Below are 57671 nucleotides of genomic sequence, written 5' to 3'. Positions count from 1 at the left end.
CGGCATCCTGCGCGCCAATCGCGGCATCGCTTTGCAGCGCAGTGCGCGCGCTCCAGGCCGGGTCGAGCAGCCAGCCCCAGCTTTCATTGCCGTGGCTGAAACCTTCGGGCAAACGCTCCGGGCGGTAGGCAAAACTGTCGGCGTTATGGGTCAATGGCAGCATGCTGATGCGCTCGGTGACGCTGCTGCCGAGGCTGCCGTCGTGCTGCACGAACAGGCGCTCGCTGGGTACGCTGCCGCTGCCCAACCGGTCATTGGCCGACAAGCGACCCCGTTTGGGCAAGTCATTGATCTCGTGCCACAAGGCGATGCGCCGCGTGTCGATAGGCTGGATCGCCCGCGCCGGCCAGACGAAATCAACGTTGTGAAACCATTGGTCGTAGAGGTCGTAGCTGTCGGGCTGCATCACGGCGATGCGCTGGGCCTGCGCCACGTCGTGCACCTGATAGACCAGGCGAATACCCAGCTCTTTTTCGGCGCGAACGCGCAAGCATTCCAGCAGGGTCACGGACGTACCGAGCACACGTAATGTGATCATGCTGCCAAGCGCCGTGAGAACACCTCGAACGAGCGCCGCAACAGCGCCGGGTCGAGGCCGCGCAGGATAAACACCAGCCGCGACTGGCGGTCGGTGCCGGGCCACGCGGGCAAGTGCACCGGGGCGTGCAGGCAATGCTGCACGCCATGAATGACGATGGGAGCCGAGCTTGCGTTCACGTTGAGCAGTCCTTTGACGCGAAGGATTCGTTCGCCGTGGCATCTTAACAGCATCGACAACCAGACCCCGAAACCGACCCAGTCCAGCGGTTGGTCAAAGGTCAGGCAGCATACTTGCGCCGCGCCGTGGCGGGCCGTGGTGGTTTGATGCAGCTGCCAGCGGCTGACTTCAACGGCCGGTTCGGCGCTGCGCAAGCCTTCGCCAAGCAGCAACTGATCGCCGCTGTGAACCTCATGGATGTCAAGAATCGGCGTCCCCGCATTGAGTGCCCGCAAGTGCGCGCGCAGTGCTTCACAATCGCCGGCCAAGTCGGTCTTGCTCAGCAGCAGACGGTCGGCTGCCGCAACCTGGGCCAGCCATTCCGGGTGCAGGCGCTCTTGCAACGTGGCGTGACTGGCATCGACCAGCGTGATCACCAAGCCGATGTGAAAACGCCCGCGCAGTTGCACATCGTTGTTCAGCGTGGCCAGGATCGGCGCCGGATCGGCCAGGCCGGTGGTCTCCAGGATCACCCGCTTGAACGCCGGAATTTCACCGCGCTCGCGCCGTTGCAACAGGCCGAGCAATGCATCTTTGAGCTCGCCGCGAATCGAACAGCACACGCAGCCGCTGGGCAGCAGCACCGTGTCGGGCGCAACTTCTTCCACCAGCAGATGATCAATGCCGACATCGCCAAATTCGTTGATCAGCAACGCGGTGTCACCCAGGCTTTCGCCCTGCAACAGGCGCTGGAGCAAGGTGGTCTTGCCGCTGCCGAGGAAACCGGTGATGACGTTGAGGGCAATGCTCATGATGACTCCAGGTGATCAAGCAAGCGGGGATCCAGCGGATCCAGCGGACGGCCGAGCATGCCTTCAGCCGCTTGCCAGAGTTGATCCAGGCCACTGGCCAATGCCTGCTTGCCGGTGGCGCCCAACAACAGGTAAGACGCGCCCTGGAAGTCTTCGACCTTGAGCCGGAACACCGCCAGTACCTGGTTGATCGCCGCAATCCGGCGCAGGCGTTCACGGCGTCTTGGCAGTTCATCGCCCAAAGGATCGCTCCAGTGCAGGTCTTCGCCGAGTAATCCGCAGAGTCCGCACATGGTTACACCTCGCTCATGGCATGACATCGCCGGAGTTCGGGCCCAGCGTCTGGCCCACGAACAGGTTGCCGCCCGGCTCACTGGCCAGCAGCACGGCGGTGGGCGCCACCTCATCGGCCAGGCCGAAACGGCCCAGGGGCAACTCGGCCGCCTTGGCCTGCTTCCAGGTGTCGCTGATCCCGCCCACCAATGGCGTTTCAATTGGGCCGGGCGCAATGGCGTTGACCAGCACATTGTCCTTGGCCACTTCCAGCGCCAGCGATTTGGTGAACCCGATCACGCCAGCCTTGGCCGCAGCGTAATGGGTCAGTTCAGCGCCACCCTTGATGCCCAACTGCGAGGCGACATTGATGATCCGCCCCCAGCGTTGCGCCAGCATGTGCGGCAAGGCGCGCTGGCTGGCGATGAACACGCTGGTGAGGTCAATGCGCAGCATGTCGTTCCACATCTCGATGGAGAGATCGACGCAACGCGCCTGGGTGAGCATGCCGGCATTGTTGACCAAAATATCGATACCGCCGAAGTGCTCGACACAGCAGTCGACACTGGCTTGGGCGCCTTCGACAGTGCCGACGTCGGCCAGGCACTCGAACACCTCGGCGCCGAGATTGCGGCAAGTGATAGCGGTTTCCGCAAGGCCGGCGGCGTTGCGGTCGGCCAGCAACAGCCGCGCGCCTTCGGCGGCGTAGGCGCGGGCGATGGCAGCACCGATGCCGCTGCCGGCGCCGGTGATGACGGCGCGTCGATTATTCAGTTGAGGCATACAAAATCTCCTAAAACAAACACGGTCCCTGTGGGAGCTGGCTTGCCTGCGAAAGCGGTGGATCAGTCAGTACATGTGGGGCTGAAACTCCGCTATCGCAGGCAAGCCCGCTCCCACATTTTTTTGCACCGCGTGCGGTCAGTCAGGCCAGCGCACGGTCAAGCCACCGTCGATGACGATGCTCTGTCCGGTCAGATAACTCGATGCCTCACTGGTCAAAAACTGCACCAGCGAGGCCACCTCATCCGCCCGCCCTACGCGGCCCAATGGAATCGCGCGCGCCGCCTTCGCCAACCCTTCAGGCCCCAGCGAGTTCTTCGCATCCAACGACTGCGGCGTCTCGATCAACCCCGGAATCACCGCATTGCAACGGATACCCAATGGCGCCAACTCCACCGCCAGCGACCGGCACAACCCCGGCACGCCGGCCTTGGCCGCCGCGTAATGGCTGTGCTCCTGCCAGCCATACACGCCGCCGGCAATCGACGAAATCGCTACCAGCGCGCCGCCCTCGCCCATATGCCGGGTGGCCGCACGAAAGGTGCGCATCACCCCCGTCAGGTCGACGTTGAGCATCTCGTTCCACAACGCATCGGTCATCTCCAACAACGGTGCGCGACGCAGCAAACCGGCATTGGCCACCGCGTAATCCAGGCGGCCGAAATGCTGCACGGCTTGCGCGGCCAGTGCGTCTACCGAAGCGGTGTCGCCCACGTCCAGCGGTAGCATCAGGCACTCACCACCGGCTTCTTCCACCCGCGCTACGGTGGAGTGCGGGTCGTGCGGATCGGCCGGGTAATACCCGCCCACCACCGCCACGCCATTGCGCGCATAGGCCACGGCCAGGGCTTGGCCGATGCCGCTGGCGGCACCGGTAATCAGGGCAACTTTACGGCTCATCTCACACTCCTCACTGAACGGTTTCCGGGCGCACATGGCGCGCGGCAAACATCAGCGCACCGGACAAAAAGCACGGCAGCGCGCCGAACCACAGCGCGGCGGTCTGCCAGTCGCTGCCGGCGGACAACACCTGCGTGGCGCCGAAACCGGCCACCACCGCCCCAATCGGGCCCATGGCATGAATGATCGCGCCACCGGTGGCGCGGATGCTGGTGGGGAAACTCTCGCTGATAAAAAACAGCGCCGCCGAGTACGGCCCGATCAGGAAGAACAGGCCCAGGCTGTAGAGCCCCACCACCATTGCCATATTGCTTGGTCCAAACAGCATCCCGGCGAACGCCAGGCCGCCGAGCATCCAGCCCAGACCGATGACATTGCGACGGCCGATTTTGTCGCCCATCCAGCCATGGCTCAGGTAACCGCAGTACCCCACCAGGTTCGACAGCACGAGGATGATCAGCGAGTTCTCGAACGAGATATGGTGCACGCTGACGATCACCGAAGTCCCCAGCACGCTGAACACCTGGATGGCCGCCCAGTTGAGCAACAGCGCAGCGCCGATCACCAGCGTGGCACGGCGGGCCGGGCCACGGAAGGCGGCTTTGAGGCCGGCCTTGCTGTGTTCGTCATAGTCCACGCCGTAGGTCACGGCGACGTTCTGCGCCTCTTTCACCGCGCCACTTTTACGCAGTTCGCTGATGCGCTGGTGAACCTGGAACTGCGGGCTCTCCTTGAGCTTGCGCGCCATGATCGCAATCACGATGGCCGGGATGGCGGCAAAGATGAAGCAACCCTGCCAGCCGATGATCGGCAACAGCAGCGCGGTCAACCCGGCGGCGATCAACGCACCGACCGGCCAGCCGCCCTGCACCAGGCTGTAGATAAACCCGCGCCGTTTGGTCAGGCGCGGGTCTTCAGAGGCGCCATACAGCTCGCTCAAATACGTGGCGTTGACGGTTTCCTCGGCATAGCCCAGGCCGCCCAACGAGCGGATCAGAATCAGCGGCGACTTGCCCCACGCCCCGCCGATCGCGGTGAGTGCCGAGCACAGTGCGGAACCGGCCACAGTGAAAATAATGCCTTTGCGTCGCCCCAACTTATCGACGACGGGGCCAATGGCAAAGGCAACCACCGCTGTGCCCACCGCCACCCAGGTCGCGATTTCAGCTTGCTCCACCTCACCCCAGCCGAAATGCCGGCCGATCTCCGGCAACAAGGTGCCGAAGAGGATGAAGTCATACACCGCAAACACCCAGGCGAAAAACGCGATCCAGGTGGCGAAGCGCACTTCCTGGGACGTCAGTTGCCGGGGTTTCCAGCCAGTCAGGTCAAGCTTGTTGTAGATGGACATAAATCGCGCCTCGGGGGTGTGGGCTAAGGGTCAGGAACGCGGTTGGCGGCGGATAAAGTCGTCGGCGATTTCGTCGAAGGTGACGAAGCGCACGCCGGCATGGCTCTGGATGTGTTCGATCAAGCGCTCGAGCATCAGCAGCACCTGCGGGCGACCGGACACGTCGGGGTGAATGGTCATGGTGAACACGGCGTGTTCGTGCTCGCGGTAGACCCAGTCGAACTGGTCGCGCCACATTTCTTCCAGGTGGCGCGGGTTGACGAAGCCGTGGCTGTTGGGGGCTTTCTTGATGAACATCATTGGCGGCAGGTCGTCGAGGTACCAGTTGGCCGGGATCTCCACCAGGTCGGTCTCTTCGCCGCGCACCAGCGGTTTCATCCAGGTGTCGGGGTGCTGGCTGTAGTCGATCTTGGTCCAGGTGTCGCCCTTGCGCACGTAGTAGGGGTGGAAGTCGTTGTGCATCAGGCTGTGGTCATACTTGATGCCTTTTTTCAGCAGCAGCTCGTTGGTGACCTTGCTGAATTCCCACCACGGCGCCACGTAGCCGGTCGGGCGTTTGCCGGTGACCTGAGTGATCAGCTCGATGGATTTATCCAGGACGATTTCTTCCTGCTCGGCCGTCATCGCAATCGGGTTTTCATGGCTGTAGCCATGCACGCCGATTTCGTGACCGGCGTCGGCCACCGCCTTCATCTGCTCGGGGAAGGTTTCCATCGAGTGGCCGGGAATAAACCAGGTGGTGCGCAGGCCATAGCGTTCGAACAATTTGAGCAAGCGCGGCGCGCCGACTTCACCGGCGAACAGGCCGCGCGAGATGTCGTCCGGCGAGTCTTCACCGCCGTAGGAACCGAGCCAGCCGGCGACGGCGTCAACGTCGACGCCAAATGCACAGAGAATGTCTTTAGCCATGATGTGTCTCCTTAAATAGTCATTACGGATTCGACGGACAACGCCACGCGCAACAGGCGTGCGTCTTCTCCCGACGGGGCACTGAGCAGCAGCCCGGTGGGCAGGCCCAGGGCATCGCGGCCGCTGGGCAGGCTCACGCCAGGCATGTCAAGCAGACTGCCGGGCATGGTCAGGCGCAGGGTGGCGAGGTTGGTTTTCACGAACAGCTCGTCGTCGGCTTCCAGCGGGGCCAACGGGGGGGCGACATGGGCAACAGTCGGGGTAATCAGCACGGCGCCGTCGAGCTCGTCGACCAGTTGGTACTGCAGGCGACGGCGTGCGTCGATCAGGTGCAGCAACTGACTGGCGGGCAGTGAACGCGCGGCTTCGAGGCGGCGGCGTACGCGCGGGTCGAGCAGGTCGGCGTCGCGGCTGTCGAGCAAGGCCTCGTGCAGCGCGAAGGCTTCGAATGAGCCGAGCCAGCCGTCCTGCTTGATCAGGTTGAGCGTGGCCTGGAAGGTGGCAGACGGGCGCACCTCGATCAGCGCACCTGCGGCCTTGATGAGGTCCACCGCGCGCAGCAGGTTATTGCGTACGGCCGGTTCGATGTCTTCCAGTGCGCCTTGCTCCAGCACAAAGCGTTGCCCCTTGAGGCTGCGGGCAACATGGGTTTGCGCGCGGCCATTGAGCAGGTCGTCGATCACTAGTGCATCGCGCACGCTGCGGGTCAGCGGGCCGAGGCTGTCGAGGGTGTGCGCCAGCGGGAATACCCCGTCGCGGCTGTAGCGTCGGCTGCTGCTGCGGTAGCCCACCACGCCGTTGAGCGCGGCCGGAATGCGGATCGAGCCGGCGGTGTCGGTGCCCATGGCGATCGGCACAATGCCGCCGGCCACGGCGACGGCCGAGCCGGATGACGAGCCACCGGGAATACGCGGTTGATCGCTGCCGTTCGGGTTATACGGCGTGCCGAAATGCGGGTTCAGGCCCAAGCCGGAATAAGCCAGTTCGCTGAGGTTGGTCTTGCCGAGACTGACCATCCCGGCGCGGCACAACAGGCCCACACTCGGCGCATCGAGCAACGCCGCTGGCGCCTCGCGACGGTAAGCGGCGCCGGCGGTCGTGATGCTGCCGGCGACATCAAACAGGTCCTTCCAGGCCAGCGGCACACCGTCGAACACGCTCAACGGTTGCCCGGCACGCCAACGGGCGGCGGCGGCTTCAGCTTCGCGACGGGCGCGCTCGGCCGTCAGGGAAATAAACACTGTGGGCGCCATGCTCGCGTGCAGCAGCGCCTGTTCGAGGACTTGCACCGGGTCGCTGCGACCGCTGGCGAACGCTTCGGCCATTGATGTGGCGTCTGACATCAAGCTGCACCTCACAAAACGTACATATTAATAAAATGTACGTTTTACAAAGGCAGCTTTCGTGCCAGTCTTTGCTGCCGGCATTTGTGCACAAGCGAGTTTCTGGCCTTTAGCTACGGGCTAGATGGTTTTGTAGGAAACAAAAAGGGTGGCAAAGTCGTGGGCACAGGCCTTGAATGGAATAATGTATCTTTTATTAATAAGTACATTTTGGTGCAGAAAAGTAACAGGGTTACGGCCAGGGCCCCAAAAAAGTGCCAGCACCGTGGCGCAGAGTGACAGGGGTAACTATGAGAGAATCCCCGGCCACTTTCCTACAAGCCCTTCAACTCTTTACCTAGAGAAGCAGATGAAAGCAGTGTCCGCCTCGGCCTCCCGTTACGCGATGATTCACACGCTGTTGCGGGATGCGATCGTCAACGGCACCGCCCGCCACGGGCTGGTCTTGCTGGAAGCGCCGCTGGCCGAATTGTTCGGCACCAGCCGCGTGCCGGTGCGCAAGGCGCTGGACCTGCTGCACGACGAAGGCCTGATCTGCCGCTTCAATGGCCGCGGCTACCTGATCAACCCCGAAGGCCTGGCCATGGAGCCGCTGCGCCTGCCCTTGAGCCATGCGCACCTGGGCCTCAACGGCGATGACGAGTTGGTAGACACCCGGCCGCTCGGCGAACGGATCGTCGAGGAAATCGGCGCGGCGTTGTCCACCTGCATTGCCTTCGGTCATTACCGCCTGGATGAGCAAGCCGCCGCCGACCATTACGGCGTCAGCCGCGCCGTGGTGCGTGAAGCACTGATGCGCTTGCGCGACCGTGGCCTGGTTGAAAAAGAACCCTACTCCCAATGGCTGGCGGGGCCGCTGACCGCGCGCGAGGTCACCGAGGACTACGAACTGCGGGCCTGCCTGGAACCCGAAGCCCTGCGCCAGAGCGCGCCGAACCTCGACCGAGACATGCTCGAAGCCATGTTGCAGCGCGTGCTGGATGCTCAGCAAAGCCCGCAGTGCAGCCTGCAAGCCATCGAGCAGATCGAAGAGGACTTGCACCAGCGCTGCCTCGCCGGCCTGCAAAACCGAAAGATCGCCGCGCTGATTCGCCAGGGCCAGAGCCCGATGATCATCAGCCGGATTTTCTACCGGTTACTGGGGATCGGCGCCGATCCCGCCATGCTCGCCGAGCACCGCTTGATTCTGGAGCTGCTGCTGCACGGCGCATATGACGCGGCGGCGCTGAATCTGCGTGAGCATTTGCAGCGGGCACGCCAGCGCATGCTGCAACGCTTGAAGGTGTTGTCGGTGCTGCCGGAACAGCCATTGCCGGCTTATCTGCACAAAATCAGCTGACGGCGCTCGGTACACAAGGTGGGAGCTGGCTTGCCTGCGCCCACAGGGAAGGCGGTGTTTCGTAAATATCATGCAATTTGTTGCTAACTGCGCCCCGCCATTGAAACCACCGCTGCCCCGCCCCATCTAACCTGCATACTTCCTTATGCAGGTGCCCCATGAGCGACCAGCAAGAATTCCCGGACATCGACCTGAACGATTACGCCGACCCCGAAAACGCTGAACACCAAGCTTCGTCCAACACCGGCCTGGCCCTGCCTGGGCAAAACCTGCCGGACAAGGTCTACATCATCCCGATCCACAATCGGCCGTTCTTCCCGGCGCAAGTGCTGCCGGTCATCGTCAATGAAGAACCGTGGGCCGAGACCCTGGAGCTGGTGAGCAAATCCGACCACCACTCCCTTGCGCTGTTTTTCATGGACACCCCGCCAGAAGATCCGCGCCATTTCGATACCTCCAGCCTGCCGCTGTACGGCACGCTGGTGAAGGTGCACCACGCCAGCCGCGAGAACGGCAAATTGCAATTCGTCGCCCAGGGCCTGACCCGCGTGCGCATCAAAACCTGGCTCAAGCACCACCGCCCACCGTATCTGGTGGAAGTCGAATACCCGCACCAGCCGACCGAGCCGACCGACGAGGTCAAGGCCTACGGCATGGCGCTGATCAATGCGATCAAGGAACTGCTGCCGCTCAACCCGCTGTACAGCGAAGAGTTGAAGAACTACCTCAACCGCTTCAGCCCCAACGACCCGTCGCCACTCACCGACTTCGCCGCCGCATTGACCTCGGCCACCGGCAACGAGCTGCAGGAAGTGCTGGACTGTGTGCCCATGCTCAAGCGCATGGAAAAAGTCCTGCCGATGCTGCGCAAGGAAGTCGAAGTCGCGCGCCTGCAAAAAGAAATCTCTGCCGAGGTGAACCGCAAGATCGGTGAGCACCAGCGCGAGTTCTTCCTCAAGGAACAGCTCAAGGTCATCCAGCAGGAGCTGGGCCTGACCAAGGACGACCGCAGCGCGGACGTCGAGCAGTTCGAACAACGCCTGGTGGGCAAAGTACTGCCGACCCAGGCGCAAAAACGCATCAGCGAAGAAATGAACAAACTGTCGATCCTGGAAACGGGTTCGCCGGAATACGCCGTCACGCGTAACTACCTGGACTGGGCCACCTCAGTGCCGTGGGGCGTGTACGGCGAAGACAAGCTCGACCTGAAACACGCACGCAAGGTGCTGGACAAGCACCATGCGGGCCTGGATGACATCAAGAGCCGCATCCTCGAGTTTCTCGCGGTGGGCGCCTATAAAGGCGAAGTCGCCGGTTCCATTGTGCTGCTGGTCGGCCCGCCGGGCGTGGGCAAGACCAGCGTGGGTAAATCCATCGCCGAGTCGCTGGGCCGGCCGTTCTATCGCTTCAGCGTCGGCGGCATGCGCGACGAGGCCGAGATCAAGGGCCATCGCCGTACCTACATCGGTGCCCTGCCGGGCAAGCTGGTGCAGGCGCTCAAAGATGTGGAGGTGATGAACCCGGTGATCATGCTCGATGAGATCGACAAGATGGGCCAGAGCTTCCAGGGCGACCCGGCGTCGGCATTGCTGGAAACCCTCGACCCGGAACAGAACGTCGAATTCCTCGATCACTACCTCGACCTGCGCCTGGACCTGTCCAAGGTGTTGTTCGTCTGCACGGCGAACACGCTTGATTCGATCCCGGGCCCACTGCTGGACCGGATGGAAGTGATTCGCCTGTCGGGCTATATCACCGAAGAAAAGGTCGCCATCGCCAAGCGCCACCTGTGGCCAAAACAGTTGGAAAAGGCCGGCGTGTCGAAAAACAGCCTGTCCATCAGCGACGGCGCCCTGCGCGCGCTGATCGACGGCTACGCACGCGAAGCCGGGGTGCGCCAGCTGGAAAAACAGCTGGGCAAACTGGTGCGCAAGGCCGTGGTCAAGCTGCTGGACGAGCCGGACTCGGTGATCAAGATCGGCAACAAGGATCTGGAAAGCTCCTTGGGCATGCCGGTGTTTCGCAATGAGCAAGTGCTGTCCGGTACCGGCGTGATCACTGGCCTGGCCTGGACCAGCATGGGCGGCGCGACCCTGCCGATCGAGGCGACGCGCATCCACACACTCAATCGTGGCTTCAAGCTCACCGGGCAACTGGGTGAGGTGATGAAAGAGTCCGCCGAGATTGCCTACAGCTACATCAGCTCCAACCTCAAGTCGTTTGGCGGCGATCCGAAGTTCTTCGACGAAGCCTTCGTGCACTTGCACGTGCCGGAAGGCGCTACGCCCAAAGATGGCCCGAGCGCGGGCGTGACCATGGCCAGTGCCTTGCTGTCGCTGGCGCGTAATCAGCCGCCGAAAAAAGGCGTGGCCATGACCGGCGAGTTGACGCTGACCGGGCATGTACTGCCGATTGGCGGTGTACGTGAGAAGGTGATTGCGGCGCGGCGCCAGAAGATCCATGAGCTGATTTTGCCGGAGCCCAACCGTGGCAGTTTTGAAGAGCTGCCGGAGTACCTGAAAGAAGGCATGACGGTGCACTTCGCCAAGCGCTTTGCGGATGTGGCGAAGGTGCTTTTCTGACAGATCTCTAGCGCCTGAGCTGGCCTAATCGGGGGCAAGCCCCCTCCCACAGTTGACCGAGTACATCCTTTGGAATGCAGTCAAATTGTGGGAGGGGGCTTGCCGCCAATCAGGCCAGACCTGCCAACACAAAAGCCCGCCTTGTCACACCTTGTCTCATCTTCGGTTATGCTCGCCCTTCGTCGCCATACAACGGAGCCCTCATGACCGCTGCCCGCCTGCTTCTCCCCTTGAGCCTTGCCCTGCTGGCCGCCTGCGCCAGTGCCCCCAAGCAAAACGTCACAGTGGAAAACCAGAGCGCCTGCCCGCTCCAGCTTAAAACCGGGCAAAACCTGATCCTCACCTTGCCGAGCAACCCCACCACCGGCTATCGCTGGGCCATCCAGGATTCCGCCGGCGGCGTGCTGCGTGCACTCAGCCCTGAGGTTTACAGCAGCACCGAGTCCGGTGTGATCGGCGGTGGCGGCCAATCCACTTGGCGTTTCCAGGCCTTCGCGGCCGGCCAGGGCCGTTTGCGCCTGACCTCCCAGCAACCTTGGGAACCGGAAGCCGAGCCTGCCGAAACCTTCGACTGCGCCATCACGGTGAACTGATATGCCTTGGCTGATTCTTGCGTTGATGGGCGCCGGCACCTTTGTCTACGGTTTGAGCACCCACGCGGCGTTATTGTGCCTGCTGGTCAAACCGTTGCCGGTGCTGGCGTTGCTGGGCTGGCTGCATGACGCGCCGCCCACCGACTATCGACGCTGGATCAGCCTGGGGCTGATTTTTTCTCTGGTGGGCGACGTGTTGCTCGCGTGGCCGGGCGACCTGTTTATCTTCGGCCTGGGCGCCTTCCTGTTTGCGCACCTGGCGTATTTAAAAGCCTATTTCAGCGATTGCCGGCGCCTGGCGTTGTTGCCGCTGGTATTGGCACTGGGCGTGGGCGCGATTCTGCTGAGCGTTCTGATTGCCCATGGCCTGGGCGAGTTGCTGATTCCGGTGGTGGTGTATGCGCTGGTGATCAGCGCCATGCTCTGGCGTGCGTTGGCGCGACTGGGCAGTGAGGTGCCCAAGCGCTCGGCCCTGCTGGCGGCGGCGGGTGCGGTGTCGTTTGTGTTTTCCGACACGCTGATTGGTATCAATCGGTTCGTGGTCGCCTTTGAGGCGGCGCCCTATTTGTTGATCAGCACGTATTGGCTGGGACAGTGGGGCATCACCGCCTCGGCTTTCCATCAGACAACCCGCGCACACGAGGGCCAATTTGGCTAAAATGCCGGCCTTTCCCCCCTCGTCGCCGGAACAACCGTGAGCAAAGAACCCGATCGCCTATTCGCCCAGCCCCTGCCCCAGGTGCCGGACTTCGCCTTTAACGAGGACGTGGTGCGGGTGTTCCCGGACATGATCAAGCGCTCGGTGCCCGGTTACCCGACCATCGTCGAGAATCTCGGCGTGCTCGCCGCGCAGTTTGCGCAACCCAACAGCGTGCTCTACGACCTGGGCTCGTCCCTCGGCGCGGTCACCCAGGCGCTGCGCCGCCATGTGCGCACCGACGGATGCCGGGTAATCGCCGTGGATAACTCGGCGGCGATGGTCGAGCGCTGCCGCGAATACCTCAATGGTCAGGACTCGATGTTCCAGGAGTTGCTGCCGGTTGAGGTGATCGAGGGCGATATCCTCGCGCTGCAGTTCCAACCGGCCTCGGTGGTAGCGCTGAATTTCACCCTGCAATTTATCGCCCCTGATGAACGCCTGGCATTGCTGGGGCGTATCCGCCAGTCGCTGCTGCCCGGCGGCGCGTTGATCCTCTCGGAAAAACTGCGGTTCAACGACCCGCAAGAGCACGCATTGCTCACCGACCTGCACATCGCGTTCAAACGCGCCAACGGCTACAGCGAACTGGAAATCGCCCAGAAGCGCAGCGCCATCGAAAACGTCATGAAGCCTGACAGCCTCGAAGAACACCGCGAACGCCTGTTGGCGGCCGGGTTCTCGAAAGTCGTGCCGTGGTTCCAGTGTCTTAACTTTGCCTCGTTGATTGCCTTGCCATGATTGATCTGTCCCCCCTCGCCCGCCACCTGGTCGGCACTCCGTTGGCCGTGTGGGCCCAAGGCCTGCAAGCGCAACTCGATAGCAAGATGGAAAAGGGTCATGGCGACCTGGAGCGTTGGCAGAGTGCGCTGGATGCGCTGCCGCAGATCCAGCCCAGCGAAGTCGATTTGCTCAATGGCCTGACCCTTGATACCGATTGCGACGACGCCACCCGCGCACAGATGCGCACTGCGCTGATGGGCCTGAGCCCGTGGCGCAAAGGCCCGTTCAACCTGTTTGGCGTGCATGTGGACACCGAATGGCGTTCGGACTGGAAGTGGACGCGGGTTGCCCCGCACCTGAATTTGAACGGCAAGCGCATCCTCGATGTGGGTTGCGGCAACGGCTACTACATGTGGCGCATGCTCGGCGCCGGCGCCGACAGCGTGATTGGCGTGGACCCGAACTGGCTGTTTTTCTGCCAGTTCCAGGCCGTTCAACGCTACCTGAACGAGCCGAAGGCCTGGCACTTGCCGTTCCCGTTTGAAGACCTGCCGCCGAACCTGGAAGGCTTCGACACGGTGTTTTCCATGGGCGTGTTCTATCACCGGCGCTCGCCGATCGAGCATTTGCTGGCGTTGAAAGATTGCCTGGTCAAAGGCGGCGAACTGGTGCTGGAAACCCTGGTGGTGGAAGGCGATCAGCAGCAAGTGCTGGTGCCGGAAGACCGCTACGCACAGATGCGTAACGTGTGGTTCCTGCCGTCGGTGCCGGCGTTGATGCTGTGGCTACGGCGTGCGGGCTTCAGTGAGGTGCGTTGTGTGGATGTGAGCGTGACCACGGTTGAAGAACAGCGCGGGACGGAGTGGATGAAGTATCAGTCGTTGAGTGATTTCCTCGATCCCGATGATCACAGCAAGACGATTGAAGGGCTGCCGGCGCCGATGCGGGCGGTGATTATCGCGAAGAAGTGAGCACTGATTTCCCTGCTTAAACAGAGATCAAAATGTGGGAGCTGGATTGCCTGCGATAGCTATCTTTCAGTCAATTGATCAGTGACTGACGCACCGCTATCGCAGGCAAGCCAGCTCCCATATTGGTTTTCAGTGTTCGTTAGAGCGTGGGCTTGGCTCTTCTGGCCTTGAAGAACTCACTCAACACCGTCCCGCATTCCTCAGCCAACACCCCGCCTTCAAACAGCACCCGATGGTTGAGAAACCCTTGGGTAAAAAACTGCCCCTGGCTTTGCACGATCCCAGCCTTGGGCTCCAGCGCGCCGTACACCACCCGCGCGATGCGCGAATGCACGATCAGGCCCGCGCACATGCTGCATGGTTCCAGCGTTACATACAGCGTGCTGCCGACCAGGCGATAGTTGCTGATCGCCTGCGCGGCGGCGCGGATGGCGACCATTTCGGCGTGGGCGCTGGGGTCATTGCCGCTGATCGGGCAATTGAAACCCCGACCGATGATTTCACCGTCCTGCACCAGCACCGCGCCCACGGGCACTTCGCCGAGGGCGGCGCCTTGAGCGGCGAGGGCTAGGGCTTCGCGCATGAAGTGCTGATCGCGGCTGCGGTCGATAATCGCCGTTGGGCGAATCTGGCGCATCACGCCACCTCGATGGCGGCCATCAGGCCGGTTTCCATGTGATCGATCACGTGGCAATGGAACATCCACACCCCCGGGTTATCCGCCACCAACGCCACGCGCGCGCGTTCGTTTTTGCCCAGCAAGTAAGTGTCGGTGAAGTACGGGATCACCTTGTGGCGGTTCGAGGCGATCACCTTGAAACTCATGCCGTGCAGGTGAATCGGGTGCTGGTACTGGGTCATGTTCTTCAATTCGAAAATGTAGCTTTTGCCCTTCTCAAGCTTGGCAATCGGGCGGTCGGCACAGGTCTTGTCGGTGATGTCCCAGGCCTTGCCGTTGATTTGCCACAAGCTCGGCGGTTTGCCGTCGTCGACCGACACCGTACCGACCCATTCGAAATTGAAGTTGAGTTTCTCGGCATTCGCCAGGTCCGGCTCGGCGATTGGGTTGGCGGGCAGCGCCGGCGGCCATTCGGTGGGCGCATCGGTATTGGCGACGGAGCGAAAAGTGCCCAGGCGCACCGGACCGTTGCGGATGGAGAGTTCTTCACCGGCAGGCGGTGCCTTGATCGCCAGACAAATACGCATGCCCGGGCCCAGCCAGTATTCCTTGCCCAATGGGCGCGGCTCGACGGGGTTGCCGTCCAGCGCGTAGATCTGCGCGTCGACGTCGGGAATGTTGATGCGATAGGTCAGCGTGTTGTCGAGATTGAGCAGGCGCACGCGGGTGATTTGCCCGGCCGGCAAATCGATCACCGCCTGGGGCACGCCGTTGATCGTCGACAGGCGCCCGGCGGTGCCGCCACGCGCGGCTTCACGGGGAACGCTGAACGCCACGAAGGCGCCCTCTTCGTCCACGTGCCAGCTTTTCAGGCTCAAGGTGCGTTCGTGTTTGAAACCGGTGGGCTCGCGCTCTTCGATGATCAGCGGGCCCACCAGGCCACGGCCGAGTTCTTCGCTGCTGTTCACGTGTGGGTGATACCAGTAGCTGCCGGCGTCCGGCACGCGGAATTTGTAATCGAAGTATTCGCCGGGCAACACCGGCAACTGCGAGACGTAAGGCACGCCGTCCATTTCCAGCGGCAGGCGGATGCCGTGCCAGTGAATGGTGGTGGCGACCGGCAAGTGGTTGATAAAGCGCACCCGCAGCCACTCACCCTGGCGCACACGCAACTCGGTGCCCGGCGCCGAGGGGCCAAATGCCCAGGCTTCGGTTTTGTGGCCTGGCACCAGTTCCACGTCCAGCGGCGCGGCGATCAGTTCGTAATCGTGCCCGGCTTCAGCTTCGGCAACTTTCCCCAGCCAGTAGCGATAGCCGCCACCGGCACCGACGCCCACTACGGCCAGGCCCGCGAGACCACCCAGGATTTGTCGACGGGAAAAGGATCGGGACACAACAACCTCACGTATCTGCCGCAGGCCAGAGGCCCGCAAAGGGCAGATACGATACACCTGACCCGGCTAAACAGTAAGGCTTCGCATTGCCGCATGGCTGAATTCAAAGGGTTTGGCTGGGTAACCACAACTCTGGACACACCGAAAATCACTGTGGGAGGGGGCTTGCCCCCGATTGCAGTGGGTCAGCTACAGAGAGGCTGACTGACACACCGCTATCGGGGGCAAGCCCCCTCCCACATGTTGATCTTCAGTGATTTTTAGACTGTGCTCACTTGGAGCTGGCAGCAGCCAGAATCAGCGCTTTCATCTCGGCCACTGCGCCTTTGAAACCGACGAACAGCGCGTGCGCCACCAGCGCGTGGCCGATGTTGAGTTCGTTGATGCCCTTGATCGCAGCCACGGCTTCGACGTTGTGGTAGTGCAAACCATGGCCGGCGTTGACGATCAGGCCTTCATTGAGGCCGCACGTTACGCCGTCGATAATGCGCTGCAGTTCGTCAGCGACTTCGGTGGGTGTGGTGGCATCGGCATAGCGGCCTGTGTGCAGTTCGATGGCCGGCGCGCCAACACGGCGCGAGGCTTCGATCTGACGCTCGTCGGCGTCGATGAACAGCGAGACTTCGCTGCCGATCTTCGACAGGCGCTCCACCGCAGCCTTGATCCGCGCTTCCTGGCCGGCGACATCGAGGCCGCCTTCGGTGGTGAGCTCCTGGCGCGTTTCGGGCACCAGGCAGATATGCGCCGGGCGGATGCGTTCAGCGAACGCCATCATTTCTTCGGTGACGCCCATTTCGAAGTTCATGCGGGTTTGCAGCACGTCCTTGAGCAGCAACACATCGCGCTCCTGGATGTGGCGGCGGTCCTCGCGCAGGTGCACGGTGATGCCGTCGGCGCCCGCTTCCTCGGCGTCCAGCGCAGCCTTGACCGGATCAGGGTAACGGGTGCCCCGGGCCTGGCGCAGGGTAGCGACGTGGTCGATGTTGACGCCAAGAAGAATGCGATTGCTGGTGCTCACGGAAGCGCTCCTGAAAAGGGAAAGAAACGCCGCACAGCATACACGGGGTTGTCAGGGCTTTCGAAACAACTCGCGACTGACCAGCGGCCGCCCGCCCAAGTGCACGGCGAGCGCCTGGCGCATCAAGCGCTTGGCCGCAGACAAGGCGCCAGGGGCAGTCCAGTCGGCTTCGCTCATGGCCAGCAACTCGGTGCCCTGGAACAGGCCGGGTTGCAGCAGGTAAACACGTTCCAGGCCGGCGTCGACTTGCAGGCGGTACATGCCGTCTGCGGCGATGGGGTCGCCGTGCAGGTCGTTGCTCAGTTCAAAACCGTAGCCCAGGTCGTCGAGCAGGCGCCATTCGAAGGCGCGCAGCAGCGGTTCCAGCGGGCGACCTTCGGCCAGCGCAATGAGCGTCGCGGCGTAGTGATCGAAGACCCCAGGGTGTGGGTCTTCGGCGGGCAGCAGGCGGATCAGCAGCTCGTTGAGGTACAGGCCGCTGAACAGGGCTTCACCATTGAGCCAGGCGGAGTTGCCGACACTTTCCAGACGACCGACGTTTTTCAGCTCGCCCTTGCCACGAAACTCCACGTCCAGGGCCACGAACGGCCGTGCCAGCGTACCCGCCTTGCCCCGCGCGCTGCGCAAGACTGCGCGCAGGCGGCCTTGGGGCGTGAGGAAGTCCACCAACGCGCTGGTCTCGCGGTAGGCGCGGCTGTGCAGGACGTAGGCGAGTTGGCTGATGGGTTGGGACATGGATGCTCACTGCTGCAATGCATTTTTGAAAACTACACAAACCTAATGTGGGAGGGGGCTTGCCCCCGATGGCAGTGTGTCAGTCACTTTTTGTTAACTGACCCACCGCTATCGGGGGCGAGCCCCCTCCCACATTTTCAGCCCTGTGGTGTATTCAAGACCCTACAGGTCGCCGTAGCCCAGGGAGCGCAGCGCGCGCTCGTCATCCGACCAACCACCCTTAACCTTCACCCACAGGTTGAGCATGATCTTGGAATCAAACAGCAATTCCATGTCCTTGCGCGCTTCGGTGCCGATGCGCTTGATGCGCTCGCCCTTGTCGCCAATGATGATTTTCTTCTGGCCGTCACGCTCGACGAGGATCAGCGCATGAATATGCAGGGTTTTGCCCTGCTGCTTGAACTCTTCGATTTCGACGGTGATCTGGTACGGCAGCTCGGCGCCCATCTGGCGCATGATTTTCTCGCGCACCAGTTCAGCGGCGAGGAAACGGCTGCTGCGGTCGGTGATCTGATCTTCCGGGAAGAAGTGCTCGTTCTCGGGCAGGTAACCCGCGATCACGCGCTCCAGGGCCTCAAGGTTGTGACCGTGCTGGGCCGAGATCGGCATGATCTGGGCGTTCGGCAGTTGCTCTTGCAGCCAGGTCAGGTGCGGCATCAGCTCGGCTTTGTCCTCGATGCGGTCGGTCTTGTTCAGCGCGACGATCAACGGGCCGGTGACGTACTGCACGCGCTCAAGAACCATCTGGTCTTCGTCGGTCCACTTGGTGCGGTCAACCACGAAGATCACCACGTCGACGTCTTTCAACGCCGCCGAAGCGGTCTTGTTCATGTAGCGGTTAAGTGCCTTCTCGCCACCTTTGTGCATGCCCGGGGTATCAACATAGACCGCTTGCACGTTGCCTTCGGTCTTGATGCCCAGCATGTTGTGACGGGTGGTCTGCGGCTTGCGCGAAGTGATCGCAAGCTTCTGGCCCAGGATGTGGTTCAGCAGCGTGGACTTGCCCACGTTCGGACGGCCGACGATGGCAACATAGCCACAGCGTGTTGCGGTTGAATCAGTCATGGCCATTCTCCACGCCCAGGGCAATCAGTGCTGCAGCGGCCGCTACCTGTTCGGCAATACGACGGCTCACACCCTGACCTCGGCTTTTTTCATTCAATAAGGTGATTTCACATTCCACGAAGAATACGCGGCAATGCGGCTCACCCTGGATATCCACCACTTCGTAGCGTGGCAGTTCACAACCGCGCGACTGCAGGAATTCCTGCAAGCGGGTTTTGGGATCTTTGTTGGTGTCGACCAGCGTCAGGCTCTCGATCTCCGAAGCCAGCCAGGCCACCACGCGCTCTTTGGCCGTCTCCATGCCTGCATCCAGGTAGATCGCACCGATCAACGCTTCGAGGGCATCAGCCAGGATCGACTCGCGACGAAAACCACCGCTTTTCAGTTCACCGGAACCCAGGCGCAAGTATTCGCCCAGGCCGAAACCGCGGGCCAGCACGGCCAGGGTCTCGCCTTTCACCAGCCGCGCACGCAAGCGTGACAGCTGGCCTTCGCGCGCTTGCGGGAAACGCTCGAACAGCGCCTCACCGGCGGCGAAGTTGAGGATGGCATCACCGAGAAATTCCAGGCGCTCGTTATTACGCCCTGCAAAACTGCGGTGTGTGAGGGCAAGGACCATCAATTCCTGGTCCTTGAAGGTGTAGCCGAGCTGACGCTCGAGACGACTTAGAGAAACGGTCACGGTTTATCCATATCTAGTTGGTGGCACCGGCGGCCATCGACGATTGACGCAGTGTTCAAATTCAAATCCTGGTTGGTGCCGCATGAGGCCGGACGACGCATTGTCCGAACCCCAGAAAAGCATTCGGCGCTGTGTTCACAGCGCCGCCTGTATTACTTGATCAGCCCGACCCGCGAGAAGTTCGGCAGGTGGCTGAGTTTGGGTTCCGGCCAACTCATCCAGACCGCAAAGGCCTTGCCGACAATGTTCTCGTCGGGAACCATGCCCAGCAGGTCCTTGGGAATATTGGGGTCATCCCAGTAACGGCTGTCGTTGGAGTTGTCGCGGTTGTCGCCCATCATGAAGTAGTGCCCGGCAGGCACTTTCCATTCGCCATCAGGCATCGCACGGTAGCGGCTCATTTCCTTACGGATCTCGTGCTCTACCGCACCGAGTTTTTCCTGGTACAGCTCGGCGCTGCCCAAGGTGTTCGGTTCGGCGCCGATCAGTTTCTCGGCCACCGACTCACCATTGATGAACAGACGCTTGTCACTGGTGTAGCGGATCACGTCGCCCGGCAGCCCGACGACACGCTTGATGTAGTTGACGTTCGGGTCGCTTGGGTAGCGAAACACCATCACATCGCCGCGCTGCGGGTCACCGACCGGGATGACTTTCTTGTCGAGCACCGGCAGGCGGATCCCGTAGGAAAACTTGTTCACCAGGATGAAGTCGCCCACGTCCAGGGTCGGTTTCATCGACCCCGAAGGGATTTGAAACGGCTCCACCAGGAACGAACGCAGCACCAGCACGATGAACAACACCGGGAAGAACGACTTGCCGTATTCAACCAGCAGAGGCTCTTTGTTCAGCTTCTCGACCACCACCGCATCGGGCTGGCTGACGCTGCCCTGATAGGAAGCGATAGCCGCCCGCCGACGCGGGGCGAAGAACACCAGATCGAGCAACGCCAGGAGACCGCAAACGGCAACGGCGATGACCAGCAACAGCGGGAAATTTAGTGACATAGGACCTAACTATCCAACCTGAGCACCGCAAGGAAGGCTTCTTGTGGAATTTCCACGTTGCCCACTTGCTTCATGCGTTTTTTACCGGCCTTTTGCTTCTCAAGCAGCTTGCGCTTACGGCTTACGTCACCGCCGTAGCATTTGGCCAGTACGTTCTTTCTGAGAGCCTTGACGGAGGTCCGTGCAATGATCTGCCCGCCAATGGCGGCCTGGATCGCGACGTCGAACATCTGGCGCGGAATCAGTTCTTTCATCTTTTCGGTCAACTGCCGACCTTTGTAGTGCGCGTTGTCCTTGTGCACGATCAGTGCCAGTGCATCTACCTTGTCGCCGTTGATCAGCACATCCAGTTTCACCAGATTAGCCGATTGGTAACGATCGAAATGGTAATCCAGCGAAGCATAGCCGCGACTGGTGGATTTGAGACGGTCGAAGAAGTCCAGGACCACTTCGTTCATCGGCAAATCGTAGGTCACTTGCACCTGGGTACCGAGGAACAACATGTCGTGTTGTACGCCACGTTTTTCGATACACAGGGTAATGACGTTGCCCAGGTGTTCCTGCGGCACAAGAATATTGGCCCGCACGATCGGCTCGCGCATGTCCTCGATGGAGGACAGATCCGGAAGCTTGGACGGGTTGTCGACGTAAATCGTTTCACCGGTTTTCAGCGCCAGCTCAAAAATAACCGTTGGCGCGGTGGTGATCAGGTCCAGGTCGTATTCGCGCTCAAGGCGCTCCTGGATGATCTCCATGTGCAGCATGCCCAGGAACCCGCAGCGGAAGCCAAAGCCCAGCGCGTCGGAGCTTTCCGGGGTGTACTGCAACGACGAGTCGTTGAGCGTCAGCTTCTGCAGGGCTTCGCGGAAGTCTTCGAAGTCGTCGGAGCTGACCGGGAACAGGCCGGCGTAAACCTGCGGCTGGATGCGTTTGAAACCCGGCAGCACGTCTACATCAGGGGTGGAGCTCAAGGTCAGGGTGTCACCGACCGGTGCACCGTGAATGTCTTTGATGCCGGCGATGATGAAGCCCACTTCACCGGCTTTCAGGTCGGTGGTGGCGGTGTGTTTCGGGTTGAACACGCCGACGCTGTCGACCAGGTGGATCTTGCCGGTGGACTTGACCAGGATCTTGTCGCCCTTCTTCACACGGCCGTGGCGTACACGTACCAGGGAAACAACGCCCAGGTAGTTGTCGAACCAGGAGTCGATGATCAACGCTTGCAGCGGATCTTCGTAGTTGCCGGTAGGTGCGGGGATGGTCTTGACCAGGCGCTCGAGCACTTCGTCGACGCCCAGGCCGGTCTTGGCGCTGCACTCGACGGCGTCGGTGGCGTCAATGCCGATGATCTTCTCGATCTCTTCTTTGACCCGGTCCGGATCGGCCTGAGGCAGGTCGATCTTGTTCAGCACCGGCATCACTTCCAGGCCTTGCTCGATGGCGGTGTAGCAGTTGGCCACGGACTGGGCTTCGACGCCCTGGCCCGCGTCCACTACCAGCAACGCACCTTCACAGGCCGCCAGGGAACGGCTGACTTCATAGGTGAAGTCAACGTGGCCCGGGGTGTCAATGAAGTTGAGCTGGTACTTGATACCGTCTTTGGCGGTGTAGTACAGGGTAACGCTGTGCGCCTTGATGGTGATCCCGCGCTCGCGCTCGAGGTCCATGGAGTCCAGTACCTGGGCCTCCATTTCACGCTCGGCAAGGCCGCCGCACATCTGGATGAATCGATCGGCCAGCGTCGACTTACCATGGTCAATGTGGGCGATGATGGAGAAATTGCGGATATGACTCAAATCACTCACGGATCAACACTCAAAAAGGCTGCAGGCAGATTGCCCGCTGAAAAATAGCCGGGAATTGTACCTGATGCTCAGGCCAGACGTCATCTTTGCTGACCAGAACAAAAATGCCCCGATCTCTCGAACGGGGCATTTTTTGTTCATAAGCGCAGTATCAACCCGCGCGGCGCAACAGCCAGAACCCGGCCAGGGCGCAAATCGCTGTCGGCACCAGCACCGCAAACAGCGGCGAGAAACCGAACACCAGGCTCGACGGACCGAGCAAGTCCTGGGCGATACGGAAGGTAAAGCCCACCAGTACGCCGGTGAACACCCGCTGACCTAGGGTCACGGAACGCAACGGGCCGAAGATGAACGAGATCGCCATCAATACCAGCGCGGCGGTGACCACCGGCTGCAGCACCTTGACCCAGAACGCCAGCCAGTAGCGGCCATTATTCAGGCCCTGATCCTTGAGGTAGTGGATATAGCTCCACAAACCGGTAATCGGCAGGCTCTCCGGGATCATCACCACCGTGTTGAGCAGTTCGGGCTTCAGGGCGATATCCCATTGCTCGCTCGGCACATTGATCACTTCGGTGCTGGCCTTGGTGCCCTGGCCGACATTGCGGAAATACGTGGTGGTGACGTCACTCAACGTCCATTTCTCGGCGTCGTATTGCGCGCGCCTGGCGAAACTGGAGGTCAGCATGTGCCGTTCCTTGTCGAACGTATAACGCGTCACACCCACCAACAAGCCGCCCGGCTGCACGGCGTTGATGTGGATGAACTCATCCCCCTGACGGTGCCAGAGGCCGTGCTTGGCGCTTTGCGCATCCCCCGAGCCCTGGGCCAGGGCGCGATTGGCCTGAGCGGTGGCTTCGGCCGGCGGCGCCACGTACTCGCCGATCAGCACGCTGCACGCCATCAGCAGGAGCATGGGCTTCATTACCGCCCAGACAATACGCCCGATCGATACACCGGCGGCGCGCATGATGGTCAGTTCGCTGCTGCTGGCCAGGCTGCCCAGCCCGATCAGGCAACCGATCAGCGCGGCCATCGGCATCATGTCGTAGAGCCGGCGCGGCGCAGTCAGCGCCACGTAACTCAACACATCCATGACGGTGTAGGTGTCGGTGACGTTGCCCACTTCGTCAATAAAGGCGAACAACGAGGCCAGGCCGAGAATAATGCCCAATACCGCCAGAATGGCGATCAGTACGCTGCTACCAATGTAGCGATCGAGCTTAGCCACGAGCCAACTCCTTCAGGCCACGACGGCTCTTCATTTTCAAACGGATAGGTTCCCAGTAGAGCAGCCCCAGGCCGATCAACAGGAAGATCCCGTGCACGCCCCACAGGCCGAGGGCCGGCGACAACTTGCCTTTTTCCATGGAACCACGGGCGGAAATCAGCAGGGTCAGGTAGGCCATGTACAACAGAATTGCCGGCAACAGCTTGAGGAAACGACCCTGACGCGGGTTGACGCGCGACAGCGGCACGGCCATCAACGTCACGATAAATACCAGCAGCGGCAGCGACAGCCGCCATTGCAGCTCGGCGATGGAGCGCAGTTCCTTGTTGTTGAACAGCGACGACGTCGGCAGCGCATCGCGGTCAGTGACCTCTTCGCTGATGTCTGGCCTGGCAAGCATGACGCCATAAGTGTCGTACTTGATCGCCCGATAATCGGCGAGGCCAGGGCTGCCGTCGTAGCGGTAGCCATTTTCCAGGATCAGGTAACGGCTGCCATCAGGTCGTACTTCCTGGCGTCCGCTGTTGGCCACCAGAATCGAAATGCCACGGTCTTTCTGGTTCTGCCCGAGATTTTTCTGCGAAATAAACACGCCGCCCAGGTTGGCACGGTCATCCGTCATGGTCTCGGTGTAGGTCACCCGCGTGCCATCGTTCAGCGCTTGAAAGCGCCCAGGCTCAAGGGTGTCGAACTCAGTCATCGCATCCTGCTTGTTCAGCAGCAGCTGGAACTGCATGGCGCCCTGAGGCGCCAGGCTCATGCTCAGCCATGCCACCACCAGGGCAACGCCGGTGGCCGGCACCATGGTCATGGCCAGCAGACGCTGCTGGCTCATGCCGGTGGCCGACAGCACAGTCATTTCACTCTCAAGGTACAGCCGGCCATAGGCCAGCAAAATGCCGAGAAACAGGCCAAGTGGCAGGATCAGTTGCAAAAAGCCCGGCAGGCGAAAGCCCATGATCAGGAACAGCGAGCCCGGATCCAGAGCACCCGAAGCGGCCTGGGCCAGGAATTTGACGAAACGACCACTCATGGTGATGACCAGCAATACCGCACTCACGGCACTCAGGGTCAACAGGACTTCGCGGGACAGATAACGGAAGACGATCAAACCAGACACTCCAGGGTTGTCAGGCTAAGGCGGCCAAACAAGCAAGCATACCGAGTCGACCCGTTTGCACGGGCCGGCTAAAAAGATGGCGCATTATCCTGTGATTGACCGCGCCTGTCACGGTGCTTGCTCATACGCGTGCACAAAGCACGCGGCAAGGGTTGTCAGGCTCCGCCGGCGAGGTTCAAACTGCGGCCTTTGTCGCTGGCGGTTTACAGAGCTGCCACGCTTTAAAGCCTGGGTACAGACTCAGGCTCACAGACCTTTATAAGGGACCCGAAAATGGAATTGGTTGTAAAAAGCGTTAGCCCCGAAACGTTGAAAACCGCCACCCTCGTGGTCGCTGTCGGCGAAGGCCGCAAGCTCGGCGTCGCCGCCAAGCAACTGGATGAACTCAGCGGTGGCGCCATCAGCGCCGTGCTCAAGCGCGGCGACCTGGCCGGCAAAGTCGGCCAAAGCCTGCTGCTGCAGAGCCTGCCCAACCTTAAAGCCGACCGCGTATTGCTGGTGGGCGTTGGCAAGGACGCCGAACTGGGCGACCGTCCGTTCCGCAAGATCATCAGCGGCATTCTCAACACCCTCAAGGGCCTGGGCGGCAGCGATGCAGCCCTGGCTCTGGATGAAATCGTCGTAAAAGGCCGTGACAGCTACGGCAAGACCCGCCTGCTGGCCGAGAGCCTGGTGGATGGCAGCTACGTCTTCGACCAGTTCAAGAGCCAGAAAGCCGAACCGCGCGCCCTGAAAAAAATCACCCTGCTGACCATCAAGGCCGCCCAGGCTGAAGTCGAACGCGCCGTGACCCACGCCCAGGCCATCGCCGCCGGCATGTCGTTCACCCGCGACCTGGGCAACCTGCCGCCGAATATCTGCCACCCGACTTACCTGGGCGAACAAGCCAAGGCGCTGGGCAAAGAATTCAAGGGCCTGAAGGTTGAGGTGCTGGACGAGAAAAAAATCAAGGACCTGGGCATGGGCTCCTTCTATGCCGTGGGCCAGGGCAGCGACCAGCCGCCACGCCTGATCGTGATGCAATACAACGGCGGCAAGAAGTCCGAGAAGCCTTACGCGCTGGTCGGCAAAGGCATCACCTTCGACACCGGCGGCATCAGCCTCAAGCCGGGCGCAGGCATGGATGAGATGAAGTACGACATGGGCGGCGCCGCCAGCGTGTTCGGCACCCTGCGTGCCGTGCTCGAGCTCAAGCTGCCGATCAACCTGGTGTGCATCCTGGCGTGTGCCGAGAACATGCCGAGCGGCGGCGCGACCCGTCCTGGCGATATCGTCACCACCCTGAGCGGCCAGACCGTCGAAATCCTCAACACCGACGCCGAAGGCCGTCTGGTGCTGTGCGATGCGCTGACCTACGCCGAACGCTTCAAGCCCCAGGCCGTGATCGACATCGCCACCCTGACCGGTGCCTGCGTGGTTGCCCTGGGCGCCCACACTTCGGGCCTGCTGGGCAACAACGACGAGTTGATCGAGCAACTGCTCAGCGCCGGCAAGGCTGCCGACGACCGCGCCTGGCAACTGCCGCTGTTCGATGAATATCAAGAGCAGCTGGACAGCCCGTTCGCCGACATCGCCAATATCGGCGGCCCGAAAGCCGGCACCATCACTGCGGCCTGCTTCCTGTCGCGCTTTGCCAAGAACCTCAACTGGGCTCACCTGGACATCGCCGGCACGGCGTGGACCAGCGGCGGCAAGGACAAGGGCGCCACTGGCCGTCCGGTGCCACTGCTGACCCAATACCTGCTGGACCGCGCCAAAGCCTGAAACTGAAGATTCCGGGGCGGCCCTCACGCCGCTCCGGTCTCAGGAACCGCAATGACCCAAGTCGACTTCTATATATTGCCCAGCGCCGATCCTTCCGCGCGCCTGGACTTTGCCTGCAAGCTCACCGAAAAAGCCTGGCGCATGGGCCACCGCATCTACCTGCATTGCAGCGATAGCGCCCAACGTGACGACCTCGATGCGCGCTTATGGCGCTTCAAGGGTGAAAGCTTCGTGCCGCACGGCCCTGCCGAGTCCGAACCCGAAGGCCTGGTTGTGCTGGGCCTGGGTGACAGCTGCGGCGATCACAAAGACCTGTTGGTCAACCTGGACCTGAAAGTACCCGCCTTTGCCAAGGCATTTGCCCGTGTGGCAGAAGTGGTGGTGGAAGATCCGGCTATTCGTCAGGCCGCGCGGGAGAGTTTCCGTTTCTACCGCGAACAGGGCTATTCTCTGCAGGATCACCGGCTACAACGACTTTGAGTACATGATGGACACGCCAAACCCTATAAAAAAAGACGACCACCTGCTGGACGACCTCGAGTCGATCCGTCAGTTGCTCGGTGATGATGGCTTGCAACCGCCGCTGCTGACCGAAACGGTCGACGCCGAGGTACAGATTCCGCTGTTGTTCGACATGGTCAGCGGCAAGCCCGTTGCGCCTGAGCCTGTCGCTGCCGCTCCCGTGGCACAGCCCGCACCCGCCGCAGAAAAAGCGCCCGACGCCTTGCTGCTGCATCTGGACAATGAGTTGCGCGCCGCTGCGCAGTTGATCATGCAGGATGTGATCGACGACTTTGCCCCGCATATCGAAACCGAGATCAAACGCCGCCTGGATGCGCGCATGGAGCGGTTGCTCAGCCAATATCAGTCCTGAGCCACACCTGGCTCTACCGTGGGAGGGGGCTTGCCCCCGATAGCGCCGGGTCAGCCAGCTTATCCGCCACTGACCCACTGCTATCGGGGCAAGCCCCCTCTCACATTTGCTTGGCGTACGCCTCAAGCCTGTCTTCGCCTCGCCCTGCGCCCTATCCCCCGTTATACTTGCCGGCTTTCCTGAATTAATGCCAACTAGGGTCCCGCCGCGCATGGATAAGACCTACCAGCCGCACGCTATTGAAACTTCCTGGTACGAGACCTGGGAGTCCGAGAATTATTTCGCTCCGCAAGGCGCGGGTGATTCCTACACCATCATGATTCCGCCACCGAACGTCACTGGCAGCCTGCACATGGGCCATGGCTTCAACAATGCGATCATGGATGCGTTGATCCGTTTCCGCCGCATGCAGGGCCGCAACACCCTGTGGCAACCGGGCACCGACCACGCCGGTATCGCCACCCAGATGCTGGTGGAACGCCAACTCGAAGCCACCGGCCAGAACCGTCATGACCTGGGTCGCGAGAAATTCCTGGAAAAAATCTGGGAATGGAAAGACCAGTCCGGCGGCAACATCAGCCGTCAGATCCGTCGCCTGGGCTCGTCCGTAGACTGGAGCCGTGAGCGCTTCACCATGGACGACGGCCTGTCGGAAGCCGTGAAAGAAGCCTTCGTGCGCCTGCACGAAGACGGCCTGATCTACCGCGGCAAGCGTCTGGTCAACTGGGACACCAAGCTGCACACGGCGATTTCCGACCTCGAAGTGGAAAACCACGACGAGAAAGGCTTCCTGTGGAACCTCAAGTACCCGCTGGCCGATGGCGCCAAGACCGCCGAAGGCAACGACTACCTGATCGTCGCCACCACTCGTCCGGAAACCATGCTGGGCGACGCCGCCGTCGCGGTTAACCCGAACGACAAGCGCTACCAGGCACTGATCGGCAAGTTCGTCGAACTGCCGCTGGTGGGCCGTCGCATCCCGATCATCGCGGATGATTACTGCGACCCTGAATTCGGCACCGGCTGCGTGAAAATCACCCCGGCCCACGATTTCAACGACTACGAAGTCGGCAAGCGCCACAACCTGCCGCTGCTGAACATCTTCGATAAAAACGCCGCTGTTCTGCCGGCCTGCCAGGTATTCAACCTCGACGGCACGCTGAACGAGAGCATCGACGGCAAGATCCCGGCCGAATACGCCGGTCTCGACCGTTTTGAAGCGCGCAAGCAGATCGTGGCTGCGTTCGACGCTGCGGGTTTGCTGGTGAGCGTTGACGACCACGCACTGAAAGTGCCGAAAGGCGACCGCTCCGGCACCGTCATCGAGCCGTGGCTGACCGACCAGTGGTACGTGTCCACCAAGCCTTTGGCTGAACCTGCGATTGCCGCCGTGGAAGACGGCCGTATCCAGTTCGTGCCCAAGCAGTACGAAAACATGTACTTCTCGTGGATGCGTGACATCCAGGATTGGTGCATCAGCCGTCAGCTGTGGTGGGGCCACCGGATTCCGGCCTGGTACGACGAGTCGGGCAAGGTCTACGTTGGCCGCGACGAAGCCGAAGTACGCGCCAAGCACAACCTCGGCCCGGACGTGGCGCTGCAACAGGACAACGACGTACTGGACACCTGGTTCAGCTCGGGCCTGTGGACATTCTCCACACTCGGCTGGCCGCAACAGACCGAGTTCCTGAAAAAATTCCACTCCACCGACGTGCTGGTCACCGGCTTCGACATCATTTTCTTCTGGGTTGCCCGGATGATCATGCTCACCATGCATTTGGTGAAGAACGAAGACGGCACGCCGCAAGTGCCGTTCAAGACCGTGTACGTGCACGGCCTGGTGCGTGATGGCCAGGGCCAGAAGATGTCCAAGTCCAAGGGTAACGTCCTGGACCCGCTGGACATCATCGACGGCATCGACCTGGAAACCCTGGTGCAGAAACGCACCTCGGGCCTGATGCAGCCGAAACTGGCGAAGAAGATCGAGAAGCAGACCCGCGACGAGTTCGCCGACGGCATTGCCAGCTACGGCACTGACGCCCTGCGCTTCACCTTCTGCTCGCTGGCGTCCACCGGTCGCGACATCAAGTTCGACATGGGCCGCGTCGAAGGCTATCGCAACTTCTGCAACAAGATCTGGAACGCCGCGCGCTACGTGCTGGATAAAGGCGAAGACTGCGGCCAGAACGGCGAAGCCTATGAGCTGAGCCTGGCTGATCGCTGGATCATCTCGCAGTTGCAGCGCACTGAAGCCGAAGTGACCCGCCAGCTCGACCAGTTCCGTTTCGACCTGGCCGCACAAGCCTTGTACGAGTTCATCTGGAACCAGTATTGCGACTGGTACCTGGAACTGTCCAAGCCTGTGCTGTGGGACGAAAACGCGCCGATCGAACGCCAGCGTGGCACCCGCCGCACCCTGGTGCGCGTGCTTGAAGTGGCCCTGCGCCTGGCGCACCCGTTCATGCCGTTCATCACCGAAGAAATCTGGCAGCGCCTCGCGCCGCTGGCCGGTATCGAAGGCAAGACCATCATGTTGCAGCCTTGGCCGGTGGCCAACGAAGCGCGCATTGATGAGGCGGCCGAAAGCGATATCGAATGGCTCAAGACCTTGATGCTCGGCACGCGCAACATCCGCGCCGAGATGAACATCGGGCCGGGCAAGCCATTGGCGGTGTTCGTGAAGAATGCCAGCGCCGAAGATCAGCGTCGCCTCACCGAGAACGATGCGCTGCTCAAGAAACTGGCAAAACTGGAGTCGATCACCGTATTGGCTGATGGCGCCGAAGCACCGCTGTCCGCGACTGCGTTGGTCGGCGACATGGAAGTGCTGGTGCCGATGGCTGGCCTGATCGACAAGGGCGCGGAACTGGCCCGTCTCGACAAGGAAATTGGCCGCCTGCAAGGCGAAGTGCAGCGAGTGGGCGGCAAGCTGTCCAACGCGGCGTTCGTCGACAAGGCGCCGGCTGAAGTGATCGACAAAGAACGCGCCAAGCTGGCCGAGGCTGAACAGGCCTTGAGCAAGCTGGCGGAGCAACATGCGCGGATTTCCAGCCTGTAAGGTGAACCCCGTGTAAAAAAGAGGCCTTCGGGCCTCTTTTTTTTGCCGGGAGTTTTCCAATCCTTGCTGGCGATCCAGTCAATGTGGGAGGGGGCTTGCCCCCGATGGCGGTGTATCAGTCTGAATATTTTTGACTCTCACACCGCAATCGGGGGCAAGCCCCCTCCTACATTTGCCCGAGAGGGTCTCAGGATGTGTGACAATGCCCACCACTTTGAGCCAACACCAGAATCAACATGACCGCCCCCAGCACACCTAAACCCCCGCGCAAGAAGCCTAAATCCGCCGCCCCGGCCAAACCCGTGGCACCGCGCAAAGAGGCAACCCTGCACCCGCGCAACCGCCACACAGGCCGTTACGACTTCCAGGCGCTGATCAAGACCACGCCGGAACTGGCGCAATTTGTGATCATCAACCCGTACGGCAAAGAGAGCATCGACTTTGCCAGCCCGGACGCAGTGCGGGTGTTCAACCGGGCGCTGTTGAAGGCGTTCTATGGCATCCAGCATTGGGACATTCCGGCGGACTACCTGTGCCCGCCGGTGCCGGGGCGCGCCGATTACGTGCACTTCCTGGCCGACCTGCTGGCCAGCGTCAACGACGGCAAGATCCCGCGCGGCTCAATCGTCAAGGTGCTGGACATCGGCATGGGCGCCAACTGCGTCTACCCGTTGATTGGGTATATGGAGTACCGCTGGAACTTCCTCGGCTCCGAAGTCGACCCTATTGCGGTGTCCGCCGCCAAGGCCATCGTACAGTCCAATGACCTGAGCAAAGTTATCCAACTGCGTCAGCAACCCAACCCCAAGCAGATCCTGCTGGGCCTGCTGGAGCCGGGCGAACGCTTTGACCTGACCATGTGCAACCCGCCGTTCCACGCGTCCATGGAAGAGGCTACCAAAGGCAGCGAGCGTAAGTGGCGCGCCCTGGGCAAGGCCGACCCCAAGCGCAAGTTGCCGGTCCTGAACTTCGGTGGCCAGTCGGCGGAGCTGTGGTGTGAGGGCGGCGAAGCGCGCTTCGTCACGCAACTTATCGCCGAAAGTGCGCACTTTGCCCACAAGGTGCTGTGGTTCAGCACCCTGGTGTCAAAAGCGTCGAACTTGCCCGCGATACAGACAGCCCTCAAAAAAGCCGGCGTCCTTGAGAGCCAGGTAGTGGAAATGTCCCAGGGCCAGAAGCAAAGCCGCTTCGTGGCCTGGACCTTCCAGACCAAGAACGAGCAGCAGATCTGGCGTCAGCGCTGGGTGCGCGACTGAACCAGTGGCGAGGGCGCTTGCTCCCTCGCCCCGGCTGAACCGCCACTGCAGTCAAATCGCAGGCAACAAAAAACCGTGCCCGGATTGCTCCGGAGCACGGTTTTTTTTGCTGCGTCTTACTTGTTAACAGCGTCGGTCAGGCCTTTGGCCACAACCAGCTTGATAACTTTCTTGGCAGCGATTTCGATGGCAGCGCCAGTCGAAGGGTTACGGCCAGTACGGGCTGGACGCTCAGTCACTTTCAGTTTGCCAACGCCTGGCAGAGTGATTTCGCCGCCGTTTTCCAGCTGATCAGCAACAACTTGGCTCAGTTGGTCCAGCAGAGCGCGCACGGTAGTTTTCGGTGCGTCTACTGCTTCAGCCAGGTCAGCGATCAGTTGGTCTTTAGTAATAGCCATTGTGGTGTTCCTTCCCTATCAAATTCATATGGATTGCAGAGTGCAGTGTCAGCCGTCGAGCCTGACCGTCAAGGCCTGGCACCCCCGGCCATAACCACGGGATCGGGGTTATAGATGCTTGAAACGGGGATTGGTTCGACCTGACAGATGCTGAATGCACGCTTAACGCCGAGTCTTGGCGTAAGACGGGGCAAAACTAGCACAGAGACGGGGAAATATCCGCCTCAACATACCCATTTGGTCAGCTTTATCGCTCTAAACCGTGAAAAAAAGGCATATAGCCCGTGGGAGGTCGCCCAAAACAGCCTTCCAAGCGCGTCATGGCCAATGGGTGCGGTACACTGGCGACTTTTTGGGGAGGCTTACCGCTCCCCTTCAACCAGCCGAGAAGCCTATGCCGATCCGTCACTGCATCGTCCACCTGATCGACAAAAAACCCGACGGCACACCCGCAGTTCTGCATGCGCGCGATTCGGAGCTTGCCGAGTCGGCCGCCATCGAGAACATGCTTGCCGACCTCAACGAGAGCTACAACGCCAAACAAGGCAAGGCCTGGGGTTTCTTCCACGCCGAGTCCGGCGCGCACCCGTTCAGCGGATGGTTGAAGGAATATTTCGACGGCAGTCAGGATTTCACCCGTTTCAGCCGCACGGCGGTCGAGCACCTGCAAAAGCTGATGGAGGAGTCCAACCTGTCCACCGGCGGCCACGTGTTGTTTGCCCACTACCAGCAAGGCATGACCGACTACCTGGCGATCGCCCTGCTGCACCACAGCGAAGGCGTGGCGGTGACCGATGAGCTGGACGTGACCCCCTCGCGCCACCTGGACCTGGGCCAACTGCACCTGGCGGCGCGGATCAACGTGTCCGAGTGGCAGAACAACAAGCAATCCAAGCAGTACATCTCGTTTATCAAGGGCAAAAACGGCAAGAAGGTCTCGGAATACTTCCGCGACTTTATCGGCTGCCAGGAAGGCGTCGACGGCCCGGGCGAAACCCGTACCCTGCTCAAAGCGTTCAGCGACTTTGTCGAGAGCGAAGACCTGCCCGACGAATCTGCCCGCGAAAAAACCAAAACCCTGGTGGACTACGCCAGCAGCCAGGCCAAACTCGGCGAGCCCATGGGCCTGGAAGAACTTTCGGGATTGATCGATGAAGATCGGCCAAAAGCGTTCTACGACCATATCCGCAACAAGGATTACGGCCTGTCGCCGGAAATCCCGGCAGACAAACGCACCCTCAACCAGTTCCGCCGCTTCACCGGTCGCGCCGAAGGCTTGTCCATCAGTTTTGAAGCGCACCTGTTGGGCGACAAGATCGAGTACGACGAAGCCGCCGGCACTTTGATCATCAAAGGCCTGCCGACCCAACTGACTGACCAGCTCAAGCGCCGTAACTGATGCTCGGCGGGGTCTTCAAGAAAGTCCTGTTGGTGTTGCTGGTCGTGGTGGTGATCCAGAACTGGGGCAAGATCGAGCGGCTGTTCAACCCCTCGCAGGTGGTTTCAGAGCAAGTGCGCACATCGGCGCGTGTCGTGCTCTATTCCACCGAGTGGTGTGGCTACTGCAAGCAGATCCGACGTTTTCTGGACCAGAAAGGCATTCCGTACCAGGCGCTGGACATTGAGAAGGATGCCCAGGCGCGCACAACCTATGAGGCATTGGGCGGTGGCGGGATTCCGTTTGTGGACGTGAACGGCACGCTGATTCGCGAGTTCAACCCTGAGGCGATCATGGCCGCGTTGAAATAGCTGATCTGCAAAACACTGCAGAACTAATGTGGGGACGGGCTTGCTCGCGAAAGCGGAGTGTCAGTTGTTACCTGTATTGACTGATCCACCGCCTTCGCGGGCAAGCCCGCTCCCACATTTTGCTCTGCGCCAGCCTGAGTTAGAAGTTGGCTTCCAGCGACACCATCGCCGTGCGCTCTTCCCCCACGTTGTAAAACGCCGTACTCGGCGCCAGGCCGTTAACCGGTACCGAGTTGAACGCCACAGTGCGCGCCGAGCTCAGGTATTCCTTGTCGAATACGTTGAGCATCGAAAACCGCAGGGTCGCCGACTTGATGACTTTCTTGTCCACCGGCAAGTAAATACCGGCGTTCAGGTCAAACACGGTGCGGCCTTCAATTTTTTCCTTGTTGGTCAAATCGCCATAAAAACTGCCGACGTATTTGCCTGCCGCGTTGGCGTAGAAACGCGAGTCGTCATAACCGAACACCAGGTTGAACATGTTTTCCGGCACGTTGGCCAATTGCTTGCCCGAGGTAGGCAACAGCACATTCTTGCTGAGCAAATCGTCTTGCTGCTCGGACTTTGTGTAGGTGTACGAGGCGTAGTAGTTGAAGTTATGCGGCAACAAACCGCTCCACTCCAGTTCCAGGCCTTTGTTATCCACGCTGCCGACGTTGAGCACCATGTAGTCGCCGGCAGAGTCGGTGGTCGACACCTGGCGATCCTTGAAGCTGATGTAGAACAGAGTCGCGCTCAACGCCATGTCATCTTCGGTGTAGCGCCAGCCCAGTTCCTGGTTCCAGCTCAACTCAGACTTGAGGCTGACCGAGTCGCCCTTGTTGTACAGCACGTAGTTGGGCGGCGTGCGCATGTTGCGGGTGACGTTGTAGAAGGTCTGGTTGCTTTCGTCGACCTGGTACTTGGCGCTGAAACTCGGCAGGAACTGGTGATAACGGGTGTTACGTTTTTCTGGCTTGTCGTACAGGCTGCCCAAGTTGTTACCGTCACGCTCGACATATTGGTATGCCACGCCGCCGACAAAACTCAGGTCCGGCGTGGCCTGCCAGCTGTCCTGCACCCAGAGTTTCTGCGACGGGGTGACGGTGTAATAGTGGCGGCCCTGGACTGTCGCGCCGTTCTTGTCGACGACCTGCCCGCCGCTGTTGTAATCGCCCCACACATCATCGGGCGCGCCTTCGCGGTTGATGCCGATAAATGGCTGGGTCTGGCGCTGGCGTGCGCGTTCATACCAGTAGCCATAGTCCAGGCTGTGTTCTTCGTTGATGTCCCATTTCATTTTCGCGGTGACGCCAGGGCGCCAGGTTTCGGTCCACGATGGCCGGTAATAGTTGGCCGATTGCAGGTTGCTCAGGTTGTAGTTGCCGGCTTTATCAGACTTCGGCCCCAGGTTCGATGCGGTCTGGCCGCTGAAGCTGCCACCGTTGGCCCAGTAGTAATAGGGTGTGACCGTCAGCGCCAGGTTGTCCTGCAACTGCCAGCGCTGGGTGAGCGTGGCGTTGACGCTTTCGAACGGGTTGCGATTGAGCTTGTAGGACGAGGACAGCAAGCCCGACTTGTACACCGGCGTTTGCGAGTAGTCCTTGCGGCGTCCGTCAGTCTCGAACTGCGACTTGCTCAAGGTGTTGTAGTTGTAGTTTTCCTGGTTGTTGTACTTCACTGTCGCCAGGGTCGAGTTGCCATTGCCGTCTTCGAACAGGCTGCTCCACTCGACTTTGTCACTGCGCAGCGTACCTTTGCCGCGCCACTTGTCACCCTCCAGGTGAGAGGCCGACACCCAGCTCTTGAGGCCGCCAAAATCGCCCGTGTTCACCCGCACGAACGTCTTGCGCAGGTCATTGGCACCGACGATCTGTTTGGCAAACAGCCCGGACTCTTTGGTCGGGCGAATCGTGATCATGCCGATGTTGCCGCCACTGGAGCCGATATGCGGGCCATCCGCCTCGGAGGAGCCCTGGGTGGCAAATACTTCGGCGAGGTTTTCCGGGTCGCCGAGTTGGTTTGAATACACGCTGTAGTTGCCCGAGTCGTTGATCGGCACGCCGTCGACGGACACCCCGACCTGGTCCGAGCTCATGCCCCGCATGGTGAAGTTGGTGCCGCTGGTGCCGCTGGCGTCGTCGCTGGATACGTTGATGCCCGGCGTGTATTTAAGCTTGTCGATGGCGTTGGCGGTCGCGGACATTTCGTCCATGGCTTCCTTGGTTACCGTCGACCGCGCCTTGGCACTTTCTTCGCGAATCATGTGCCCATTGCCCAGGGTTTGTTTGCCGGCAACATTCACCGAACCGACATCCTGAGTGGTGTCTGCCAAAACCAGCGGCGCAAAGCTACCTAGGCCCGATGCTAAAAGCAGGGCAGAGAGTGTGTTGATCGTCACGAGTAGATCCCTTACGTGCATCTATCTGTTGTTATGGAGGGAGGTACTGGCTGTCAGAACCGGGTGAACGGCGACGCCAATCTTCCTGACCACCTGCTCAGGAATCCGGGGATCATCCTCGGCCCGTGTAACGGTTTGGTGACAAGTTTTGGCAATTGGGATGAAGGTTAAATGAACGATCTACAGGCACCGGGATACCTGGCCTACAGCGCCCTGTAAAAAACCGGCAAGAGGAATTTTTTGAAAAAATCGTCACGCTGAAAGTGACGATCGAAGCATTCGTGTCTAGCGCAATACAATCATGCGACCCAGCACAGCGTGTTGTTCAAAACCCAGAACGGCCTGCAAGGCACTCAAAACTGCCAAGGGGTCCTTGCTTGGGAAACTGCCACTGACGCGCCTGGCGCCCATCTCGTCGTTGAGCAGAAGGATCCTGCCCGGGTAGTAGCGGCCAAGGTCCCTGACCACATCCGCCAACGGCACCTTGTAGTAGTTGAGCCAGCCATCGCGCCATGCCAGACGTGATTCGCAGTCGACCGCGTGCAGGGGATCGGCCACACCGTCGGCGTAGGCCACTTGCTGGCCTGCCGTAAGAATTTGCTGTTGGCCCTGGCGTGACGGTGTGACACCCACGCGGCCGGACAGCACCGTCACCTGAGCGCCGGCCGGTTGCAGGCGCACTTCAAACTGCGTGCCGAGCACTCGCGCTTCGCCACTGCCAGCCGCCACCACAAAGGGCTGGCCGGTGTGGGTCACGCTGAAAAACCCCGCCCCGCGGCGCAACTGAATGTGGCGCTCGCCGTGGCTGAAGTCGACGGCAATGGCGCTGTCGGCATCCAGAGTGACTTGGGATTGATCGGCCAGGGTCACGGTCTGCACCTGCCCCGGCGCCGTCACGTAATCAGCACCGAAGTCATCGACCCAGCGCGACGGCTGCCAGCCGGCGCCCATCGACACCATCACCAGCAGGCACGCGGCCGCGGCCAGGGCGCCGGACCAACGCACCGCACGCGAGCGCTTCGGGGGGTTCATCGCGTTGAGGTAGCCCTGCAAGGCCAAGGCCTCTTCGTCCGCCAGTTTGCGTGCCGGCACCTCGCTCAATTCCCACAACACCTGGGCCTGAGCATAGGCCTCGACATGCGCGGGGTCGGCACGCAACCAGCGGCTGAACGTGGCCTGGTCACCGCTGCTGGGCTGGTCATGCAACAAGCTCAACCATTCGAGTGCGGCCTGCTCCTGGGCGGGCGTGGGGGTGACGTTCACGGTGCTTTCCCTGGCGTGCGTGGGGACGAGGGTTCGCGAAGGCTGGCTTTGCAGGCTTCGAGGGCACGCATCATATGTTTTTCCACGGCACTTTGGGACAGCCCCATGGCCTGGGCAATTTGCGCATATTTGCGGCCGTGGATGCGGTTGAGCAGGAAAATCTGCCGAGTGCGCTCCGGCAGGCTGCGCAGGGCGGCTTCTACATGGCGCAGGTCATTGCCCGCTTCAAACGCCGCCTGGGGCTCGGAACCCTGGTTGTCTTGCTGCTCTGGCAACCAGCCCTCACTGCTGCGCACCCGGGCGCCTTCACTGCGCAAGTGATCAATGGCGATGTTGCCGGCGCAGCGCAACAAGTAGGTGCTGAGTTCTTCGACCTGCACCAGCGGCCGGCGCCAGAAGCGCAGGAACAGGTCCTGCACCAGGTCGGCCGCCGTCGCCCGGCAGCCTACGCGTCGGCTGACCAGCGCTTCCATCTGCGAGCGCTGCGACAAAAACACCTGCAGGAAATGCGCACGCCCACCGGCCGCATCGGTGTGCTGGCTGTCCTGGGATTCCGGTGGGGGGCTGATCATCATGGGAAGCTCAGAGTAAGGCGAACGCCGCAACAGGGCTGGCCAGCAGGCCGACGCCCGCCAGAATCAAGGCCAGCCTTGGCCGATATGGCAACAGCAACACCAGCAACAGTGCGCTGAGCATCAAAACGGCGCACCACTCCACCACCCCCTGCGCCCAATTCGAGGCCGCCACGGCCGGCCACATCGACAGCGCCAGCAGCAGCCAACCGGCCACACGCAACGTGAGGCGTCGGGGTGGTGAGGGTTTGCTGTGCAGCAATTCACCGTGATGGCGGTCGGTGGACAGGCACAGCGCGGTAAACCCGGCGTAGCACATCAACAGGGCGAGCAGCATTCAGTTCGCCTCCTGCTTGAGCGTCAGTCCACGTGCGCGTTCGGCCTTGAGCTGCGGCGCCGCGCGGCGCTGCATCTTCCAGGCCGCCCAGGTCAGGAACAGGCCGCTGGCCAGGCACGTCAGGTCGAAACCGGCCATGGCCCAATCACCGCTGGCCAGTGACACGCCCAAGTGCTGCGACGTGGTCAATGCGTTGAGCAGTGGAATGGCCACAAACAGCAAGGCGCCAAGGCTCAGTTGCTCAACCCAGCCCTGGCGGCCTCGACGCAGCACGGCATGCAACAGGCTCAGGCCCCAGGCAATAAAGAAGGTTTGCACTTCCCAGTCGGACCGCTCGGCGAAGCTCACCGGCAACAACCGGTTGGCCCAGAAAAACGCGGCGATGGCGATCATCAGCCCGGCCATACTGGCCATGTTCAGCACTTCAACCAGCCGCAGTTCAAACGGCATCGCAGCAGTTTTGGCGTGCTTGAGCTGGCGCTTGCCGAGCCAAATCACAAGGCCCGTGCCGATCATCGCCGTGCCCGCCAGCCCGCAGATAAAGTACAACCAACGCAGCACCGGGCCGGCGAAATGGCCCATGTGCAAGCCGTAGAAACTTCCGCCAATTGCCGCCGGCAACGACTGTTCACCGCTGACCCGCAACAACTCGCCGGTGGTGCCGTTGAACGACACGCTGCTGCCGAAATCGTGCACCACACGGTCGGCACCTGCGCGGACCACATTGACCGAGGCGTTCACATCGCCAGGGTTGTTGACCACCAAACGACCAACATGCCCACCCGCCCATTGCTGGCGCGCCTGCTCGTACATCGGCCCTAACGGCAGCAATACACCCGGCTGGCCGAGCGCCGGCGCGTTGTTGGTATTGGGGAACACTTCATTGAAAAACGCACGGCTGTCGTCGCCGTAGGAAGCCACGATCGGCGCGGGCATCACCATGCTCATGAAGATCACCAGACTGCTGTAGGTGATCATCAAGTGAAATGGCAGCACCAGCACGCCCACCGCGTTATGCCCGTCGAGCCAGGAGCGCTGGCCTTTGCGTGGGCGGAAGGTGAAGAAGTCCTTGAAGATTTTCTTGTGGGTGATGATGCCGGTGATCAGTGCGACAAACATCACCATCGCGGCGATGGTCGACAGCCAGCGCCCCCACGGGTAAGGCATCTGCAGCTGAAAGTGGAAGCGATAGAAGAACTCGCCGCCCATGCTTTCACGCGCCTGCACGGGCTGGCTGGTGACGGGATCGAGGACTTTCTGGATGAAGTTGCCGCGTTTGCCGGGGTCGACCTTGTCTTGCCACATCACCGACAGGCCGGGATCGCGGCTGTCCGGCAGGGTGATAAACCAGCGCGCGGCATTGGGCGCCTGTTGCTGCAGATAGGTTTGGGCGGCGGCGAGGCTACGCGCGTCATCCAACGGATAAGCCTGCACTTCGGGCTGCATCCAATGGGTAATTTCGTCCTTGAAATAGGACAAGGTCCCTGTCAGGAAAATCGCAAACAGCAGCCAGCCAAAAATCAGTCCAGCCCAGGTGTGCAACCAGGCCATCGCCTGGCGAAAGCCCTCTTTCATGTGCGCGTCATCCACAAACCGATGCCCGCCAGCGTGGCAAACATCGCACTCGGCAGCATCACGCCAAACCAGGCTCGCCCTGCCGTGCGGCAGGCAAAACACCAGATTACCGCCAGCAGATAGAACACAAACGAACTCATCATCCCGGTGATCACCGCGTCGGCGCGGGACGTGGGCATCCACAACGCCAGGCAGACGGCTGCCAGGGACGCCATCAGGTAACCGCCGACCACGGCAGCCAGCACGCGCGAAGTTACGGCGAGGCGATAGACAACGGGAAGTGAGGGTTTGCTTTTCATGCGGGAGGCGCCAGGGTCATCAGCGCGCAATATTAATGATAAATATTCTCATAAGCAAAAGAGAACAGATGAATCACCGGTCCTGACGGATTGCCGAACCTCGTCACGCGCCCTACAATGCGAACAATTCTTGTTCTCTAAAGCATGCCGATGCTTACGGAGTGATTGCGTTGCAGCCGTCCACCCTCGTTGAAGTTCTGTACAACGACCATCACCACTGGCTTACCGGCTGGTTGCGACGCAAACTCGGCTGCCCGGAAAGCGCGGCTGACCTGGCCCAGGACACTTTCATCCGTGTACTTACCGCGCGGGACGCGCCAATGCTGATCGAACCCCGCGCGTTCCTCACCACCGTGGCCAAGCGCGTGCTGTTCAACTTTTATCGCCGTCAGGACCTGGAACGCGCCTACCTCGACGCACTGGTGCAGATGCCCGAACACGTAGCGCCGTCGGAAGAAGAACGCGCAATCATCCTGCAGACCTTGCTGGAGCTCGACCAACTGCTCGACGGCCTGCCCGTTCAGGTCAAACGCGCCTTCCTGCTGGCCCAACTCGACGGCCTGACCTACGCGCAAATCGGCGCCGAGCTGGGTATCTCCATCGCCACCGTCAAACGCCACCTGAATAAAGCCGCCATGCGCTGCTACTTCGCCCTATGAACTTCTCCACGCAAGTCGCCGAACAAGCCGTGCACTGGTTGATGGAAATGCAGCAAGGCGCACTCAACCCGCGCCAGCAAGCGGCCTGGCAGCAATGGCTGGACGCCCACAGCGAACATCAACGCGCGTGGGACCACATCCAGCGCGTCAACCAACGCCTGCGCGGCATGCCCTCACCCTTGGCGCACGCGGCCTTGAACGCGCCGAAAACCAGCAGCCGGCGCCAGGCCCTCAAACTGCTGCTGATCCTCGGCGCCGGTTCGGCCGCGGCCTGGAGCCTGCGCCAGCAACATATTCTGCCGCCGCTGAGCGCCGACTACCGCAGCCCCGTGGGCCAACGACGCAAGGTGCAGCTGGCCGATGGCAGCCAGTTGCAGCTCAACACCGGCAGCGCTGTGGATGTGCATTTTGACGGCAGTCAACGGTTGGTGCGCTTGCTCGAAGGCGAGATCTTGCTGACCGCACGCCCCGGCGATACGCCGCTGCACGTGCTGACCGGCCAAGGCCTGCTCAGCAGCCAGGCGGCGCGGCTGAACGTGCGTCAGTTCAACGACCATACGCAACTGGCAGTTTTCGATGGCCATGTCGCGGTAATGCCCAACCACTACAGCGGCCTGCCGCTGACCGTCGAGGCCTCGCGCCAAGTCAATTTCACCCGCAAAGGCTGGGACACCCCGCGCCCGACCGACGCCAACAGCGGCGCCTGGGCCGACGGCATGCTGGTGGCCGCGCACATGCGCCTGGACGATTTCCTCGCCGAGTTGGGTCGCTATCGCCGAGGCCAGATCAATTGCGACCCGCAAGTGGCCAACCTGCTGCTGTCCGGCAGTTACCCGCTGGATGACAGCGAACGCATCCTCGACCTGCTGGAGGTCAGCCTGCCGGTGAAAGTACGGCGTTTTACCCGCTACTGGGTGACCGTCCAGGCACGCGCGTAAATTATTTTAGAAAATATGAGCCGTTTTCCACACCTCGCGTGACAGAGAAGGAAAGCCACCTTGATCCTACCTTCTCAGGACCGCCCTTCATGCCCCAGCAACCGACGCTTCTTGCCCGCACCTTGCGCCAACTCCTACTGGGCGCCAGCCTGAGTCTTACCGCGCTGCCCTCTGTAATGGCCGCGGATGCCAAGCCTTACCACATCGCCCCAGCAACCCTGGAAGCCGCGCTGAACCAATTTGGTCGCGAGGCGGGCGTGCTGATTTCGTTCGGCTCCCAGGTCACAGCGGGTATGCAGAGTCGGGGTTTGTCGGGCAATTACAGCGCCGACGAAGGCTTGCAAAAACTCCTTGAAGGCACCGGCCTGCAAGCGCGCGCCGAGGGCGATAACGCCTACAGCCTGCAACCGGCCAGCGCCCCGGCCACTCTCCAATTGCAAACGTCAAACGTGGTCGGCGACTGGCTCGGCGATGCGGCGCAAACCAACGTGTTCGAACACCCTGGCGCGCGTGATGTGATCCGCCGCGACGAGTTCGAGCGCCAGGGTGCCACCCAGGCGCGTGACGTGCTCAACCGCATTCCCGGCGTCAACGCCCCGGAAAACAACGGCACCGGCAGCCACGACATGGCGCTGAACTTCGGCATCCGTGGGCTCAACCCGCGCCTGGCCTCGCGCTCCACCGTCTTGATGGATGGCATCCCGGTGCCCTTCGCGCCGTATGGCCAACCGCAGCTGTCCTTTGCCCCAATCAGCATGGGCAACATGGACGCCGTGGACGTGGTACGCGGCGGCGGCGCGGTACGTTACGGCCCGCAAAACGTCGGTGGCATCGTCAACTTCGTGACCCGCGCAATCCCGGACGCCCCCACCGTCAAAGGCGGCTTGCAGACCGAGACCAGCCCGTCCTCCAGCCATGATGGCTTCAAAACCACCGGCAACCTGCTGGCAGGCGGGACGGCTGACAATGGCCTGGGCGGCGCCATTTTGTATTCCGGCACCCGTGGCGGCGACTGGCGCGAAAACAGCAACACGCGCATTGACGACTTGATCCTCAAAGGCAAATACCAGTTGGACGACGCCAACAGCTTCAACGCCATGGCGCAGTACTACGAAGGCCAGGCCGATATGCCCGGTGGTTTGAACGTCAAGGACTACAAGGCCGACCCATATCAGTCCACCCGCCCCTACGACAAATTCTGGGGCCGCCGTACGATGTTCAACGCCGGTTACCGCTACCAGGAAGACCGCCGCGAATTCACCGCCAACACCTTCTTCACCACCACGTTGCGTAATGGCTATCTGGATCAGGGCAACTTCCTTTCGCTGTCGCCGCGCGAGTACTGGGTACGCGGCCTCGAAACCCGCTTCACCCAAGGCTTCGACCTTGGCCCCACCAGCCACGAAGTGGGCATCGGCTACCGCTACATCAACGAAGCCGGGCACGAGTTGCGCTACCGCACGCCGATCAGCGCCAACCAGCAACTGCCCGACACCAACAGCCGCAACGACCGCGACACGCGTGGCGCCACCGAGGCCAACGCGTTTTTCGTCGATGACCGCATCGATATCGGCAAGTGGACCATCACCCCAGGTATCCGCTACGAGATGATCGAGTCCCAGCAGACCAACAACCTGACCAACGTCAAGTACAAGGGCGACTACAACACCGCGCTGCCGGCGTTGAACGTGCTTTACCACCTGACCGAAGACTGGAACCTCTACGCCAACACTGAAGGCTCGTTCGGCAGCGTGCAGTACAGCCAGATGCCGAACCGCGTAAGCAGCGGCGAAGTGAAACCGGAAAAAGCCCGCACCTGGGAACTCGGCACGCGTTATGACAACGGCACCCTGCGTGCGGAAATCGGCGCGTTCCTGATCAACTTCGACAACCAGTACGACAGCAACCAGATCAACGACTCGGTGATCGCCCGCGGCGAAACGCGCCATCAAGGCATCGAGTCGAGCCTCAACTACGCCCTCGACGGGCTAAGCCCGGCGCTGGCCGGTTTTGACGTGTATGCCACCTACGCCTACGTCGACGCGACCATCCGCGAAGACGGCCCGAACAAGGGTAATCGCGTGCCCTTCTCCTCCAAGCACAAAGGCACCGTGGGCGTCGGTTACACCGAAGGTCGCTGGAAACTCAACCTGGACAGCAGCTACCAGAGCAGCCAGTTCGCCGACAACGCCAACACCCAGGCGGAAAGTGCCGACGGCAGTACCGGACGCATCCCAGGCTACATGCTGTTCAGCAGCCGCGCGGCGTACGACTTCGGCCCACAGCTGTCGGATTTGAACGTGGCAGTCGGTGTGAAAAATATCCTCAACAAGCAGTACTACACCCGCTCGTTCGACGATAACAACAAAGGCAAATACGTCGGTGAGCCGCGCACGGTGTATGTGCAGACGTCCATCGCGTTCTGATTGCCTGAGTCATAAAAGCACCGGCCAAGGACTGGGATCTTACAAACAACGCAAACCCCTGTGGGAGCTGTCGAGCCCCGGCGAGGCTGCGAAGGCGGCGGTACAGGTGCTATCCAAGGTGCCTGACCCACCGCTTTCGCAGCCTCGCTGGGGCTCGACAGCTCCCACAGGGGATTTGTTTTTGTCAGTCAAACCTCGGTTCACAAAAGCATCTCGCACGTACAAATATCGCCCGCAATAGAGATCAACTGTGGGAGCTGTCGAGCCCCGGCTCACAAAAGCATCGCGACAAGTACAAATCTCGCCCGCAATAGAGATTAACTGTGGGAGCTGTCGAGCCCCGGCGAGGCTGCGAAGGCGGGGGTACTGGCGCTATACAAGGTGCCTGACCCACCGATTGTCGCAGCCTCGCTTAAGCTCGACAGCTCCCACAGGGGATCGGGGTTGTTGGTCAGGGTCAGCTACCCGCCAGGCAACTTGGGGTGCCGGCGACCAGGGCATCGATTGCGCAACGCGTCTTCGCCGGCATGTGTGCGGCCGTGGGCCAAATCACATGGATCGGTGCAGGCTGGTCGCGGTGGCTCGGCAGGACCGCTTGCAGTTGGCCGCGCAGCACATAGTGCGCAATCAACCAACTCGGCAGCCAGGCCAGGCCCACGCCGGCGATAGCGGCATCGGCCACGGCCTGGAGGTCGTCCAGCACCAAAGGCGATGTCATCCCCGAGCGATACAAATTGTTGCAACGGTAGGCAATGCCTCGGTGGCTGGCGAGGTCATCAATACACTCAATTGGCCCGACACGTTGCAAGTACGCCGGTGAGGCGGCCAACCCCACGGACTGCTCGCCCAAACGGCGTGCGCTCAGGCGGTCGGTGTCCGGCAGCGGGCCAATGCGCACGGCCACGTCGAAGCCTTCCTGTGCCAGGTCTATCAGCCGGTCAGAGAACGAGATCTCGACCTCTAATTGTGGATAACGGTCCATCAAGCCCCACAAAGCAGGCGCCGCGTAGTGGTGACCAAACGCCAGCGGCAGGCTCGCCCTTAACCGCCCACGCGGCTGTTGGCGGCCACTCTCCAGCACCGACTCGGCGGCTTCCAACTCGGCCAGTGCGCGCAAGCAATGCTCGTAGTACGCCTGCCCGTCTTCGGTCAGACGCTGGCGGCGGGTGGAACGCTGCAACAGGCAGGTGCCCAGGCGGGCTTCCAGTCGCGCCAAACCTTTACCCACCGCAGAGCGCGTGAGGTTGAGCCGCTCGGCGGCCTCGGTCAGGTTGCCGCTTTCGACGATCTGCAGAAAGAGTTCAACGCCATCAAAACGCGGAGTGGCCATGATTCTATTGTCGCTCTTGATTCCCTTATCAAAGGAAAACTTATCACGAATAAGGAAATCTGTTCCCGCGAGAATAGGGTTTCACTCAACCGTAAGGAACACCCCATGCCGCCCGCCGCCGCTGTATCGGCCGTCAGCGCTCCGCGCACCGCCAGAGATAGCCTTGCCCTCACCGCCGTCTGCCTCGTCGCCCTGATGTTTGGCCTGGAAATCTCCAGCGTGCCGGTCATCCTTCCCACCCTGGAACAGCAACTGGGCACAGGTTTTCAGGATGCCCAATGGATCATGAATGCTTACACCCTGGCCTGCACCAGCGTATTGATGGCAGCCGGCACACTGGCTGATCGCTTTGGCCGGCGACGCATGCTGGTGCTGTGCTTATGGCTGTTTGGCCTGGCCTCGCTGGCATGTGGCCTGGCAAACAATGCATCCACGCTGATCGCAGCGCGTTTTGTTCAGGGCGTGGGCGCGGGCGCGATGATGATCTGTCAGTTCGCGATTCTTTCGCACCAGTTCCGTGAACCCACGACGCGTGCGCGTGCCTTCGCGATTTGGGGCGTGATCGCGGGCGTGGGCCTTGGCTTCGGGCCGATGGTAGGGGCGTTGATTCTGGCAATCGCGGACTGGCGCTGGGTGTTCCTGGTACATGCGCCGCTGACATTGTTGACCTTGGTACTGCTGCGCATCAGCGTGCAGGAGTCGCGCGACCCGGCCGGCCATCGTCTGGATATTGCGGGCATGCTGACCCTGACACTGTCGGTGTTCGCCCTGGTCTACTTCATCACTCAGGGCAGCGAGCATGGTTTCGGCTCACCGGCCATGCTGGGCTGGGCGGGCTTGTCGCTGATGGCGCTGCTGCTGTTCATCGCTGTCGAGCGCCGCAGCACTCACCCGATGTTCGATTTCTCGGTGTTTCGTATTCAGCGCTTCAACGGCGCCTTGATGGGTTCGATTGGCATGAACTTCAGCTTCTGGCCGTTCATGATCTACCTGCCGCTCTACTTCCAGGCGGGCCTGGGCTACGACACCATGACCACCGGCGGCGCCCTGCTCGCCTACACCTTGCCCACCTTGCTGGTGCCGCCGCTGGCTGAACGCCTGGCCCTGCGCTATGGCGCCGACCGCATCATCCCGCTGGGCCTGGGCCTGATGGGTGCGGGTTTTATGGCCATGGCGGCGGCCAATGGCGCCGAACATCCGAGCGTCGTACTCGTGCTTTTCAGCTGCGTGACGGCTGGCGTGGGGCTGGCACTGACCAACTCACCGACCACCAACACCACCACCGGCTCCGTCTCGGCCGACCGCGCGGGCATGGCCTCGGGCATTGACCTGAGTGCGCGACTGATCACGCTGGCACTTAACATCGCGCTGATGGGCCTGGTGCTGTTGCTCGGCATCGGTCATCACCTCTCTGGCCTGTTGCCCGATGCCACGGCCCTGGATTGGCCCGCGATCAGCCAGAACATCGCTGCAGGCAAGTTGGACACGCCGATGCTCGCACCCGCAGATGCCCAGGCGGCCCTGCGCCATGGCGCCGGTTGGGCGATGCTTTTTGCCGGCATAGGCGCTTGCGGATTGGCGTTGTTGAGCAGGTATTTCTTTCGACGCGGCAGCTAAACAAAAACGGGCCTGCAGATGCAGGCCCGTTTGATTGGATTGAAAAAACACTCAGCTATCAGCCGTTAAGCGCAGCCTGTTCGTTTTCCAGAAATTCCTCTTCGAGTTCGGCCTCGTCGGCCTTGGTATCAGGCAGAGCTTGCCCAGCGGCGCGTGGTTTGCCGCGTAACTTTCCGTACAGATGCTCCAGCGCATGCTCAAGCTTGGTGGCTGCGCCATCAATTGCCTGTTCCAGGGTGTCGGCCTTGTGCAATACCGACAGTGGTTGATGGCCCTTTGGCCGTGCTTCCAGGCGGCAACTCAAATCGTGGGGACCAGGCTTGTCGCCATTCTCGTCTTTCAGGTAGACCTCGACGCGGGTCAGGTCTTCTTCGTAACGTTCGAGCGTGCTCTCAATGGTAGTACGTACCCACTCCTCCAGTCGGATGCTGCTTTCAATATGGTTATCGCTATTGACTTGGATTTGCATAGTTCTTCCCTTATTTCAGCTAGCTCGCAGGAGGTCACAAACTGCAACACCGGGGTGGTGAAACCATGACCTCTTGTTTACACAATTGAGCACTCAGAAGAACAATTCAACCCCTTTGCAAAGATAAATTCCATATTACGAATTAAGCCTGACGACGAGCAAAAACGCTGTTAGGGTGGGGAGTTAGTTACATCTTCTTACGCTTAGCCAACCTTACAATTGCCCCTCTCCCAACGGGTGCAATCCGCGAAAAATCCCCGCTTCCTCCACCAGCCAGTCATGCACCGCGCGTACGCCCGGATGGCTCAGCGCGCCCGGCGCATACAGCAGCACGTAGCGTTTATGGTTCGGCACCGCGACGCCGAACGGGACGATTAAAGTGCCACGCTCCAGCTCGTCATTGAGCAAGGTTCGCCGTGCAATCGCCACGCCCATGCCGGCAATGGCGGCCTCGATGGTCAAGTGATTGCGGTTGAACGTGTGCCCACGCCGTACATCGGCGTGGTGATAGCCGATGGCATTCAAGTAAAACTCCCACTCAGCGTATTCATAACTCCCACGCCAGGCGGTTATGTCGTGCAACAGCGGAAAATGCACCAGGTCGGCCGGGCCATGCAGTGGCGGACGCCCACGCAGCAAGCTGGGTGCGCACACCGGGAAAATCTGCTCATCGAGCAAGGCTGTGGATAACAGCCCGGGATAGCTGCCGTCGTTCAAGTCGATGGCCAAGTCGAAATCGCCCTCATGCAGGGCGACGCTGCTGTCTTCCGCGACCATGCGCAGTTGAATATCCGGAAACCGTTGCTGCAGACGCGGCAAACGCGGGGTCAGCCACTTACCGAGAAACGAAGGGATGGAACGCAAGCGCAAGGTGCCGCTGATCATTCCCGCGTCCAGCCGCTGCAACTCGGCATCAATGCTGCCGTAGGCCTCGCCCACCGTCGCCGCCAGCCGCTGCCCCTCGGCGCTCAGCTCTACGCCGCGCGCGCGTCGGTGAAACAGACGAAACCCCAAACGCTCTTCCAACTGGCGGATCTGTTGGCTCACCGCCCCCGGTGTGATGTGCAGTTCTTCGGCGCATCGGGTGAACGACAAATGCCGCGCAGCACAGGAAAAAACGTGCAACCAGACATACGTCTGGCCATGAAGGGGCCGAGTCATAGGGTTTAGTCCTGCTAAAGGGTGTCTTAGGATAATTCGTTGGTCAGTGCCGTTCCAGAGGCTCAGTATCGCGCCAATTCCGCTCGTCCTACAAAACATGGCAGCGATTCCTACTCCATTACTTGTAAGGCTTTAGCATGGCTATCAGCGTTTTCGATCTATTCAAGGTGGGCATCGGCCCGTCCAGCTCCCATACCGTCGGCCCGATGCGGGCGGCGGCGACCTTTGCCCAGGCCCTCACCGACCAACAATTGTTGAGCCAAACACGCCGTGTCGAGGTGCGCCTGTACGGTTCGCTGTCTGCCACCGGTGTCGGCCACGCCACCGACCGCGCCTGTGTGATGGGGCTGATGGGCGAATGGCCAGACAACGTCGATCCCACCTCGATCAATGCACGTATCCAGCAATTGCGCGAAACCGGCCAACTGCTGCTCGCAGGTAAGCAGGCCATCGCCTTCAACTGGCACACCGACCTGCTGCTGCTGGAAGAAAGCCTGCCCTACCACCCCAACGCCATGTCCCTGCACGCCTATGGCGACAACGGCCTACTGAGCGAACAGACCTATTACTCGGTGGGCGGTGGTTTCATCATCGAAGCGGCCGAAGCCGCTTCCGGCATTGCGCCGACCAGCGATGTTGAATTGCCCTACGACTTTTCCAGCGCCGTCGAACTGCTGGCCTTGTGCAACAAGCACGGTCTGCGGGTTTCCGAACTGATGATGGCCAACGAACGCGCGTGGCGCAGCGATGAGGACATCCGCAGCGGCCTGCTGCACATCTGGTCAGTCATGCGCGAATGCGTGGAGCAAGGCCTGCGCGATGAAGGCATCTTGCCGGGTGGCCTGGACGTGCCACGCCGCGCGGCGAAATTGCACCGCAGCCTGTTGGAAATCGGCAAGCCGAATGTCATCACTTCAACATTGTCGGCAATGGAATGGGTCAACCTGTTTGCCCTCGCCGTCAACGAAGAAAACGCCGCTGGCGGGCGCATGGTCACTGCGCCAACCAATGGCGCGGCGGGGATCATCCCGGCGGTGCTGCATTACTACATGAAGTTCAACGCCGACGCGTCTGATGACGATGTAGTCAATTTCTTCCTGGCTGCCGCCGCCGTCGGCATCCTCTGCAAGAAAAACGCTTCGATCTCCGGCGCCGAAGTCGGCTGCCAGGGCGAAGTGGGTTCCGCCTGCGCGATGGCCGCTGCAGGTTTGGCCGATATCCTCGGCGCCACCCCGGAGCAGCTGGAAAACGCCGCCGAAATCGGCCTGGAACACAACCTCGGCCTGACCTGCGACCCGGTCGGCGGCCTGGTGCAAGTGCCGTGCATCGAGCGCAACGCCATCGCCGCGGTCAAGGCGATCAACGCCACGCAAATGGCCCTGCGCGGTGACGGCAAACACTTCATTTCCCTCGACCGGGTGATCCGCACCATGCGCGACACCGGCGCCGACATGCATGACAAATACAAAGAAACTTCACGGGGCGGCCTGGCGGTCAGCTGGGTGGAGTGCTGATCGGAGCACTGCAACCCGTCCTAAACGTGAGCCCGCGCAAAAATAATAACGAGGCAATATCGATGACCGATGTACGTACACCTGCTGCTGAAAATCCCGCTGTCGCAATAGAGACCACCGTTACCAAAGGCTGGACCAAACACGACACCACCTGGATGCTGGGTCTCTACGGCACCGCCATCGGCGCGGGCACCTTGTTTCTGCCGATCAATGCTGGCGTCGGCGGCTTCTGGCCGCTGATCGTGCTGGCGCTGCTGGCTTTCCCGATGACCTTCTTCGCTCACCGTGGGCTGACGCGCTTTGTGCTGTCAGGCAAATCCGGCGACATCACTGACGTAGTCGAGGAACACTTCGGCGTCGGCGCCGGCAAGCTGATCACCTTGCTGTACTTCTTCGCCATCTTCCCGATTTTGCTGGTGTACAGCGTGGCGCTGACCAACACCCTGAGCAGCTTCATGGAACACCAGCTGCACATGGCCCCGCCGCCTCGGGCGATCCTCTCGCTGGTGCTGATCCTCGGCCTGATGGCCATTGTGCGCTGCGGCCAAGGCGTGATCGTCAAAGCCATGAGCGTGCTGGTGTACCCCTTCGTCGCTGCCCTGCTGTTGCTGGCCGTGAGCCTGATCCCCAACTGGAACGGCGCATTCTTCGCCTCCGCCAGCGAAGGCATGCCGCTGCCGATATTCTTCAAGACCCTATGGCTGGCGATCCCGGTGATGGTGTTTTCCTTCAACCATTCGCCGATCATTTCCGCCTTCGCTGTCGACCAGAAACGTGTGTACGGCGCCCAGGCCGAGCGCAAGAGCAGCGGCATCCTCGCCACTGCGCACGGCATGATGGTGCTGACCGTAATGTTTTTCTGCTTCAGTTGCGTGCTGGCCTTGTCGCCGGCTGACCTGGCGGCTGCCAAAGCGCAGAACATCTCGATCCTGTCGTACCTGGCGAACCATTTCCAGACGCCGGTGATCGCCTACGCCGCGCCGTTGATCGCGCTGGTGGCGATCACCAAATCATTCCTCGGCCATTACATCGGTGCCAGCGAAGGCTTCCAGGGCTTGATCGTCAAATCCCTGCGCGGGCGTAACCGTACGCTGTCGTCCAAAGGGCTGGAACGCTGCACCGCGCTGTTCATGGTGCTCGCCTGCTGGGCCGTGGCCACGTTCAACCCAAGCATTTTGGGCATGATCGAAACCCTGGGCGGGCCAATCATCGCGTGCCTGCTGTTCCTGATGCCGATGTATGCGATCCGCCGCGTGCCTGCTCTGCGCCAGTATTCGGGCCAAGTGTCGAATGTGTTTGTGGTGGTGATCGGGCTGATTGCGCTGTCTGCGATCGTTTTCTCTGTGTTGCCCTGAAACAAAGCACTGACCTCAAGAACCACGCAAAACAAATGTGGGAGCGGGCTTGCTCGCGAATGCGGTGTATCAGCCAATAGATACTTGGCTGCAGGACCGCATTCGCGAGCAAGCCCGCTCCCACATTGAGATTTCACTGGCTCTGGGCGCTATACGGCACGGCCCTTGCTGTACAGCTATTGAGGAAAACGGACCTTGTGAAAACCTCAGCGACGGAGTGGCCGGTGGTCAGGCAACGCGAACTAATCCAGACACCGGTCGTCAATGACTGCATGTTCTTATCAGGCGGTAACGCACCATGGACAATCCTTTTCAGATCATCACCGACACCTTTACGCCCAAATACCGCGTCAACCTGAGCATCCAACGGCTGGATGGCAGCATCATGCTCACCCTCTCGAACGAGGATGGCGTGGTCGCCAAACGCATGATCAGCGCCGAACAGCGCAACGACCCGCAACGGCTCAAACGGCTGGTGCAAAGCATTCAGTTCGGCATCGCCATCGAGCAGGGCCACAGTGCCATGGAGATTCTGACGGTGATGACGGACGGCGACCATAAACTGCTGCAGCAACCGCCCGCTCGCGCCCTGCCCTTCAGCGTCGGGCTTTAAAGCTCGCCCTTCTCGGTTTCCAGGCTCGCCTCGCCTCTGCGACGCGGGCCTTCGACTTTCACCGAAGGAAATGCCGACGAGGCGTAGCGCACCACCAGGATCGAGAATGCCAACAGCAAAATCCCGCCGCACAGGTAGATGATGCCGATGTCCGGCGGGTTGTGGTGGGAGACGTTGGAGATCAGCAGGCGCGTCAGCGCGGTGATTGCCACGTAGATCAGGAAGCGCACCGGCATGTGGTTGGTCTTGAAATAAATCCCCACCATCGCACCCAATTCCAGATAGATGAACAGCAGCAAAATGTCATCGATCTTGATGTGCCCGGTTTCCAGCATCCCCAGAAACTCCATCACCGCCGCCCACGCGGTCACCGCACCAATGGCGAACAGCGCCAGGTAGTGGAATGTCTCGACAAACAAATTACCCAGCGACTCAGCCAGCCCATGGACGTTCTGGCGCAGTTTTTCGGCCCAGTTGATTTTCACGATGATGCTTCCTTAGGTCGGCTCGACCGGATAATGCGATTTGGACGTGACGGTTGTTCTGCATGCAGAAAAAAGGCCAGACAGTAGGAGTTGAGATGGTGGCCGCGTGATATGAGACACAAGGTCGTCACAGGTAAGGCGCCAGCCTCGACTACGTGCACCTCGCGGCAGTGCTCAATGCCTATTTCCCGACTACATTAAAAAACTGCTACCCAAACCCCGTGGTTTGGCTTACCCTTTTCGCTGTATATAAATACAGTAGTCGCAAAAGACAACTATCGTGAAGGCATGTGAGGTGGTGAATGGCCGTCGAAGTGGTATACCGCAGCAGCCGAGATCTGGAGCGTTTGTTCATGGATAAAGCCGAAGCTGACCGTCATGACAAAATGCTTGAACTCGCTGAGTTGCTGGCAGAAGTGTTGCAAAAAGCCGTGCCGTCCCTGAGCGAGCAGCAGGTGGAAGAAGCCGGGATCTACATGGCGAAGAATCGCGATGTATTTGCCAAGGCGTTCAAGAGCCAACCGGACGCATTGTCCGAGTTGCTGAACCCAACGGCGGAATAAAGCCCGAATTGAACAGGCCCTGAATCATTGATTCAGGGCCTTTTTAATGCCCGATTATGGGTAGAGCAAGCGTTCGGCCAGCTCATCTGCCACCCGGGCGGGCGAGCGTTTTTCGGCTTGGGCGTGGGCGAAGATTTCCGTCAGGCGCGTGCCGATGTTCGCCAGGTGCGCGGTGATGCTCGGCAGCTCGGCGCCGCTATGTTTAAGGGCGACGTAGATCAGGCCGCCGGAATTGATCACATAGTCCGGCGCGTAAAGGATGCCGCGCCCTTCCAACTGGTCGGCGATGTCCAGGGTGGTGAGTTGCGCGCTGGCCGAACCCGCCACGGCGGCGCAGCGTAACTGGCCGACACTGTGTCGATTGAACACGGCGCCGACGCCGCAAGGCGCAAGAATGTCGCAGGGCGTGCTCAGCAAAGCGTCATTGGCGATGGGGTGCGCGCCGAGCTGCTCCATGGCCAGTTGCACCTTGCCATTATCGATGTCGCTGACCAGCAGTTCGGCGCCGGCCGCATGCAGTTGCTCGGCCAGTGCATAACCCACATTGCCCAGGCCCTGGACGGCCACGCGCAAACCTTCAAGGTTGTCGCTGCCCAGTCGGGCCATGGCGGCAGCGCGGATGCCGGTGAACACGCCCATGGCCGCATGCGGCGCCGGGTCGCCCGCGGCAGTGGTGCTGGTGACGAAGCGGGTGTGCTGGGCGATGCAATCCATGTCTGCTACCGAGGTGCCGCTGTCGATGGAAGTGATGAAGCGGCCGTCGAGCTTTTCGATGCAACGGCCAAACGCTTCGAACAGCGCTGCGCGGCTTTCCACGTGTACGGGGCGGATGATGACCGCCGTGCCGCCGCCCACCGGCAAACCGGCCAGGGCAGCCTTGTAGCTCATGCCTTGAGCCAGGCGCGCGGCATCAGCCACGGCACTTTCATCGTCGGGGTAAGAAAGGTAGCGACAACCGCCCAAAGCGGGGCCCAGGCGGCTGTTGTGAATGGCTATGACCGCCTTCAGCCCGGTCACCGGATCGACGCTCAGGTGCAGCGATTCAAGGCGGGTGCTGTGCATGAGAGCAAACATCGTCAAGCTCCCGAATCACTTCTGGTAGAGGCCCAAGTATAGGCTGACGGTAGGAAACTGCCGAAGCGCGCTGGAATAAGCCGACCCAATTCACAGACCCCGCGACATAAGCAGGCCGGATATTTCTTAATCACTGGACGAAAATTCACAGCAAGGCTAAAACGGGGGCATCCGCCGGAGAACGCAATGAATCCCCGCACAGCTTTTTTCGCCTGCCTGGACCGTTCACCCCCAGCGCTGTTTGAAGCCGCGCTGTGGATTGCTGCCGAGCACGACCCGGCCGTACAGCCGCTGTTGATCCTGCAAGAGCTGACCGTGCTGCAACAACAGGTCAGCGTGGGCATGCCCTTGTTGCCGGCGGATGAACTCGGCCAACCGCTGCTGCGGCGCCTGAATGACCTGGGCTTCGCTCAGGATGACTTCACCCCACTGCGCCCCGCCGCTGCCCTTCTCGACAAGGTGCTGCAACGTAAACGCGGGCAGCCGTTGGCGATGGGCCTGATTGCGCTGGAGATGGCCCGGCGCCTGGACATTCCGATGGTCGGTGTGAATTTTCCGGGGCATTTCCTGCTGCGCGTGCCCGGTGCCGATCACCTGCTGGACCCCTGCGGCGGGCGGCGTCTGTACCCCAATGATTGCCGTGAGTTGCTGCACCGCCAGTACGGCCCGAACCTCAAGTTACAGGCCGACCACTTGCTCACCGCCGAGCCGCGCTCGATCCTGCAACGGTTGTCACGCAACCTGCGCCAACTGCACCTCTCCAACGACAACCCGCTGGCCGCCTTGATCGACGCCGAGCGCGTGCTGGAATTGGGCAACGCCAGCGCCGCCGATTACCTGGCTCGGGCCAGCCTGTACCAGCGCCTGGATTGCCCCAGCGCCGAGCGCTTCGACCTGGAGCACGCGTTGTTGCTCAGCGAAGACCCGATCCAGCGCCTGCGCCTGACCGAGCGGCTGGGGCACTTGCCGCCCAATTCAGTGGTGCATTGAACTGGTGATTGCGGCTTATATGGCTGGTCGTGGCGAGCGGGCTTGCCCCGCGTTGGGCCGCGCAGCAGCCCCAATCCCCAATCCCCAATCAATATAGTCACCGCATCTCTCCAGACAAACCGAGGTGGCAGGTTTTTGGGGCCGCTTCGCAGCCCAACGCGGGGCAAGCCCGCTCGCCACAACAGCCATCACAACATCTACCCAGCCAACACCATCAGTGCTTGGCCGGTGCTTTGAGAATATCGCTGTGGAACGGCCCCTTCGCCGCAACTGATCCAGGCGAACGCACCTGAATGATCAACAGCGCTGCGATCACCGCCGGAATCGCGCAGAAGAAGAAAATCTGCTGCACCGGTATATGCATGGCCAACAGCATGCTGCCAAACAGCGGCCCCAGGATTGACCCGAATCGCCCGACGCCTAAAGCCCAGCCGGTGCCCGTGGCGCGCACGTGTGCCGGGTAGAAATTGCTGGCGAAGGCATTGAGGGTCAGTTGCCCACCGATGATGCAGAACCCGGCCGCAAACACACAGGCCACCAGATAACGCGGGTTATCGTGATTCAAGCCGAGCAGAATGGTGCACACCGCAGCGGCGGCCAACACGCCGGACAACAGCCGCACTTTGCTTTTCAAGCGATCGGCAAACCAGGCCATGCCGATGGCACCCAAGGTGCCGGCAAACAGGAACATCGAGGTCACCAGATTGGCTTCCTTCAATGGCAGGCCGCTTTCCAGCAACAACGACGGCAGCCAACTGATCATGAAATACAGCAGGATCAGGCTGACGAAAAAGGTTGCCCAGATCAGCACAGTCGGGCGCGCGTAACCCTTGCGAAACAACTCCACCACCGTCAGTTTGCTGCCCTGCTCCTGAAGGTTTTCAGCTTCACTCGTCAGCGGCGGTTGCCAACCCGGCAGCATGCGCGCGGTGACTGTACGCAAGCGCGCATACGGCGGTGCATCGCGTAACAGCCGCGGCAGGGATTCCGGCAACAGCCACATCAGGAAAGGAAACAGCAGCAACGGCGTCACGCCGCCCGCCAGGAACACCGCCTGCCAGCCGTAGCCTTCGATAAACCCGGCGGCGACAAAACCGCCGGCTGCGCCGCCAAACGAAAAGCCACACGCGGCCAGCGTCACCATCAAGGTGCGCATCCGCGGGGGCGAATAGTCCGACATCAGCGCCATGGCACTCGGCATCGCGCCGCCCATGCCGATGCCGCAGATAAACCGCGCGGCCATCAATGTGGTCAGGGAATTGGCAAACACCATCAGCACCGTGAGAGTGGCGTAGATCAGCACGCAGCCGAGCAGGATGCGGCGCACGCCGAAGCGGTCGGCCAATGGCGTCACCAGCAGCGAGCCGAGCGTCAGGCCCAGCAGGTTGGCGCTGAACACCGGGCCGAATGCGGCTTTTTCCAGGCCCCAATCCTTGGCCAATGCCGGCACCACATAACCCAGTACCTGGGCATCGTAGCCATCGGTGACCAGCAGCAACGCCAGCAACACGAGGATCAACCACTGATAGCGCGACACCGGACGGGCGTCGAGTGCCGCACGAAAGCTGGCAATCTGATTGTGCATCGCAAGGTACCTATTATTTTTATGAGGGTGACGCTGATCAACTGGGGGCGCTGGCTTGCCTGCGATGACGGCCTGTCATGTGCGCCATCACTGGCTGACACTGTGCTATCGCAGGCAAGCCCGCTCCCCCATTGATTTAGGGTGTGTCCGGGGTATCGGGTTGGTTAGCCGGGTGCGCCTGCACAAATGCCGGATGTTGCGCTGCCAACGCCGCCACGCGCGCAATGCGTGGGTACGCCGCCAGCGGCACTTTGAAGCGCTCCGCCGCATACAACTGCGGAATCAAAAACGCATCCGCCATCCCCGGCTGCTCGCCAAAACAAAACCCTTTATCCCCAATCAACTGCTCCACCGCGCCCAGGCCCTGGCTGATCCAATGCCCGATCCACTCCAGCAATTGCGCTTCATCGTGCCCCCACTTGCGCAATAGGTTCTGGGTACTGGAGTTGTGCAGCGGGTGAATATCACAGCCGATGATAGACGCCACTGCGCGCTCATGGGCGCGCGTCGCCAGGTCTTTGGAAAGCAGCGGCGCCTGTGGATAACGCTCCTCCAGGTACTCGAAGATTGCCGGCGACTGAATCAACAGTTCGCCTTCGTCCGTGCGCAACGCCGGCACGCGGCCCTGCGGGTTGATCGCCAGGTAGTCCGGCTGGCGATTGGCACCGCCCGGCGGCACCAGCAAATTGACCGGCACCGCGGTGACGTCCAGCCCCTT

At 61.1% G+C, this 57671-nt stretch carries 54 protein-coding genes (2 of these 54 cut by a window edge); 22 read left to right on the top strand and 32 right to left on the bottom strand.

The genetic code is table 11. From position 1 onward, the window contains the following. From C4J83_RS05600 to C4J83_RS05565, 8 genes are all read right to left on the bottom strand, one after another. Positions 1-538, bottom strand: partial view of an ABC transporter substrate-binding protein gene (locus tag C4J83_RS05600; protein WP_124416519.1) — the start only. Its footprint begins 635 nt before the window's first position; the window shows 538 of its 1173 coding nt (coding positions 1-538); the start codon lies at positions 536-538; its stop codon lies beyond the left edge, outside the window. Then, positions 535-1509, bottom strand: coding sequence for a CobW family GTP-binding protein (locus tag C4J83_RS05595; RefSeq protein WP_124416518.1), 975 nt, complete (start codon positions 1507-1509; stop codon positions 535-537). Before C4J83_RS05595 ends, C4J83_RS05600 begins: the two co-directional genes overlap by 4 nt. Next, the gene (locus C4J83_RS05590; RefSeq protein ID WP_106579449.1) at positions 1506-1802 is read right to left on the bottom strand and encodes a hypothetical protein; all 297 of its coding nucleotides are present in this window, start codon (positions 1800-1802) and stop codon (positions 1506-1508) included. The genes C4J83_RS05595 and C4J83_RS05590 overlap by 4 nt, the downstream gene beginning before the upstream one ends. 13 nt (positions 1803-1815) lie before the next feature. Beyond that, positions 1816-2565, bottom strand: coding sequence for an SDR family NAD(P)-dependent oxidoreductase (locus C4J83_RS05585; RefSeq protein WP_124416517.1), 750 nt, complete (start codon positions 2563-2565; stop codon positions 1816-1818). A 138-nt stretch (positions 2566-2703) separates the two neighbouring features. Continuing rightward, complete coding sequence (locus C4J83_RS05580; protein WP_106579451.1) at positions 2704-3465, bottom strand: SDR family NAD(P)-dependent oxidoreductase; 762 nt, start codon at positions 3463-3465, stop codon at positions 2704-2706. Positions 3466-3475: 10 nt separating this feature from the next. Continuing rightward, positions 3476-4816, bottom strand: coding sequence for an MFS transporter (locus C4J83_RS05575; RefSeq protein ID WP_106579452.1), 1341 nt, complete (start codon positions 4814-4816; stop codon positions 3476-3478). Positions 4817-4846: 30 nt separating this feature from the next. Continuing rightward, the gene (locus C4J83_RS05570; RefSeq protein ID WP_124416516.1) at positions 4847-5725 is read right to left on the bottom strand and encodes a polysaccharide deacetylase family protein; all 879 of its coding nucleotides are present in this window, start codon (positions 5723-5725) and stop codon (positions 4847-4849) included. Between the two features lie 11 nt (positions 5726-5736). Beyond that, positions 5737-7068 (bottom strand): amidase, encoded by a 1332-nt coding sequence (locus C4J83_RS05565; RefSeq protein ID WP_124416515.1) that lies wholly within the window; start codon positions 7066-7068, stop codon positions 5737-5739. A gap of 349 nt (positions 7069-7417) precedes the next feature. Between C4J83_RS05565 and C4J83_RS05560 the strand changes: the two genes are divergently transcribed. The 6 genes from C4J83_RS05560 to cmoB all read left to right on the top strand — a co-directional run bounded on the left by C4J83_RS05560 (position 7418) and on the right by cmoB (position 13973). Next, entirely contained in the window at positions 7418-8407 is a 990-nt protein-coding gene (locus C4J83_RS05560; protein ID WP_106579455.1) for a GntR family transcriptional regulator, read from the top strand. 158 nt (positions 8408-8565) lie between these two features. Further along, on the top strand, positions 8566-10989 hold the full coding sequence (lon, locus tag C4J83_RS05555) for an endopeptidase La (protein WP_106579456.1): 2424 nt from the start codon (positions 8566-8568) through the stop codon (positions 10987-10989). A gap of 203 nt (positions 10990-11192) precedes the next feature. Then, on the top strand, positions 11193-11582 hold the full coding sequence (locus C4J83_RS05550; protein ID WP_106579457.1) for a protease inhibitor I42 family protein: 390 nt from the start codon (positions 11193-11195) through the stop codon (positions 11580-11582). 1 nt (position 11583) lies between these two features. After that, positions 11584-12240 (top strand): lysoplasmalogenase, encoded by a 657-nt coding sequence (locus tag C4J83_RS05545; protein ID WP_106579458.1) that lies wholly within the window; start codon positions 11584-11586, stop codon positions 12238-12240. A gap of 36 nt (positions 12241-12276) precedes the next feature. Next, positions 12277-13020, top strand: coding sequence for a carboxy-S-adenosyl-L-methionine synthase CmoA (cmoA, locus tag C4J83_RS05540; RefSeq protein WP_106579459.1), 744 nt, complete (start codon positions 12277-12279; stop codon positions 13018-13020). Next, a complete protein-coding gene (gene cmoB, locus C4J83_RS05535) occupies positions 13017-13973 on the top strand; it encodes a tRNA 5-methoxyuridine(34)/uridine 5-oxyacetic acid(34) synthase CmoB (protein ID WP_124416514.1) in 957 nt (318 codons plus the stop codon). The genes cmoA and cmoB overlap by 4 nt, the downstream gene beginning before the upstream one ends. A gap of 139 nt (positions 13974-14112) precedes the next feature. On the opposite strand, the gene tadA is transcribed toward cmoB, so the two are convergent. The 10 genes from tadA to lptF all read right to left on the bottom strand — a co-directional run bounded on the left by tadA (position 14113) and on the right by lptF (position 24640). After that, a complete protein-coding gene (gene tadA / locus C4J83_RS05530; RefSeq protein WP_124416513.1) occupies positions 14113-14610 on the bottom strand; it encodes a tRNA adenosine(34) deaminase TadA in 498 nt (165 codons plus the stop codon). Then, complete coding sequence (locus C4J83_RS05525) at positions 14610-15986, bottom strand: multicopper oxidase family protein (protein WP_119738536.1); 1377 nt, start codon at positions 15984-15986, stop codon at positions 14610-14612. The genes tadA and C4J83_RS05525 overlap by 1 nt, the downstream gene beginning before the upstream one ends. A 271-nt stretch (positions 15987-16257) precedes the next feature. Then, complete coding sequence (pdxJ, locus tag C4J83_RS05520; RefSeq protein WP_119738534.1) at positions 16258-17004, bottom strand: pyridoxine 5'-phosphate synthase; 747 nt, start codon at positions 17002-17004, stop codon at positions 16258-16260. A gap of 51 nt (positions 17005-17055) precedes the next feature. Continuing rightward, complete coding sequence (gene recO / locus C4J83_RS05515) at positions 17056-17739, bottom strand: DNA repair protein RecO (RefSeq protein WP_124416512.1); 684 nt, start codon at positions 17737-17739, stop codon at positions 17056-17058. 162 nt (positions 17740-17901) lie between these two features. Beyond that, complete coding sequence (gene era, locus C4J83_RS05510; RefSeq protein WP_005785147.1) at positions 17902-18804, bottom strand: GTPase Era; 903 nt, start codon at positions 18802-18804, stop codon at positions 17902-17904. Next, positions 18797-19486: a ribonuclease III gene (gene rnc / locus C4J83_RS05505; protein WP_094951369.1), complete on the bottom strand. Its 690-nt coding sequence runs from the start codon at positions 19484-19486 to the stop codon at positions 18797-18799. The genes era and rnc overlap by 8 nt, the downstream gene beginning before the upstream one ends. Before the next feature lie 152 nt (positions 19487-19638). After that, positions 19639-20493 carry a signal peptidase I gene (lepB, locus tag C4J83_RS05500; RefSeq protein ID WP_106579465.1) on the bottom strand — a complete coding sequence of 285 codons (855 nt, stop codon included), beginning with the start codon at positions 20491-20493 and terminating at the stop codon, positions 19639-19641. A gap of 5 nt (positions 20494-20498) precedes the next feature. Next, on the bottom strand, positions 20499-22298 hold the full coding sequence (gene lepA / locus C4J83_RS05495) for a translation elongation factor 4 (protein WP_003210439.1): 1800 nt from the start codon (positions 22296-22298) through the stop codon (positions 20499-20501). A gap of 151 nt (positions 22299-22449) precedes the next feature. Continuing rightward, a complete protein-coding gene (gene lptG / locus C4J83_RS05490) occupies positions 22450-23529 on the bottom strand; it encodes an LPS export ABC transporter permease LptG (protein ID WP_106579467.1) in 1080 nt (359 codons plus the stop codon). Next, positions 23522-24640: an LPS export ABC transporter permease LptF gene (gene lptF, locus C4J83_RS05485; RefSeq protein ID WP_106579468.1), complete on the bottom strand. Its 1119-nt coding sequence runs from the start codon at positions 24638-24640 to the stop codon at positions 23522-23524. Before lptF ends, lptG begins: the two co-directional genes overlap by 8 nt. Before the next feature lie 282 nt (positions 24641-24922). Here lptF and C4J83_RS05480 point away from each other — a divergent pair, with 282 nt between their 5' ends. The 5 genes from C4J83_RS05480 to rlmF all read left to right on the top strand — a co-directional run bounded on the left by C4J83_RS05480 (position 24923) and on the right by rlmF (position 31601). After that, positions 24923-26413 (top strand): leucyl aminopeptidase, encoded by a 1491-nt coding sequence (locus C4J83_RS05480; RefSeq protein WP_106579469.1) that lies wholly within the window; start codon positions 24923-24925, stop codon positions 26411-26413. Between the two features lie 51 nt (positions 26414-26464). Further along, positions 26465-26893: a DNA polymerase III subunit chi gene (locus tag C4J83_RS05475; RefSeq protein WP_119738528.1), complete on the top strand. Its 429-nt coding sequence runs from the start codon at positions 26465-26467 to the stop codon at positions 26891-26893. 7 nt (positions 26894-26900) lie between these two features. After that, the gene (locus tag C4J83_RS05470; protein ID WP_106579471.1) at positions 26901-27287 is read left to right on the top strand and encodes a DNA polymerase III subunit chi; all 387 of its coding nucleotides are present in this window, start codon (positions 26901-26903) and stop codon (positions 27285-27287) included. A gap of 211 nt (positions 27288-27498) precedes the next feature. Further along, positions 27499-30345, top strand: a complete 2847-nt coding sequence (locus tag C4J83_RS05465; protein WP_124416511.1) for a valine--tRNA ligase — start codon at positions 27499-27501, stop codon at positions 30343-30345. Positions 30346-30581: 236 nt separating this feature from the next. After that, positions 30582-31601 carry a 23S rRNA (adenine(1618)-N(6))-methyltransferase RlmF gene (gene rlmF / locus C4J83_RS05460; protein WP_119738524.1) on the top strand — a complete coding sequence of 340 codons (1020 nt, stop codon included), beginning with the start codon at positions 30582-30584 and terminating at the stop codon, positions 31599-31601. A 116-nt stretch (positions 31602-31717) separates the two neighbouring features. Here rlmF and C4J83_RS05455 read toward each other — a convergent pair whose 3' ends face one another. Next, positions 31718-31999 (bottom strand): HU family DNA-binding protein, encoded by a 282-nt coding sequence (locus C4J83_RS05455; protein ID WP_003188840.1) that lies wholly within the window; start codon positions 31997-31999, stop codon positions 31718-31720. A 394-nt stretch (positions 32000-32393) separates the two neighbouring features. Here C4J83_RS05455 and yejK point away from each other — a divergent pair, with 394 nt between their 5' ends. Further along, positions 32394-33398: a nucleoid-associated protein YejK gene (yejK, locus tag C4J83_RS05450; RefSeq protein WP_106579474.1), complete on the top strand. Its 1005-nt coding sequence runs from the start codon at positions 32394-32396 to the stop codon at positions 33396-33398. Beyond that, entirely contained in the window at positions 33398-33748 is a 351-nt protein-coding gene (locus C4J83_RS05445; protein ID WP_119738521.1) for a glutaredoxin family protein, read from the top strand. Before yejK ends, C4J83_RS05445 begins: the two co-directional genes overlap by 1 nt. A gap of 139 nt (positions 33749-33887) precedes the next feature. Here C4J83_RS05445 and C4J83_RS05435 read toward each other — a convergent pair whose 3' ends face one another. The 6 genes from C4J83_RS05435 to C4J83_RS05410 form a co-directional block, all read right to left on the bottom strand. Beyond that, entirely contained in the window at positions 33888-36128 is a 2241-nt protein-coding gene (locus C4J83_RS05435; RefSeq protein ID WP_106579476.1) for a TonB-dependent receptor, read from the bottom strand. Between the two features lie 285 nt (positions 36129-36413). Beyond that, complete coding sequence (locus C4J83_RS05430) at positions 36414-37391, bottom strand: FecR family protein (RefSeq protein ID WP_124416510.1); 978 nt, start codon at positions 37389-37391, stop codon at positions 36414-36416. Further along, on the bottom strand, positions 37388-37966 hold the full coding sequence (locus C4J83_RS05425) for an RNA polymerase sigma factor (RefSeq protein ID WP_119738517.1): 579 nt from the start codon (positions 37964-37966) through the stop codon (positions 37388-37390). The genes C4J83_RS05430 and C4J83_RS05425 overlap by 4 nt, the downstream gene beginning before the upstream one ends. Positions 37967-37973: 7 nt before the next feature. Continuing rightward, complete coding sequence (locus C4J83_RS05420; RefSeq protein ID WP_119738515.1) at positions 37974-38300, bottom strand: DUF3325 domain-containing protein; 327 nt, start codon at positions 38298-38300, stop codon at positions 37974-37976. Continuing rightward, the gene (locus C4J83_RS05415) at positions 38301-39875 is read right to left on the bottom strand and encodes a PepSY-associated TM helix domain-containing protein (RefSeq protein ID WP_124416509.1); all 1575 of its coding nucleotides are present in this window, start codon (positions 39873-39875) and stop codon (positions 38301-38303) included. Beyond that, entirely contained in the window at positions 39872-40174 is a 303-nt protein-coding gene (locus C4J83_RS05410) for a DUF3649 domain-containing protein (protein ID WP_106579481.1), read from the bottom strand. Before C4J83_RS05410 ends, C4J83_RS05415 begins: the two co-directional genes overlap by 4 nt. 170 nt (positions 40175-40344) lie before the next feature. On the opposite strand from C4J83_RS05410, the gene C4J83_RS05405 reads away from it, so the two are divergent. From C4J83_RS05405 to fecA, 3 genes are all read left to right on the top strand, one after another. Next, a complete protein-coding gene (locus C4J83_RS05405; RefSeq protein ID WP_124416508.1) occupies positions 40345-40833 on the top strand; it encodes a sigma-70 family RNA polymerase sigma factor in 489 nt (162 codons plus the stop codon). After that, a complete protein-coding gene (locus C4J83_RS05400) occupies positions 40830-41771 on the top strand; it encodes a FecR domain-containing protein (RefSeq protein ID WP_124416507.1) in 942 nt (313 codons plus the stop codon). The genes C4J83_RS05405 and C4J83_RS05400 overlap by 4 nt, the downstream gene beginning before the upstream one ends. Positions 41772-41860: 89 nt before the next feature. Continuing rightward, entirely contained in the window at positions 41861-44197 is a 2337-nt protein-coding gene (gene fecA / locus C4J83_RS05395) for a TonB-dependent Fe(3+) dicitrate receptor FecA (protein WP_124416506.1), read from the top strand. A 457-nt stretch (positions 44198-44654) separates the two neighbouring features. Here fecA and C4J83_RS05390 read toward each other — a convergent pair whose 3' ends face one another. Next, entirely contained in the window at positions 44655-45527 is an 873-nt protein-coding gene (locus C4J83_RS05390; RefSeq protein WP_124416505.1) for a LysR family transcriptional regulator, read from the bottom strand. 105 nt (positions 45528-45632) lie between these two features. On the opposite strand from C4J83_RS05390, the gene C4J83_RS05385 reads away from it, so the two are divergent. Then, a complete protein-coding gene (locus C4J83_RS05385) occupies positions 45633-47144 on the top strand; it encodes an MFS transporter (RefSeq protein WP_124416504.1) in 1512 nt (503 codons plus the stop codon). A 58-nt stretch (positions 47145-47202) separates the two neighbouring features. Here the strand turns inward: C4J83_RS05385 and C4J83_RS05380 are convergent, their stop codons facing one another. Further along, positions 47203-47613 (bottom strand): HPF/RaiA family ribosome-associated protein, encoded by a 411-nt coding sequence (locus C4J83_RS05380; RefSeq protein ID WP_106579487.1) that lies wholly within the window; start codon positions 47611-47613, stop codon positions 47203-47205. 213 nt (positions 47614-47826) lie between these two features. After that, entirely contained in the window at positions 47827-48774 is a 948-nt protein-coding gene (locus tag C4J83_RS05375; protein ID WP_106579488.1) for a LysR substrate-binding domain-containing protein, read from the bottom strand. Positions 48775-48911: 137 nt separating this feature from the next. On the opposite strand from C4J83_RS05375, the gene C4J83_RS05370 reads away from it, so the two are divergent. The 3 genes from C4J83_RS05370 to C4J83_RS05360 all read left to right on the top strand — a co-directional run bounded on the left by C4J83_RS05370 (position 48912) and on the right by C4J83_RS05360 (position 52256). Next, on the top strand, positions 48912-50288 hold the full coding sequence (locus tag C4J83_RS05370) for an L-serine ammonia-lyase (RefSeq protein WP_124416503.1): 1377 nt from the start codon (positions 48912-48914) through the stop codon (positions 50286-50288). Between the two features lie 62 nt (positions 50289-50350). After that, a complete protein-coding gene (locus C4J83_RS05365) occupies positions 50351-51643 on the top strand; it encodes a serine/threonine transporter (protein WP_124416502.1) in 1293 nt (430 codons plus the stop codon). A 298-nt stretch (positions 51644-51941) separates the two neighbouring features. Further along, entirely contained in the window at positions 51942-52256 is a 315-nt protein-coding gene (locus tag C4J83_RS05360) for a DUF3509 domain-containing protein (RefSeq protein WP_106579491.1), read from the top strand. Here C4J83_RS05360 and C4J83_RS05355 read toward each other — a convergent pair. Continuing rightward, complete coding sequence (locus C4J83_RS05355; RefSeq protein WP_124416501.1) at positions 52253-52741, bottom strand: phosphate-starvation-inducible protein PsiE; 489 nt, start codon at positions 52739-52741, stop codon at positions 52253-52255. The two genes, C4J83_RS05360 and C4J83_RS05355, sit on opposite strands and share 4 nt — an antisense overlap. 302 nt (positions 52742-53043) lie before the next feature. On the opposite strand from C4J83_RS05355, the gene C4J83_RS05350 reads away from it, so the two are divergent. Beyond that, positions 53044-53304, top strand: a complete 261-nt coding sequence (locus C4J83_RS05350) for a YebG family protein (RefSeq protein WP_016974596.1) — start codon at positions 53044-53046, stop codon at positions 53302-53304. A gap of 54 nt (positions 53305-53358) precedes the next feature. Here C4J83_RS05350 and C4J83_RS05345 read toward each other — a convergent pair whose 3' ends face one another. Continuing rightward, positions 53359-54378: a Glu/Leu/Phe/Val dehydrogenase family protein gene (locus tag C4J83_RS05345; protein ID WP_106579493.1), complete on the bottom strand. Its 1020-nt coding sequence runs from the start codon at positions 54376-54378 to the stop codon at positions 53359-53361. Positions 54379-54564: 186 nt separating this feature from the next. Between C4J83_RS05345 and C4J83_RS05340 the strand changes: the two genes are divergently transcribed. Then, positions 54565-55368: a SirB1 family protein gene (locus C4J83_RS05340; RefSeq protein ID WP_124416500.1), complete on the top strand. Its 804-nt coding sequence runs from the start codon at positions 54565-54567 to the stop codon at positions 55366-55368. A 214-nt stretch (positions 55369-55582) separates the two neighbouring features. Here C4J83_RS05340 and C4J83_RS05335 read toward each other — a convergent pair whose 3' ends face one another. Together C4J83_RS05335 and maiA are read right to left on the bottom strand one after the other, a co-directional pair. Further along, positions 55583-56953 carry an MFS transporter gene (locus C4J83_RS05335; RefSeq protein WP_124416499.1) on the bottom strand — a complete coding sequence of 457 codons (1371 nt, stop codon included), beginning with the start codon at positions 56951-56953 and terminating at the stop codon, positions 55583-55585. A gap of 136 nt (positions 56954-57089) precedes the next feature. Beyond that, positions 57090-57671 carry the 3' portion of a maleylacetoacetate isomerase gene (gene maiA / locus C4J83_RS05330; RefSeq protein WP_124416498.1) on the bottom strand. It continues 63 nt past the right edge of the window, so 582 of the gene's 645 nt are visible here — the last part of the coding sequence; its start codon lies off the right edge, out of view; the stop codon is at positions 57090-57092.

Origin of the sequence: Pseudomonas sp. LBUM920 (assembly GCF_003852315.1) — a bacterium.
Classification (GTDB): Bacteria; Pseudomonadota; Gammaproteobacteria; order Pseudomonadales; family Pseudomonadaceae; genus Aquipseudomonas.
The sequence above is the reverse complement of the archived record's forward strand: the minus strand, read 5'-3'. Positions and strand labels throughout refer to the sequence as shown.

Coding starts and splice junctions, on each gene's coding strand:
- cmoB (WP_124416514.1), top strand. CDS start 13,017: ATGATTGATCTGTCCCCCCTCGCCCGCCACCTGGTCGGCACTCCGTTG.
- C4J83_RS05595 (WP_124416518.1), bottom strand. CDS start 1,509: ATGAGCATTGCCCTCAACGTCATCACCGGTTTCCTCGGCAGCGGCAAG.
- C4J83_RS05365 (WP_124416502.1), top strand. CDS start 50,351: ATGACCGATGTACGTACACCTGCTGCTGAAAATCCCGCTGTCGCAATA.
- C4J83_RS05360 (WP_106579491.1), top strand. CDS start 51,942: ATGGACAATCCTTTTCAGATCATCACCGACACCTTTACGCCCAAATAC.
- C4J83_RS05575 (WP_106579452.1), bottom strand. CDS start 4,816: ATGTCCATCTACAACAAGCTTGACCTGACTGGCTGGAAACCCCGGCAA.
- C4J83_RS05545 (WP_106579458.1), top strand. CDS start 11,584: ATGCCTTGGCTGATTCTTGCGTTGATGGGCGCCGGCACCTTTGTCTAC.
- C4J83_RS05390 (WP_124416505.1), bottom strand. CDS start 45,527: ATGGCCACTCCGCGTTTTGATGGCGTTGAACTCTTTCTGCAGATCGTC.
- C4J83_RS05380 (WP_106579487.1), bottom strand. CDS start 47,613: ATGCAAATCCAAGTCAATAGCGATAACCATATTGAAAGCAGCATCCGA.
- C4J83_RS05445 (WP_119738521.1), top strand. CDS start 33,398: ATGCTCGGCGGGGTCTTCAAGAAAGTCCTGTTGGTGTTGCTGGTCGTG.
- C4J83_RS05480 (WP_106579469.1), top strand. CDS start 24,923: ATGGAATTGGTTGTAAAAAGCGTTAGCCCCGAAACGTTGAAAACCGCC.
- C4J83_RS05410 (WP_106579481.1), bottom strand. CDS start 40,174: ATGAAAAGCAAACCCTCACTTCCCGTTGTCTATCGCCTCGCCGTAACT.
- C4J83_RS05375 (WP_106579488.1), bottom strand. CDS start 48,774: ATGACTCGGCCCCTTCATGGCCAGACGTATGTCTGGTTGCACGTTTTT.
- recO (WP_124416512.1), bottom strand. CDS start 17,739: ATGTCCCAACCCATCAGCCAACTCGCCTACGTCCTGCACAGCCGCGCC.
- C4J83_RS05455 (WP_003188840.1), bottom strand. CDS start 31,999: ATGGCTATTACTAAAGACCAACTGATCGCTGACCTGGCTGAAGCAGTA.
- C4J83_RS05385 (WP_124416504.1), top strand. CDS start 45,633: ATGCCGCCCGCCGCCGCTGTATCGGCCGTCAGCGCTCCGCGCACCGCC.
- C4J83_RS05475 (WP_119738528.1), top strand. CDS start 26,465: ATGACCCAAGTCGACTTCTATATATTGCCCAGCGCCGATCCTTCCGCG.
- C4J83_RS05345 (WP_106579493.1), bottom strand. CDS start 54,378: ATGTTTGCTCTCATGCACAGCACCCGCCTTGAATCGCTGCACCTGAGC.
- lepB (WP_106579465.1), bottom strand. CDS start 20,493: ATGTCACTAAATTTCCCGCTGTTGCTGGTCATCGCCGTTGCCGTTTGC.
- C4J83_RS05565 (WP_124416515.1), bottom strand. CDS start 7,068: ATGTCAGACGCCACATCAATGGCCGAAGCGTTCGCCAGCGGTCGCAGC.
- C4J83_RS05335 (WP_124416499.1), bottom strand. CDS start 56,953: ATGCACAATCAGATTGCCAGCTTTCGTGCGGCACTCGACGCCCGTCCG.
- C4J83_RS05470 (WP_106579471.1), top strand. CDS start 26,901: ATGGACACGCCAAACCCTATAAAAAAAGACGACCACCTGCTGGACGAC.
- C4J83_RS05570 (WP_124416516.1), bottom strand. CDS start 5,725: ATGGCTAAAGACATTCTCTGTGCATTTGGCGTCGACGTTGACGCCGTC.
- C4J83_RS05590 (WP_106579449.1), bottom strand. CDS start 1,802: ATGTGCGGACTCTGCGGATTACTCGGCGAAGACCTGCACTGGAGCGAT.
- lon (WP_106579456.1), top strand. CDS start 8,566: ATGAGCGACCAGCAAGAATTCCCGGACATCGACCTGAACGATTACGCC.
- C4J83_RS05580 (WP_106579451.1), bottom strand. CDS start 3,465: ATGAGCCGTAAAGTTGCCCTGATTACCGGTGCCGCCAGCGGCATCGGC.
- fecA (WP_124416506.1), top strand. CDS start 41,861: ATGCCCCAGCAACCGACGCTTCTTGCCCGCACCTTGCGCCAACTCCTA.
- C4J83_RS05465 (WP_124416511.1), top strand. CDS start 27,499: ATGGATAAGACCTACCAGCCGCACGCTATTGAAACTTCCTGGTACGAG.
- C4J83_RS05585 (WP_124416517.1), bottom strand. CDS start 2,565: ATGCCTCAACTGAATAATCGACGCGCCGTCATCACCGGCGCCGGCAGC.
- C4J83_RS05340 (WP_124416500.1), top strand. CDS start 54,565: ATGAATCCCCGCACAGCTTTTTTCGCCTGCCTGGACCGTTCACCCCCA.
- C4J83_RS05560 (WP_106579455.1), top strand. CDS start 7,418: ATGAAAGCAGTGTCCGCCTCGGCCTCCCGTTACGCGATGATTCACACG.
- tadA (WP_124416513.1), bottom strand. CDS start 14,610: ATGCGCCAGATTCGCCCAACGGCGATTATCGACCGCAGCCGCGATCAG.
- C4J83_RS05425 (WP_119738517.1), bottom strand. CDS start 37,966: ATGATGATCAGCCCCCCACCGGAATCCCAGGACAGCCAGCACACCGAT.
- C4J83_RS05550 (WP_106579457.1), top strand. CDS start 11,193: ATGACCGCTGCCCGCCTGCTTCTCCCCTTGAGCCTTGCCCTGCTGGCC.
- C4J83_RS05420 (WP_119738515.1), bottom strand. CDS start 38,300: ATGCTGCTCGCCCTGTTGATGTGCTACGCCGGGTTTACCGCGCTGTGC.
- C4J83_RS05415 (WP_124416509.1), bottom strand. CDS start 39,875: ATGAAAGAGGGCTTTCGCCAGGCGATGGCCTGGTTGCACACCTGGGCT.
- C4J83_RS05400 (WP_124416507.1), top strand. CDS start 40,830: ATGAACTTCTCCACGCAAGTCGCCGAACAAGCCGTGCACTGGTTGATG.
- C4J83_RS05350 (WP_016974596.1), top strand. CDS start 53,044: ATGGCCGTCGAAGTGGTATACCGCAGCAGCCGAGATCTGGAGCGTTTG.
- era (WP_005785147.1), bottom strand. CDS start 18,804: ATGACTGATTCAACCGCAACACGCTGTGGCTATGTTGCCATCGTCGGC.
- C4J83_RS05370 (WP_124416503.1), top strand. CDS start 48,912: ATGGCTATCAGCGTTTTCGATCTATTCAAGGTGGGCATCGGCCCGTCC.
- rlmF (WP_119738524.1), top strand. CDS start 30,582: ATGACCGCCCCCAGCACACCTAAACCCCCGCGCAAGAAGCCTAAATCC.
- yejK (WP_106579474.1), top strand. CDS start 32,394: ATGCCGATCCGTCACTGCATCGTCCACCTGATCGACAAAAAACCCGAC.